The 57,671-nt window shown below is 56.1% G+C and carries 52 protein-coding genes (2 of these 52 cut by a window edge); 12 read left to right on the top strand and 40 right to left on the bottom strand.

Annotated features, from left to right (window positions below):
- The 14 genes from AB1724_06655 to AB1724_06720 form a co-directional block, all read right to left on the bottom strand.
- Positions 1-2,278: the 5' portion of a GIY-YIG nuclease family protein gene (locus tag AB1724_06655; GenBank protein MEW6077470.1), read on the bottom strand. The gene continues 275 nt to the left of window position 1, outside the view; 2,278 of the gene's 2,553 nt are visible here — the first part of the coding sequence; its start codon is at positions 2,276-2,278; its stop codon lies beyond the left edge, outside the window.
- Positions 2,271-3,479, bottom strand: a complete 1,209-nt coding sequence (locus AB1724_06660; GenBank protein ID MEW6077471.1) for a PDDEXK nuclease domain-containing protein — start codon at positions 3,477-3,479, stop codon at positions 2,271-2,273. The genes AB1724_06655 and AB1724_06660 overlap by 8 nt, the downstream gene beginning before the upstream one ends.
- Positions 3,472-4,329 (bottom strand): Bro-N domain-containing protein, encoded by an 858-nt coding sequence (locus AB1724_06665; GenBank protein ID MEW6077472.1) that lies wholly within the window; start codon positions 4,327-4,329, stop codon positions 3,472-3,474. The genes AB1724_06660 and AB1724_06665 overlap by 8 nt, the downstream gene beginning before the upstream one ends.
- 61 nt (positions 4,330-4,390) lie before the next feature.
- Complete coding sequence (locus tag AB1724_06670; protein ID MEW6077473.1) at positions 4,391-5,971, bottom strand: Eco57I restriction-modification methylase domain-containing protein; 1,581 nt, start codon at positions 5,969-5,971, stop codon at positions 4,391-4,393.
- On the bottom strand, positions 5,958-6,605 hold the full coding sequence (locus AB1724_06675; GenBank protein ID MEW6077474.1) for a DNA methyltransferase: 648 nt from the start codon (positions 6,603-6,605) through the stop codon (positions 5,958-5,960). Before AB1724_06675 ends, AB1724_06670 begins: the two co-directional genes overlap by 14 nt.
- Positions 6,606-6,724: 119 nt before the next feature.
- The gene (locus AB1724_06680) at positions 6,725-8,431 is read right to left on the bottom strand and encodes an AIPR family protein (protein ID MEW6077475.1); all 1,707 of its coding nucleotides are present in this window, start codon (positions 8,429-8,431) and stop codon (positions 6,725-6,727) included.
- A gap of 126 nt (positions 8,432-8,557) precedes the next feature.
- Positions 8,558-10,381, bottom strand: coding sequence for an AAA family ATPase (locus AB1724_06685; GenBank protein ID MEW6077476.1), 1,824 nt, complete (start codon positions 10,379-10,381; stop codon positions 8,558-8,560).
- A 133-nt stretch (positions 10,382-10,514) separates the two neighbouring features.
- Positions 10,515-12,131, bottom strand: coding sequence for a hypothetical protein (locus tag AB1724_06690; GenBank protein MEW6077477.1), 1,617 nt, complete (start codon positions 12,129-12,131; stop codon positions 10,515-10,517).
- 718 nt (positions 12,132-12,849) lie between these two features.
- Positions 12,850-13,077 (bottom strand): hypothetical protein, encoded by a 228-nt coding sequence (locus AB1724_06695; protein MEW6077478.1) that lies wholly within the window; start codon positions 13,075-13,077, stop codon positions 12,850-12,852.
- Between the two features lie 2 nt (positions 13,078-13,079).
- Complete coding sequence (locus AB1724_06700) at positions 13,080-13,400, bottom strand: DUF4258 domain-containing protein (protein ID MEW6077479.1); 321 nt, start codon at positions 13,398-13,400, stop codon at positions 13,080-13,082.
- A gap of 427 nt (positions 13,401-13,827) precedes the next feature.
- Entirely contained in the window at positions 13,828-14,139 is a 312-nt protein-coding gene (locus tag AB1724_06705) for an addiction module antidote protein (GenBank protein MEW6077480.1), read from the bottom strand.
- On the bottom strand, positions 14,136-14,471 hold the full coding sequence (locus AB1724_06710; protein ID MEW6077481.1) for a type II toxin-antitoxin system RelE/ParE family toxin: 336 nt from the start codon (positions 14,469-14,471) through the stop codon (positions 14,136-14,138). Before AB1724_06710 ends, AB1724_06705 begins: the two co-directional genes overlap by 4 nt.
- Positions 14,472-15,038: 567 nt before the next feature.
- Entirely contained in the window at positions 15,039-15,824 is a 786-nt protein-coding gene (locus AB1724_06715; protein ID MEW6077482.1) for a class I SAM-dependent methyltransferase, read from the bottom strand.
- Between the two features lie 22 nt (positions 15,825-15,846).
- Entirely contained in the window at positions 15,847-18,381 is a 2,535-nt protein-coding gene (locus AB1724_06720) for a pyruvate formate lyase family protein (GenBank protein ID MEW6077483.1), read from the bottom strand.
- Positions 18,382-18,574: 193 nt separating this feature from the next.
- Between AB1724_06720 and AB1724_06725 the strand changes: the two genes are divergently transcribed.
- Positions 18,575-19,417 (top strand): alkylmercury lyase family protein, encoded by an 843-nt coding sequence (locus tag AB1724_06725; protein MEW6077484.1) that lies wholly within the window; start codon positions 18,575-18,577, stop codon positions 19,415-19,417.
- Positions 19,418-19,424: 7 nt separating this feature from the next.
- Here the strand turns inward: AB1724_06725 and AB1724_06730 are convergent, their stop codons facing one another.
- Both AB1724_06730 and AB1724_06735 read right to left on the bottom strand, forming a co-directional pair.
- The gene (locus AB1724_06730; GenBank protein ID MEW6077485.1) at positions 19,425-19,937 is read right to left on the bottom strand and encodes a rubrerythrin family protein; all 513 of its coding nucleotides are present in this window, start codon (positions 19,935-19,937) and stop codon (positions 19,425-19,427) included.
- 8 nt (positions 19,938-19,945) lie between these two features.
- The gene (locus tag AB1724_06735; protein ID MEW6077486.1) at positions 19,946-20,245 is read right to left on the bottom strand and encodes an antibiotic biosynthesis monooxygenase; all 300 of its coding nucleotides are present in this window, start codon (positions 20,243-20,245) and stop codon (positions 19,946-19,948) included.
- A gap of 211 nt (positions 20,246-20,456) precedes the next feature.
- Here AB1724_06735 and AB1724_06740 point away from each other — a divergent pair, with 211 nt between their 5' ends.
- The gene (locus tag AB1724_06740; protein ID MEW6077487.1) at positions 20,457-21,746 is read left to right on the top strand and encodes a GMC family oxidoreductase; all 1,290 of its coding nucleotides are present in this window, start codon (positions 20,457-20,459) and stop codon (positions 21,744-21,746) included.
- Between the two features lie 17 nt (positions 21,747-21,763).
- The gene (locus AB1724_06745; protein MEW6077488.1) at positions 21,764-21,979 is read left to right on the top strand and encodes a BadF/BadG/BcrA/BcrD ATPase family protein; all 216 of its coding nucleotides are present in this window, start codon (positions 21,764-21,766) and stop codon (positions 21,977-21,979) included.
- Here AB1724_06745 and AB1724_06750 read toward each other — a convergent pair.
- The 6 genes from AB1724_06750 to AB1724_06775 all read right to left on the bottom strand — a co-directional run bounded on the left by AB1724_06750 (position 21,971) and on the right by AB1724_06775 (position 31,290).
- Complete coding sequence (locus tag AB1724_06750; GenBank protein MEW6077489.1) at positions 21,971-25,051, bottom strand: CusA/CzcA family heavy metal efflux RND transporter; 3,081 nt, start codon at positions 25,049-25,051, stop codon at positions 21,971-21,973. The genes AB1724_06745 and AB1724_06750 overlap by 9 nt on opposite strands.
- A gap of 10 nt (positions 25,052-25,061) precedes the next feature.
- Positions 25,062-26,420, bottom strand: coding sequence for an efflux RND transporter periplasmic adaptor subunit (locus tag AB1724_06755; GenBank protein MEW6077490.1), 1,359 nt, complete (start codon positions 26,418-26,420; stop codon positions 25,062-25,064).
- A gap of 9 nt (positions 26,421-26,429) precedes the next feature.
- A complete protein-coding gene (locus AB1724_06760; GenBank protein MEW6077491.1) occupies positions 26,430-27,752 on the bottom strand; it encodes a TolC family protein in 1,323 nt (440 codons plus the stop codon).
- A 148-nt stretch (positions 27,753-27,900) separates the two neighbouring features.
- A complete protein-coding gene (locus AB1724_06765) occupies positions 27,901-28,356 on the bottom strand; it encodes a hypothetical protein (protein ID MEW6077492.1) in 456 nt (151 codons plus the stop codon).
- Positions 28,357-28,538: 182 nt separating this feature from the next.
- Positions 28,539-30,119, bottom strand: coding sequence for a hypothetical protein (locus AB1724_06770; protein MEW6077493.1), 1,581 nt, complete (start codon positions 30,117-30,119; stop codon positions 28,539-28,541).
- Positions 30,120-30,474: 355 nt separating this feature from the next.
- Positions 30,475-31,290: an enoyl-CoA hydratase-related protein gene (locus AB1724_06775; GenBank protein MEW6077494.1), complete on the bottom strand. Its 816-nt coding sequence runs from the start codon at positions 31,288-31,290 to the stop codon at positions 30,475-30,477.
- 193 nt (positions 31,291-31,483) lie between these two features.
- On the opposite strand from AB1724_06775, the gene AB1724_06780 reads away from it, so the two are divergent.
- Positions 31,484-31,876, top strand: a complete 393-nt coding sequence (locus tag AB1724_06780) for a hotdog fold thioesterase (protein MEW6077495.1) — start codon at positions 31,484-31,486, stop codon at positions 31,874-31,876.
- A 36-nt stretch (positions 31,877-31,912) separates the two neighbouring features.
- Here AB1724_06780 and AB1724_06785 read toward each other — a convergent pair whose 3' ends face one another.
- The 11 genes from AB1724_06785 to AB1724_06835 form a co-directional block, all read right to left on the bottom strand.
- Positions 31,913-32,323, bottom strand: coding sequence for a type II toxin-antitoxin system VapC family toxin (locus tag AB1724_06785; protein MEW6077496.1), 411 nt, complete (start codon positions 32,321-32,323; stop codon positions 31,913-31,915).
- Complete coding sequence (locus tag AB1724_06790; protein ID MEW6077497.1) at positions 32,323-32,601, bottom strand: type II toxin-antitoxin system prevent-host-death family antitoxin; 279 nt, start codon at positions 32,599-32,601, stop codon at positions 32,323-32,325. The genes AB1724_06785 and AB1724_06790 overlap by 1 nt, the downstream gene beginning before the upstream one ends.
- Before the next feature lie 98 nt (positions 32,602-32,699).
- Entirely contained in the window at positions 32,700-34,640 is a 1,941-nt protein-coding gene (locus AB1724_06795) for a TaqI-like C-terminal specificity domain-containing protein (GenBank protein MEW6077498.1), read from the bottom strand.
- Positions 34,640-35,437: a tryptophan synthase subunit alpha gene (trpA, locus tag AB1724_06800; GenBank protein ID MEW6077499.1), complete on the bottom strand. Its 798-nt coding sequence runs from the start codon at positions 35,435-35,437 to the stop codon at positions 34,640-34,642. The genes AB1724_06795 and trpA overlap by 1 nt, the downstream gene beginning before the upstream one ends.
- 92 nt (positions 35,438-35,529) lie before the next feature.
- A complete protein-coding gene (trpB, locus tag AB1724_06805) occupies positions 35,530-36,744 on the bottom strand; it encodes a tryptophan synthase subunit beta (GenBank protein MEW6077500.1) in 1,215 nt (404 codons plus the stop codon).
- Complete coding sequence (locus AB1724_06810) at positions 36,728-37,432, bottom strand: phosphoribosylanthranilate isomerase (GenBank protein MEW6077501.1); 705 nt, start codon at positions 37,430-37,432, stop codon at positions 36,728-36,730. Before AB1724_06810 ends, trpB begins: the two co-directional genes overlap by 17 nt.
- 733 nt (positions 37,433-38,165) lie before the next feature.
- Positions 38,166-38,588, bottom strand: coding sequence for a PaaI family thioesterase (locus tag AB1724_06815; protein ID MEW6077502.1), 423 nt, complete (start codon positions 38,586-38,588; stop codon positions 38,166-38,168).
- Between the two features lies 1 nt (position 38,589).
- The gene (gene trpC, locus AB1724_06820; protein MEW6077503.1) at positions 38,590-39,387 is read right to left on the bottom strand and encodes an indole-3-glycerol phosphate synthase TrpC; all 798 of its coding nucleotides are present in this window, start codon (positions 39,385-39,387) and stop codon (positions 38,590-38,592) included.
- A gap of 14 nt (positions 39,388-39,401) precedes the next feature.
- Complete coding sequence (gene trpD, locus AB1724_06825; protein ID MEW6077504.1) at positions 39,402-40,421, bottom strand: anthranilate phosphoribosyltransferase; 1,020 nt, start codon at positions 40,419-40,421, stop codon at positions 39,402-39,404.
- Positions 40,422-40,469: 48 nt separating this feature from the next.
- Entirely contained in the window at positions 40,470-41,039 is a 570-nt protein-coding gene (locus tag AB1724_06830) for an aminodeoxychorismate/anthranilate synthase component II (protein ID MEW6077505.1), read from the bottom strand.
- Positions 41,040-41,054: 15 nt separating this feature from the next.
- The gene (locus tag AB1724_06835; protein MEW6077506.1) at positions 41,055-42,572 is read right to left on the bottom strand and encodes an anthranilate synthase component I family protein; all 1,518 of its coding nucleotides are present in this window, start codon (positions 42,570-42,572) and stop codon (positions 41,055-41,057) included.
- A gap of 314 nt (positions 42,573-42,886) precedes the next feature.
- Here AB1724_06835 and AB1724_06840 point away from each other — a divergent pair, with 314 nt between their 5' ends.
- The 4 genes from AB1724_06840 (at position 42,887) to AB1724_06855 (ending at position 47,371) form a co-directional block, all read left to right on the top strand.
- Positions 42,887-44,128: a competence/damage-inducible protein A gene (locus AB1724_06840; GenBank protein ID MEW6077507.1), complete on the top strand. Its 1,242-nt coding sequence runs from the start codon at positions 42,887-42,889 to the stop codon at positions 44,126-44,128.
- 264 nt (positions 44,129-44,392) lie between these two features.
- Complete coding sequence (locus AB1724_06845) at positions 44,393-45,577, top strand: amidohydrolase family protein (protein ID MEW6077508.1); 1,185 nt, start codon at positions 44,393-44,395, stop codon at positions 45,575-45,577.
- Positions 45,578-45,659: 82 nt separating this feature from the next.
- Positions 45,660-46,649, top strand: a complete 990-nt coding sequence (locus AB1724_06850) for a HAMP domain-containing sensor histidine kinase (protein MEW6077509.1) — start codon at positions 45,660-45,662, stop codon at positions 46,647-46,649.
- Positions 46,646-47,371 carry a response regulator transcription factor gene (locus AB1724_06855; protein ID MEW6077510.1) on the top strand — a complete coding sequence of 242 codons (726 nt, stop codon included), beginning with the start codon at positions 46,646-46,648 and terminating at the stop codon, positions 47,369-47,371. The genes AB1724_06850 and AB1724_06855 overlap by 4 nt, the downstream gene beginning before the upstream one ends.
- A 5-nt stretch (positions 47,372-47,376) precedes the next feature.
- Here AB1724_06855 and AB1724_06860 read toward each other — a convergent pair whose 3' ends face one another.
- From AB1724_06860 to AB1724_06890, 7 genes are all read right to left on the bottom strand, one after another.
- The gene (locus AB1724_06860) at positions 47,377-48,669 is read right to left on the bottom strand and encodes a phenylacetate--CoA ligase (GenBank protein MEW6077511.1); all 1,293 of its coding nucleotides are present in this window, start codon (positions 48,667-48,669) and stop codon (positions 47,377-47,379) included.
- Positions 48,670-48,691: 22 nt separating this feature from the next.
- Positions 48,692-49,429 (bottom strand): ABC transporter ATP-binding protein, encoded by a 738-nt coding sequence (locus tag AB1724_06865; protein MEW6077512.1) that lies wholly within the window; start codon positions 49,427-49,429, stop codon positions 48,692-48,694.
- 39 nt (positions 49,430-49,468) lie between these two features.
- Positions 49,469-50,230 (bottom strand): ABC transporter ATP-binding protein, encoded by a 762-nt coding sequence (locus AB1724_06870; protein ID MEW6077513.1) that lies wholly within the window; start codon positions 50,228-50,230, stop codon positions 49,469-49,471.
- Complete coding sequence (locus tag AB1724_06875; protein ID MEW6077514.1) at positions 50,227-51,234, bottom strand: branched-chain amino acid ABC transporter permease; 1,008 nt, start codon at positions 51,232-51,234, stop codon at positions 50,227-50,229. Before AB1724_06875 ends, AB1724_06870 begins: the two co-directional genes overlap by 4 nt.
- Before the next feature lie 2 nt (positions 51,235-51,236).
- Complete coding sequence (locus AB1724_06880; GenBank protein MEW6077515.1) at positions 51,237-52,139, bottom strand: branched-chain amino acid ABC transporter permease; 903 nt, start codon at positions 52,137-52,139, stop codon at positions 51,237-51,239.
- Between the two features lie 85 nt (positions 52,140-52,224).
- Positions 52,225-53,376 (bottom strand): ABC transporter substrate-binding protein, encoded by a 1,152-nt coding sequence (locus tag AB1724_06885; protein MEW6077516.1) that lies wholly within the window; start codon positions 53,374-53,376, stop codon positions 52,225-52,227.
- A 94-nt stretch (positions 53,377-53,470) separates the two neighbouring features.
- Positions 53,471-53,893, bottom strand: coding sequence for an ACT domain-containing protein (locus tag AB1724_06890; protein ID MEW6077517.1), 423 nt, complete (start codon positions 53,891-53,893; stop codon positions 53,471-53,473).
- A gap of 273 nt (positions 53,894-54,166) precedes the next feature.
- Between AB1724_06890 and AB1724_06895 the strand changes: the two genes are divergently transcribed.
- The 4 genes in view from AB1724_06895 to AB1724_06910 are tightly spaced (at most 27 nt apart) and all read left to right on the top strand, a layout consistent with a single transcriptional unit that may run on beyond the window.
- On the top strand, positions 54,167-54,892 hold the full coding sequence (locus AB1724_06895) for a GntR family transcriptional regulator (GenBank protein MEW6077518.1): 726 nt from the start codon (positions 54,167-54,169) through the stop codon (positions 54,890-54,892).
- A gap of 4 nt (positions 54,893-54,896) precedes the next feature.
- Positions 54,897-56,372: a hypothetical protein gene (locus AB1724_06900; GenBank protein ID MEW6077519.1), complete on the top strand. Its 1,476-nt coding sequence runs from the start codon at positions 54,897-54,899 to the stop codon at positions 56,370-56,372.
- 16 nt (positions 56,373-56,388) lie between these two features.
- Positions 56,389-57,528, top strand: a complete 1,140-nt coding sequence (locus AB1724_06905) for a 2-hydroxyacyl-CoA dehydratase family protein (protein MEW6077520.1) — start codon at positions 56,389-56,391, stop codon at positions 57,526-57,528.
- Between the two features lie 27 nt (positions 57,529-57,555).
- Positions 57,556-57,671, top strand: the 5' end (the start) of a protein-coding gene (locus AB1724_06910; protein MEW6077521.1) for a 2-hydroxyacyl-CoA dehydratase family protein. 1,285 nt of this gene lie beyond the right edge of the window; the window shows 116 of its 1,401 coding nt (coding positions 1-116); the start codon lies at positions 57,556-57,558; the stop codon falls past the right edge of the window.

Raw genomic sequence — 57,671 nt, forward strand, 5'->3', positions numbered from 1 at the left:
CCCGCAACGTCCGCTCGCGGTAATCGGTCAGATACATGAAAATGGGAATTCGCGTAGCGAACTTGATGATCTTCTCCTGGATCTGCTTCCTTAAGGTCTTGTACTCCTTTTCCGCTTCGGAAAGTTCCTTCTTCTTTTTTGTGGACAGATCCTTTTCGTTGGCCTCCCTGCGGGCCTTTTTCACGGCCTCCGACTTGTTGATGATCGTGGCAATGTCCTGATTCAACGTGCGGAACCCTTCGATGCTCATGAGGGCTTCCATGGCCTTCTTGTTATCCATCAGGCGGTGCAGGGTGTCGTTGTCCACATTCACCAGCAGGGCGCTCTCCCAGCGCCGCGCCAGCAAGGTGGCCGTCGTGCCGCTCATGGCCATGTCGAGAATCCCGGCGGCATCAATCTGCTTCATGGAACTGCCGTCATAAGCCAGAACCGGCAGGAAGCTGATAAACTCTTCCACCTTTTTGTCCGGGTTCTCTTCGTTAACGTTTAACCGGCAACTGTAGTCGGCAATCTGACGCAAGGCCCGGTCCGGCGCAAAATCAAAAACATAGCACTCTTCCTTGATAATCTGCTCGGAATTGGGAGAAGCGCCGTCCGGGTTGCGGACCGTCCAGGGCGATTGCACCCGGAAAGCCGCCTGAAAATAAGTTTCCGGGCTGGAGGAGTTGCGCAGCATCAGAATCCCCGTCCACGGCTTGACCGTCACGCCGGTGGTCAGTTTGCCGCAGGACAGGGTGATCGTTTTGGTGGTCAGGGGATCGTCCATTTCCTCCTGCACCGGGGACAGGGCCGCCACGCCGATTCCGGCGGCGTTCCCCGCTGCCACGATGACCTTGTAGTCGTGATAAAACCGGTTCTGCCTCTTGGCCAGCAGATTGCGCATGGCGTGACAGGCCGCCACGCTCGGCAGGAACCAGAAAGAGTGCGACAGCACGCCCAGCAGCCGCACATCCGAAAACGGCATCGGCGGCTTGCGCGCCCCGAGTTTCAGGCTGTCGACGCTGGTCGGCAGAAATGCGCCCCGGAGCAGGTCAAGCCACTTCTGAACCTCGTCCGCGTAATTGAATTTGGCCTTGTCACCGAGCCCCTCGGCGGAAAAAAAGACATTCAAATCGAACTCGTTAAACTCGCCCTGCATGGCGATTTCCCGAATCGCGTCCGGAAGCTGGTAGGTCAGCAGCACCATCCTTGGCAACGCCGCGTATGGGTTGCCGGAACCCGCCCAGGCGCTTTTTGCCCGCTGTTCATCGGAGTAAGTCCAGTTAAAAATCTGCTCCTCGATGAATTCGCCGGAGGCGATGGCCCGAAACGGCGTACCGGACAGATACAGATAGCCGTCGGTGGTGATGGGCATAATGTCTTCTATCTCTTCGTCCCGCTCTTTCAGGAATTCAGCACCCTGTCCAACACCGAACGCGACCTCCTTGGCGTCTTCGGCCTCAAACAACTCCCTGGCGTTCTCCCGCCAGGCGCCGTAATGGTATTCGTCCAGAATAACGCAATCCCAATGGGTCGTGTGAACCCATTCGTTTTTCGACTTGATGCCGCCCGTGCCGGGGTTGCGGCCCAAATAGTCCTGAAACGAACCAAAACAAACAAACGGCCGTTTTTTATTCGCCTGTTCGTAGGTCAGGCCGCCGGGCTTGATAAACTGCCACCCGGCAAAATCCACGTGACACTTCAAGTCCTCTTCCCAGGCGCTTTGCACCGCCGGTTTAAAGGTCAGGACCAGCACCTTTCGCCAGCCCATCTTTTTTGCCAACTGATAGGCGGCAAAGGTCTTGCCAAAGCGCATCTTGCAGTTCCATAAAAAATGCGGCGGTTTATTCCGGTTGCCCTTGTCCTTGCGCCAACTGGTAAAATAGGCGGCTGTTTTCTCAACCGCTGTTTCCTGCTCGGGCCGCATGGTAAAATCCAGGGACCGGTTTTCCTCGTTTAATTGACCGGTGCGCACGGCGATGATGGCCGTCTTCACTTTATCCACCGTGCAGCGGAACCACTCGCCTTCCGGATTTTTGATACCATCAATCCGCAGCATCCGGTGAACGTCGTGGTCGGTAAAGACCGTGCCGTCGCCGCGCATGGCGGCTTCTTCCAGAACGATCCGGTATGGCGACCGGCCGGGCGTTTTAACCGGATAAATTTCGTCAAGCCGCTCCCTGGCGGTCCGCGTCGTGTACCCGACCTTGAGCAAGCCCGCAAACTGCGGATGGGTATCCTCATAGGCGTAAATCGTGGGCCGCGATGCCGGCCGGGGAGGGAAGAAGGCGTTACTCATGGGCGGATTCCTTTAAAGCGGCTTCGATCAAGCGCCGCTCTTTTTCGACCTCATGCCGGAGCTGCTCTTCCGTCGGCAGGCAGAGCATGTACTTGGAGGCAAATATCTGTTTGCGGTCGTTTAATACCGAGTAGCGGGCCACGGTCTCGTTCTTTTCCGTGCAGAGAATCAGGCCGATGGTCGGGTTGTCGTCCGGCGCGGTGAAAAGGCCGTCGTACATCCGCACGTAGCCGTCCATCTGGCCGACGTCCGCGTGGGTCAGTTCGCCCACCTTAAGGTCGATCAGCAGATAAAACTTGAGCCGGCAATGGTAGAAAACCAGGTCAATGTACCGGTCCTGCTCCTCGATGCGGATGTGTTTCTGCCGGGCGACAAAGGCAAAGCCGCTGCCGAGTTCCAGCAAAAACCGCTGGAGGTGAGTAATAATGGCCTGTTCCAGGTTCGACTCGTGAAACGCGGCCGCATCCGGAAGCCCCAAAAACTCCAGCACATACGGGTTCTTCAATTCATCGGCGGCCGGAGCGGCGGCAACCGGCAGGTTGCGACCCTCCGCCAGCATCTTTTCCGGTTTGCGGCTCTTGAGAATGCGTTCGTAGTAGAACGACTGAATCTGCCGCTCCAGGGTCCGCTTGTCCCACCCGCCCGCGATCGCTTCGCGTTCATAAAAATCGCGCGTTTCCCGGTTCTCCACCCGCATCAGGGCGCGGTAATGCGACCAGGAAAGTTGCGGGGAAAAGCCCTGGGACGACTCGCTACCCAATGGGTAGCTTTTTTTATGATGGACCAATTCTCTTCCCGTCGGGATCAGAATTGTCGTCTCCGAAAATTCTGCGCCCGATGGGCGTGAAATTTCCGGGCTGTCAAATTGGCTACCCGTTGGGTAGCCAATTGAAGCGCACCGATCCGGATAAGTTTGGTAGAATTGTCTGAAATTTTTGAGGTTTGGCACGGAGAATCCCTTACCATACCGCTCGATCAGTCGCGCCGAGAGGTCTTCGATGACCTTTTCGCCATACTTCGCCCGCCCTTTGCCGCGCTGGACATCCTCCACGATCTCCCGGCCGATCAGCCAGTAGGCCAGCACCATGTTCGTGTTGACCGCCCGGACCACGTTGCTTCGGGCCTGTTCCAGGATCGAGACGATGCGGGTAAAGAGCGCCTCCGGTTTGGCCGCCGGGACTTTGCGCTTTGGCTTACTCATCGCCCGCCTCCGGCAATTCCTTCTTTCGGCGGGACGGCGGCAGAAAACTTTCCCCGGTCACCACGCTTTTCCCGGTCTTTTGTTCCAGTTCCAGCCGGGCTCTTTTGGCGATCCTTCCGCCCTTTTTTCCGGCTTCCGCGTTTTCCGGCATGCCGGTCGCCTCCACGCTCTCGGCGATCTGCCGGGTGGAAAGTTCCGCCAGTGCGGTGAAGATCAGTTCCGCCTCGCTCATGTGATCGCGCAGGTTCTGTGTTGTCAGTCCCTTGATGTCCTTGTGCTTTTTGACCGAGACCCCGCTCCATTCCTGATGAATGATGTTGGTCAAAACGGCGTATTCGTCCTCACCCTTGATGTCGTGATCTTTCCAGTAATCGGTGAGCTTGTTGCGGGTCTCCTGCCCCATCATCCGCTGCTGAATCCATTTTTCGCTCCGGCCGTGCTGCCGCCAGTATTCCCGGGCGCGGTCAATCGAGCGGGCCGGATCGGACATGTCCTGAATCCGCTCGTAGCCCACCTTGGCCAGCCAGAGCTTGATCGGCTCGGCCTTGGGGCTTGGCACGGACTGAATAAGCCGCAGAAGCGTTTGAGGATCCGCCACATCGGTCAGCCGCGACTTGCCGTCTTCAGCAACCATTTTCAACTGGTGACAATTTGTCACCGTTTGACTGCCCTCTTTCTTGAGCCGTTCTTTGAGTTTATTCCAATACTTCCGTGCGGTCTGGTAATCCGGCTGCTGGATCAGGGCCGCGATAATGTCCACCACGGAAAAATACCAGATGTCCGCTTTCTCGTCATAAATCCGCCGAATCTTGAAATTCTCGAATACAGCCTGGGCCTTATCGTTAATCATATAGAACCTCCTGTTCTATCCATAGATGTTTGGAGATTTACTCGGGCGGTAATGCTTTGGCTTACTCATCGCTCGACTCCGGGCTTGCCTCGTCGCTATCGGCAGGCATCGGACGGACGATGGATTCGATGAAGGAGATCTCACGAGCGGAGAGGCCATATTTCGCGTAGAGGTCCTCGTCCGTCCACTGTTTCGTCCACTTCTGGGTCGGCACGAAGGAGTAGACCTTGCGAGTCGTGTCTTGGGATGGCTTATGCAGAAGAATCAAGAAGCGAGTTAGCCGACAAGTGAGGTAGGACAAAACGCTTTCAGCCCGCTTTTTGGAGTCGAACGGGCCAATACAGAGATATGTCTCCGAAGAGATGGTGCCCGGTTCTCCGAGAAACGGCGTGCTGATGATTCTGTGCGGGTAGGTGTCTCTGTTTCCGGTCCCCGGAGCTGCCCGGCCCACATAGACCTTCCACTTGTCGATGAGGTCAGTACCAGTCGTGATTGAGCTTCTGGGGGTGTATCCCGTCCCGCCGTTTTGATAGACCAGTAAGTCACCCGGCGACTCGATAGCTTTTCCCCGGAAGTACGTGCGGAGCCCGAAAGGTCTAAGCGAACTAACCAGTTGGTCGAAACGCTTGCTGTTCGGCAGCGAAAGCGATCCAGGTTTTCCGTTTTCAACGGCAGAGACCTTCTTGAGGATCGACAAGCCTTCATTGAAGCGGATGAAGACGTCAACGCCCTTTTCAAGAAGCGGACGGCTGGCGGTCGAGACAGGCCAATCCTTGAAATGGGTGGTAACTTGGCAGGGTCCGGGATTGTCCCGGTCCCAGAGGAAATAGCAAACACCGCCCTTAAGGCCCACGCCCGGAAAGACGTCCGACGCACTGAGATAATCGTCAATCGACCGCAACCGGTCGTCGGCGAGCATCGACTCTCGGAACTCATCTAAGCCCTTTCCGCCCGCAAACCAACGAGAGGGAATAATCATCGTCAGGAATCGCGGGTTCAGTTTCTTTGCCTGTTCAACGAACAGGTGATAGATAGGACGGGCGCTTTCTCCAAAACCTGAATCGCTCAATTGATAAGGGGGGTTGCCGATAATGACATCAAATTTCATATTAAAAATTTCCTCCGACTTTTCTGTATGAATAAAGGCATAGGCGTGGCTTTCCAGTTCATCGCCCCGTTCATAATTCTCTTTGCTGGCGCCGCAGTGTAGGCAACGACCGTTTTTCCAGGTGTGTTCCACCCGCGCAAAATGGATGTTGCCTTCCGGGCTGTCAAAAGCTTCGCACACGGAATATTGGCCGTTGGCCGTCTTGGAGCAATATACGGATCGGCGAGAGAGCAGGGCGGTCAGCTCGGTGATGGCGAGCCCGTAAAGCTGGTTTTTAAAAATGTGGTTGATCCGCGTCTGGCGATCGGGGATCTGCTTCTCCAGCCCTTTGTCCAGACGCCTGGCGATCTCCCGCAGAAACACGCCGGACTTGCAGCCGGGATCGAGGAAGGTGGCCTTTTTGTCGGACCAGAGTTTTGCCGGAAGCAGGTCGAGAATCCGGTTGGCCAGTTGCGGCGGCGTGAACACCTCGTCACTGGAGAGATTAGCGATGCAGGTGAGCACGTCGGGGTTGTAGCCGCTATTGTTGAGCATGGGCGATCTCCAGGAAGTGGACCGGGGGATATTCCCTGACGGGCTCGTTTAAATCGGCGACATTGCCCTCGTCGCTGAACAGCAGCATTTGGTGCTGTTTCTCCACCAGAAACGACAACATGAAATCCCGCCGCTTCAGCATGCTGCCGTTCACCGGCGACCACTCGCAGAACCGAATCGGCACCCGGGGCTCGTCTTTGGTTTTAAGATCGAGGGCGTCGCCCCAGATGATGTTTTTCTCTAAGATAAAACGCACCGCTTCCCGGCAATCATCGTTTGTCTTGTGCTTGAACAACCGCAGATAGACCAGATCAAATATTCCGAAAAGCCGTTGCCGGCAGTGCTCGACATTATCTTTGAGTATATCAACGCCATAGATGGAAGAAACGGCCAGAACAGCGTAACGCTCAAAGTCGTGTTGCGACTGGCCGTATCGCTTCTCGACCACCGAGAGCTTCCTTTCCAGGATCACGACCAAAAAGTTTCCGGTGCCGCAAGCCGGCTCAAGAAACCGCGATTCGATCCGCTCGGTTTCCTGCTTCACCAGGTCGAGCATGGCGTTGACCTCTCGGTTCCCGGTCAGCACCTCGCCATGATCAGCAACCCGTTTCTTTGATATGACCTGCGATTCCATTCGTTATTGTTTCTTTTCTCGGCCAACGGGGGCGTTGACCCGTGGCACACAGTTTGTGGGGCCAAAGACCATGCAAGCAAGTGACATCGGGCCCAATTTCCTGGTTGGCCCTTAACCAATCAATACAATTTGCCCGCCTTTAGCATTTCATCAAGTACTGCCTGCCTCTTCAATCTGTCACCAGATATTTCGCCAAGGGACGTCACTATTGTCACAGCCTTCTTAATAGGGGTTATTGCCGCAGTTCCATGTTTAGAGAGTGCATCAACAATTTTTTGGCAGTAAGGCTCAATCTTTCTTGCATTTAGGGCTGGCATTTCTTTTCCAGAGATAATTACTCTAAGAATCGCAAGAATATGCCACTTATACTTACGCATGTTTTGGGGAATTGTCCCATTTGAAATAAGAAGATGGATTCTATATAAAGCCAATGACGCGCAGTAAAAGAGAATTTCCTTGTTGTCATCTGCAAATATCTTCTCGCCAAGATCCTCATACATCTGTTTAGGATATCGGTATGAAAGCTCTGGCCGGTGAAGAAACATTGCTGATACGCACTTTGCGGCAGTGTTTACTGAGAAAACCCTAACGGCAGGAATATCTCTGCCCACAAACTGTTTGTCTCTGCGCTCAAAATACAAGCGACCGTCGCTATCCTCAAAAGAATCAAAATATTGCTCAACCCTCTTTACAATTGGCCTTAGTGAGAAAAATTGAGTGTCTTCAATTTTAGATTGACTGTTAGTTGCCCGGACAAGTTCTGCGAAAACATCTTCGTTGGAAGTCTCAATAATTTTTAAGTTAACCATTATTCGATCATTAAGATTCTTTCGATTCTCATAAAGAACATTTGACGTCTGGCAGCCATTTACAATTTGATAGTTTTCAAGATGAAGAATATTCCCTTGCACCCTTACATCCGGACTAACGATTGTTATTCCGTTATTCAGGACTGGAAATCTAGTTGACGCTTTAGCGTCATTGATTGTTTCAGCGATAGACTTGTTTACTGGATTATCTATCCCCAAAAACGATCTGACATTTTCTTCAAATACCTGCGTTCGTAAATTGCCATCATCATTTTCAAGAAGGTTTTCAACAACATCTTTAGCCTTTGCAACCACCAAATATGCTTCCTCAATTCCGGATATTTTAGGAAGCGGTGCATTGCTAAAAATCGGAAGTTGGGCTTGTATGCCAGCGTAAGTAGAAACCCAAAGATCGGTAAGCTCATCTCGACCAATGAATTTAACGTCAATGCCTGCAAAATATCCTGTTTCTTTTAAAGAGCGCTCTAGCTTTTTTTTGGCCTTCTCCAGTGCTTCTGGTTCTCGATAAACACCAGTTGCTATAAATCTTGCCGTGATTTGTGGCTTCCCTCCTCGGATTTTTGGAACATTTTTTAAACATACTTCGTAAATTTCATGGGCATTTATCTGAACGTCATCATTTACTGTAAAATTATCTGAATCGACAAAACGGATAATTGATTCTTTAAACTTCAAAAACTCTCCTAGATCAAACTGCTCACCTCGTTTTGCCTGTATGAACACAATTTCCACATCGTGATTTTTTTTGTCGGATTTGAATATGGTATTAGCGTCAGCATCTGATACGATGACCTCTTCGTCTATTAAAATCGCAACTCCATCCATGCCGTCATCGCTATTACTCGTGGTAATATCTTCAAGTTCGAACTCAGCACCTACTCGTGGAGTTATAACGGTGTAGTTTGCAAACATCTCGAATTGTGTATTCTCGTCAAGGTCGATTATCTCAAAGCTTTTTGAAAAATTATCTAAATGAGATTTTATTATCCGATGCATTAAAAGTATTCCTCCGTTTGCGACAGTCGTTGTCAAAAGATGAGGGCCAACGATCAAGCTCACCGGCAGTAATGGAGATTTGCGGTGGACCCTGTGCAGCGCCTTCGTTAGCCGATGGTGTACTCATCATTGCGTAAAACTGTCAAAGATTGCGATAATATCGTTAAAAGGGTTACTTATAGCGTCCGTTTCCATGGCTTTCCTAATGTAAAGTGTCTTGAGGCGGTCCTCGTTCAGCTTAGCCTTCTGTGCGAAAACACTCAGAACCTGCTTGCCTGGGATGTCTTTTTTCCATGTGCCACTTTTTATTGCCTCTGAAAACGCCTCGAAATACTCATGCGTCTTTCTAACGATGGCTTCTTCGCAAAGCGCAGACCGAACTCGAGTTAACTCCTCCTCTGCGCGCTTGGCAGTGGCATTTTGAAGTTGACCACAATCCATGCTCTGACACCCACTCACCATTAAATCTACATTCCCAACGGAATCTCTTATAAACTTTGAGACGGTTAAACCTACGGCATAGCCGATGCGAGATTGAGCAATTTGTCGTAACTCATCCATCAATTTCTGTGGATCCCTTAACCACGACCCATCATCCTCCATCTCCTCAAAGACCTTCGATAAAATCACTTCGTCTAAAAAGTAGTTCTCCAAATGGTATCTATCGAGACACCTAACTCTATTATGTAGCCCACTCGCATCGATCTTTGTCGCCAACTCATGAGGAAATACATCACGATCAGCAAGTAGAAAGAATTCCACGCCCCAGATGGTTCTCGACAGAACCGAGTCTGCAATATGACCGAATGATTGTATCGTATGTTTGCCTTCACACGGCACGAGAACGAGGTTCGGAAATCTCCCCTTAATGATCTGCAGATAAGTTTTTTTATCCAAAGAGGCCTTTGTCCCCTCAATGAGCACGATTTTCTTTCCCAGAGACACCACACCTATCGATTGCCCAATTGCCTTTAACGCATCATAAGTGTCATTCTCGATGCCTACAGCAACGGCCTGATTCTTAACCGCGTCTCCGTGCGGCTGGATAAAGATAACTGAGTTATCCAAGCTACCGGACAATAACTCCGCCGAGTGGGTGCAGAATATGAATTGATTTCCTTTCCCAACGGTCTTCAGTGTGGCTATAAGTTTGTTTGCCAGTTCTGGGTGTAGATGCAACTCAGGCTCATCAAAAAACACAATGCAGTCTGATGGCTGCCTCAGGATGAAGTCGAATACAATATTGAGAACCTCGCGCTCGCCTGAACTCAATGCCTTTTCTGTTATCTCAACTTCGCCGTCCTGAATTCGCAACGAATTATCCTGCATATTTACGCCCAGCAACTTCTTCGGTGACAGCAACTGCTCGAAAGCCTCGCGAAATGGATCGAGCGGGTCACTGAATGACAGATTCATTGAATCCTTGCCTTCACTCTTCAATTGAATCGCTCTGTTGGCGATGGATGTCTTTTGGCTTTGTATCTTCTTGAAGATGCTATGTATTGTATCCTGGGCACGACCTGTTAGTGGTCGGAAGGAGAAATCCCAACCTACCTGTTCCACGTATGGGTCTTTGTACTCCCAAGTGAATTGAAGAGGCTTCAGATTTGTAATCTGACGGTTGCTTTCATAATATAGGATGCTGCTGCAGAAATTCCTCCTGCTTTGGTTTTTCTGAAGTGTCTGCCGTAACTTCTGGCAATCCCCATTATCACTAAGATTGAGGGTGTTCTTGCTCCACTCGGTTTTCTCAGATTGTGATGTCGCTTCAACTATCATGTGCATGTTGGGATTCACCCTCGGATCACGTAAGTAGGCCAGAATTGCCTCAATCAGTCTAGATTTCCCGATTCCATTAGGACCTGCCAGAAAGACCATATCGGCAAGGTCATCGGCACCGAAGTTCCGCACCGGAACGATATTTTTGGCAGTGATTGACTTGATTCTCACCTAAATGACTCCGCTCTGTGGCTCTACTGTATTCTGGCTAAGGCCATGCTCATTAGCAGACAGGGCAATGCAGAATTTCAGACTGCTACGGCTACCCCGCCCTGGTTGTCTAATGAAGCTAAAGGTTCGACTTTCAGAAGTTATCCATTAAATACAATTCAATTTGTCCAATCGAATCTTCACTTAGTGCTGCATCTGTCAAATCATCTATTTTAACAAAAAATGGAATAATTCCTTTAGAATCTAAAACTTTTTTAAAATCATAGCATGATGAAGAATACTCACAATTAGAAACATACAAAATACAATTGCTTATTTCGGGGTTTGAAATATTTTTTTCAACCCCATAAAGAAAGGATGGGGTTATTACTCCTGTATCGCTGTATAATGGAACAAATAAAATTCTGTTTTTTATATTTCGGAATAGGGGAGTTTCAAGATTATGAATAAGCCAGGGCCTTTGTTTTCTATCCGTTTTGAATTCAAAACCTGGAATAATATGAAACGCTGCTTTCGCTGCTTCTGTAATTTTTTCAATACTATTTAAGCCGTCCATATCAGTTTCTTGAAGTAAATGAAGCTTAAAAAAATACATTAATAAATTATCACAATACTCAAATAAATTCTTAGCAAGATTGATTGCTATTTCAATATCCGTATCTTCGGAACTACTAGAAATTGATAACTGTTCACGAAGTAGTTTTACGCACCTATTAAATTCAATAATTGAAATACCTAAATTTCTTAAATCTGATTTAATATCTACTTGTTCAAAGCACGTTGCATCAATTGCCTTGTCCTGTTCTATCAATACTATAATGCGATGGAGAGTATGAAGGGGTGCTAAATAACCACACCCCATATATATACCGTAATATGCGAGAATGGCGGAGGAAGAATGGTGAACTGTTTCGCGAAATGAATATAAACAAGAGTCAATGATTCTCTTTTCATAATTATCTATCATATCCAAACAATGCTTTTTTGCCTTTTTATAATCATAATCAATAGATTCATAATCGAAAGCTGTTTCAACAAGCCAAGGATGCGGAGGTTGTAATGCTAATTCACGTGAAATTTTTATTAAACTCGAAAAATGTATGCGGTAAATCCCTAAGGATTTTACGGCTATTAAAATTTGATCTGCCATTTCATTTTTATCGTCTTGGCTAATAAACTTCCGAAGGTGCTCAAATTTGCCAGCACCCCAGATAGATTCAATTAAGTGGGGAATAATCACATTATGTATAAATTTATAATTTAATTCATGAAATCCGCCATCTTGTGAGATAACAATCAACTGCTGATTGGGTCGGCCATAAATTCTGACGTATTTATCTCCCCAAAATTGCCTTCTCCTATCACAATAGCCAGATGAATCGTAATGATAAAGTGAGTTTGCTACTGCCCATCTAATATCGTCGGTACTAATCTTTTTTTGATCCCGGCTTAATCTTGTAAGCTCATATTCTGTTCTTGCAATGCTATGTAATGCGACATTGATAGGAATGCCAAGCAACGTTAAAGATGTAAAAAGCTTTTCACTTGAAAAGGTAAGCCTTGTATTTCCAGAAGTTGCAGAGAATAACCCTTCTGGAAAAATATCTGCTATTCGTTGGTCAAAGTTATCAAAGGATGGTTTTAAAAGCTCGTCATAGATTTCATTGAATTTTTTCGATAAATTAACGGCATTGATTATTATATCCCTGCCCGCAACAATATGTTCTTTTCCTTTTACTTTTTGAACCATTTTATTGTGCCTTGATGTCTCTGCCCGCTGTTATGTTGCCTTCACCTTTAACCTTAAATGTATGAGAAATCTTTGTCACTTTATTGAAAATGAAAATAGAAACTAAAAAGGATAATATTGAGCACAAGCCAGCGATTATTGTAAAAATTTCCAAAAGACCCTCCTTTTTATATTCCAACATTAATATTATTGTGGTTCTTATTTTCCGCCCTGAAAAATATCCCCTGCCTTTGAATTTATCCTGACCGGAAACCCGCTGTCAACGGAAAATCAAAGAAAATAAGGATATTAACATATGATATGGATGATGATGATTCCTTTGCTCCACGGAATGTGATGCCGGGACGATTCACTCTTCTGATTTTTTGCCTGATTATAATTTGTTAGCACAGGGTTTCGGCAAAAAGGTTTTTCGTTCTTGCGGGATTTTGTGCCAACAGGAAGATTATCCCGCGTCAGGTTTTTTGCCGGAAAAATGGTTTCCGGCAATCGGTTAACTGGCGGCCTGAAGGCCGCTCCTACATGGTTTTTGACCACTCGACAGGTTGCAGGGATTGTGGGTTAGTATACGAATTTCCCTCGCTCGATGTGAAATTAATGGCACAAGATATTTATCACAGGCCCCCCCGGACAATTCCTCCATCAGGACAAAAGAGATGCGGGAAAAGAGTATCATGGCACCAAAATCTGGCCTGGCTGTTTCTCCTGCGTTTCCTGGTTATGCCATCAAAGATGGAGAGACCCGGCGGAGTTCGTAGATTTGTCCATGAGCCGCCGCGGACTTTAAATCACCATGGCGAAGAGCCTCCCGTACGTCATCAAGCTTGAAAGCATCTTCAACGCTGATATAAGGGGACCAACCCGTATCGTCTTCCAACAGCGCTACTTCGACTTCCGCCACATATCGGCCTTCATGCACATATTTCACTTTTTTTCGCTGTGCCATCGTTACAACCTCCGCGTAAATGTTTCATCCCACCGCTCCGAATCCGGGCGATAGGCCGTAACCAGAACGGCTGGTTTATTATAACCCTTTGGAATTCCCCAGACAACATGAATTGCCGATCCCATTCGGTCCCGCTGGAGCAGTAGAACACAGGGGCCTTTGGAATAGTCCGAATATTCCTCGACCACAACCGCTTCAGGCACACCGGAAATAACTTCCCTTGCAGTAAGCCCATCATCCGCCAGCTCATCGTATCCGTGTTCAGAGATCCGGATATCCTTATTACGGACCAAAATCTTTATGCGGTTAAGAAATTCGCTCAAGCCCTTTTCTCCATTTCAGGTTTGAAAATATTGAAGGCATCTATTCTTATTGTGATTCTTCTTTTCCGTCCCTAAAAATATCCCCTGTTTTTGAATTTATCCTGACCGGAAAACCGCTGTCAACGAAAAAGTCAAATAAAATAAGCATATTAACATACGATATGGCTAATGGTGTTTCCTTTGCTCCACGGAAGGTGATGCCGGGGTGATTCATTCTTCTGATTTGTGTTTTGATTATAATTTGTTAGCACGAGGTTTCGGCAAAAAGAGTCTTTCGTTCTGGCGGGATTTTGTGCCAATAGGAAGGTTATTCCGCATCCGCTTTTTTTTCGGAAAAATTGTTACCGGCAATCGGTTAACTGGCGGCCTGAAGGCCGCCCCTACATGTTACTTGGTTGACCCGACATTCTTGGCCGACCTTGCTCGTTTATGCGGATGCTGAAATCCGCTTTTCTACCTCAACGGACAGTTTCAGGCCGACACTACGAAGAACGGAGTTCAGGCTTTTTAATTTTGGATTTCCTTGCGTGGAAAGAATTCGATAAAGATTTTCGCGGTTGAGTTTCGTTTGCCGTGCTATTTCCGAAATGCCCTTGGCATTGGCAACGTCTTTTAAGGCCAATAAAAACACTTCCAGTGAACCATCCTCCAGCGCGGCGTTTAAATATTCGGCGGCTTCAACCGGATCACGAAGGTCTTCCTTGAGATTATTTTCGTATTTTTCCGTTGCTTTCCTCATTTCGTTCTCCGTTGGAAATCGGCCCAATATGCTTGAGCCAACTGAATATCTTTTGGCTGAGATTTTTTTGACCCCCCGCACAGTAACAGCACTATGGCCTTCTCCAGCTTTCCATAATAAACCCGGTATCCCGGACCATAATCCAGGCGTAACTCACTGACGCCTTTCCCTACAGGTTTGCAATCTCCAAAGTTTCCAAGCCTTACACGATTCAACCTGACGCGAATCCGCGCCCGTGCGGATCGATCTTTCAGGGAGTTTAGCCAGCCATGAAATGGATTATCGCCGTCTTCGGTTACATATTCGAGAAGTTCTATCTTTGAATCATCCATGATTACGATAATTTTGTAGCTTTAAAACAACTATGTCAAGCGTTTTGTTCCGGCGGGTCTGTTCAGAAAAATCGCCCGGAGCATCCTCCCTCATAGCTCCCCGAATTCCGTGCGGCTGATGATCTCATCCTGCAGCGGTTTGCCAAGGTCCGTTTCCAGGCAATGGCCAATTGCCGAACTTCCTTTTTAGAGCGTCGTCCGCCACGTCCAGAAAGGCTCTTAATTCTCATTCAAATCGCTTCCTGAATTCCCGCTTGGCTGTTTGTTAATCCTGCCTTAGTACATGATGGCTTAAATACGATGACGTATTTTTGTTGCTTTTATGAATGTAGTGCCAGCATACGAATTTCCCTCGCTCGATGTGAAATTAATGGCATAAGATATTTCTCACAGGCCCCCCCGGCCCGATTCCTCCATCAGGACAAAAGAGATACGAGAAAAGAGTATCATGGCACCGAAATCCAAGCCGTTCCCTCCGTAACATGTTAGCTGGCGGCCTGAAGGCCGACCCGACAGGTTGACCCGACATTGTTGGCCGACCCGACATTCTTGGCCGACCTTGCTCGTTTATGCGGATGCTGAAATCCGCTTTTCTGCCTCAACGGAGGGCCGCTCCATCAGCGCGAACACGCCCCAGCCCAGGTATTCACGCGTGTAGGCGGCGTAGCGCTCGGGTTCCGAGGTCAGTTTGGCTCGAACCTCTTTTGCCAACTCGTCGTCGGGATTGGCGTCAAGCCATCGGCGCATGGTGAGCCACTTGGCCGCCTCGTACCTGTCCCAGCCGTCCTGGTCCGCCAGAACCATTTCCACGACGTCGTAGCCGAGGCGGCCGAAAGACGCGAGAAGTTCCGGAAGCAGGAGAAAGTCGGAGATTGAGCCGGCCAGACACCCCCTGGCAACATCATCCGTCGGCGGTAACTGCCGCCAGTAGGGCTCGCCGATGAGGATGATCCCTCCTGGGCGGAGGCTCCGCGCCAGAAGCGCGATGGTGCCTACGACTCCCCCGGCGATCCAGGTGGCGCCGACACAGGCTGCCACACCGGCCTTCTCGTCGGAGACGAAGCCGGCGGCGTCGCCATGGATGAACTTGACTTGATCGGCGACACCGAGTTCTTCAGCACGCAGTTTTGCTTGCTCGGTGAACAACCGGCTCATGTCGATGCCGGTGCCGATGACGCCGTAATCGCGTGCCCAGGTGCACAGCATCTCCCCCGAACCGCTGCCGAGGTCGAGCACGCGGGTCCCCGTTTCCAAGCGCAGCGCCTCGCCGAGAGTGGCGAGCTTTTCGGGTGTGAACGGATTATGGATGCGGTGAGCACTTTCGGTGATGTTGAAGAGCCGTGGAATGTCCATTGCGGAAAAGCTCCTTCTTCCCTTATATCTCTCCGAATTCCGTGCGGCTGATGATCTCATCCTGCAGGGGCTTGCCCAGGTCCGTGAACAGGGCTGAATAGCCGGACACCCGCACGACCAGGTCTTTGTAGTCCTCGGGGTGAAGCTGGGCCTCTTTGAGGGTCCGGTTGGAGACCACGTTGGGCGAAAGCTCCATGCCGCCTTCGGTAAAATAGCCTTTGATCAGGGCCACCATCTTGTTGAGCCGCTCCTCGCCGGCAAACAGGGCCGGCGACAGCTTGATATTGACGGCCAGGCCGTTGGAAATCTTAGAGTGATCCAGCCGGGACACGGACCGCAGCACGCCGGTGGGCCCTTTTTTCTCCGTGCCGTTGGACGGGGAGAGGCTGTTGGAGACCGGCTCGCCGGCCTTGCGGCCGTTGGGCAAGGCGCCGATATAAAGGCCCTCCAGCACGTGCATGCCGTAAGAGAAAAAGCTCGGCCGGAAGGGACCGTTGCGGATGGAGCGTCTGGCCGTCACCTGGTCGCAGAAAAAAGCGCACACCTCGGCCGCGATAGCGTCGGCGCCCGGGTTGTCGGCGCCGTATTTGGGCGCCTGATGAAGCAGCCGCTGGCGGAACACCTCCTGGTTTTCAAAATTGGCGTCCAGCATGTCGAGCAGGGCCGGCATGGTAAGGAGTTTCCGGTCAAAGACCATGTCCCTGACCGCGGCCAGGGAATCCACGGCCGTGCCCAGGCCCCGGCCGCTGATGGAAGCAAAATTATATTTCGCCCCGCCGCGGGTCATGTCCCGGGCATTGTCCACGCACCCGGTCAGGGTGGCGGAAATATAGGGGTTGTGAAACTCCCTGCCGTACACCTCGTCCTTGAGGTTCACTGCCCGGGCCACGGTATCCACCATGAAGGCCACCTGCTGTTTGAAGGCGTTCATCAGGTCGTCAAAAGTCGTAAACTTTCTGGCATCGCCGGTGGCCGGGCCGATGCGCTTGCCCATGACCCGCAGCCGGCCGTTGTTCAAGGCCATTTCCACGGCCGCGGCCAGGGAGATGTCGTTGCCCGAGGTGCAGCCGAAAGTATCGCCGTCGCCGGTGGGCTCCACGCACCCGATAACACCATAATTGCGGGCCTCGGCGGTCGGCATGCCGCAGCATTCCAGGGCCCGGACCACCATTTCATCGTTGAACAGGGCCGCCCCGGAAGTGCGGCGAAAGGTGGCCAGGGCTTTTTTCCAGAACCAGTCCGGATTTTTTTCAGACAACCGGATGGTGAAGCTGTTGCCCAGGGATTTAACGTTGGCAAAGGCGTCCAGGATGATGCCGGACAGTTCGTTGGCCGCGTCCCGGCCGTCGGCATCCACGCCGCCCACGGTGGGTACGCAGCTGTCCGAGCCCAGCTCGTTGCCGGTATTCTTGCCGACATAAGGCAGAATCATGAGATTGGCGGCGCACTTGATCAGCAGCTCTTCCATGAGCCGGAGGGCCTGATCGCCGGTCAGCGTGCCGGCCGCCTTGTCCTGCGCGTACCAGGGATAAAGGTACTGGTCGAAACGGCCGATGGCCAGGATGCCGACCATGCCGTGGGACACCAGTCCGCCGACCAGGGTCAGCCACATGGCCTGCACCGCTTCATGAAAATTCCGGGGCGGATTCATGGGCACGTGCCGGCAGCGGTCGGCCATGGCCAGGAGCCGGGCTTTGTTTTCCGGGTCGGGGGACGCGGCTGCCTTGTCCGCGGCCAGGGCCGCGAAACGGTTGGCCAGGACCTCAATGGCTTCACAACTGATGATGACACCCTCCAGAAAACCGGCGCCGTCCGCGTCGTTTTCCCGCCGCGCCTGTTCCAGCCGCCGTTCGGCCCGGGCCTTTACCCCGGCAAACCCTTCGGCCAGAATATTGCGCAGTCCCAGAATCAGATGCCCCTGCACGTCAAACACGTTCATGACCATGGCCGGATTGTTGTGCAGCACTTCCTGCATTCCCTTCAGGGCGTATCCCAGACCCGTTCCCGGTACGCCGGTAAATTTTCTCAATCGGCCCAGGTTCAGGGCTTTTTTACGTTTGATGAGACTGAAAGGATTGATGGCCGGTTTGAAGTCCAGGCCGTTAACCTTCCAGGCGGTTTTCTTGCGGTCCCGAACGGTCCGGCCTTTCCAGTAGGGCAGGATGTCCTGCTCCAGAATTCTGCGGTCTTCGGGGTCGATGTGAAACGGCTGGCGATTGCGTTTGAGCAGCGGGTCCAGCTCCATGTCCAGAATGACGTTGACGTCCCCGCGCTCCACGGGCAAGACCACGCCCAGTGTTTTGCTGGAGCGGTTGCCCGCGATCTGCTCGCCGTCCAGGAGGTAGAGCGCCATATGCGACAGGGTGTGATGCAGGGCCCTGGCGGCCCTGATGGAGGGGTGTTGGCCTTCGGTTTGACGGAAACTTTCCGTGTAATATTTTGCCCGCTCAAGGCAGATTTCGTAGTCGGCGTTGAGGATCAGGTCTTTATAACATTGATTGAAAGGATGGATGTCGGTCATGGCGGCTTTCTTCTGCTGAAGGGATTCAAAACACATACATAATCATAATACCATGCCTGTTGATTTTGTTCCATTGCCATTCCCGGCGGATCAAAGATGAAAGGCGGAATCCGGCGCAAGGGTTTTGCGTTGACATTTTTTATTGTTCTGCCCTATAAAAATTATCGTACCGATATTGCAACGCTTTCAACCAGGCTGACGGCCATTTATTCAATAAGGAGGCCCCCTTATGGCAACGCTGTCCGATACCGCCCTGCAGGTTCGAAAAACCCTCATGGACCATATTCTGGCCCACGGCACCTGTCCTGCCGTGGCGGAGCTGAGCCGGCGGCACAATATGACCGTGGAGGCCATGTCCGCCATCCTTCATGACCTGGAAGCGGCCCTGGTCGTCGCCCTTCAGACCGAGGCCCACGCCCGGCAGGAGACGTTTCAGGACGAACCCGTGGACGGGGGGCTGCCCAAGGCCGGCGAAATTTTTTATGTGCGGCCGTTTGCCGCCTTTAAAAATCACTACCGGATCAGCGTGGACGGGGTGCAAAAATGGTACGGCGAATGCGCCGTGGAATGCTGCGGTATCTCATCCATGTTTCCGGGAAAAGAGGTCGTGGTGGAGTCGCGCTGCCGTCAGACCGGCGAGCCGGTCCGGCTGGTCGGCCGGGACGGAGCGCTGATCAATTTTTCGCCCGCCACCCTGGTGGTGCACTTCGGCTTTCCGTTGCGGAAGCTGCCCGATAATGTCGTGGGCTGGTGCGATTTTAACAGCTTTTTCGCTTCCGAAGCCGCGGCCCGGGATTGGCAGAACAATCATCCCGGCGTCAAAGGTGCCCTGCGGGACCCGGAAACCACCGCCCGGTTTGTCGGCATCGTGGCCGAGGGCCGGTTGGATTACGACTACAAGCTGACCCTGCCCCTGTCCAGGATGGTGTTTCAACCCCGCCGGCACGGATTCACCAAACAGATCCCCGGCCTGGGGTTCCATTTTTTCGATCCGTTTTTCCTGCCCACGCCGGGCATGCTGCTGTCCATGCGCCGCCACGGTCTGAAGCCGTTTATGCGCATCACCTTCTGATGCCGAATCAGGCGCCTTCGCCGACGGTCTTGAACTTCTCTTTGGGCGCGCCGCAGACCGGGCAGTTATCCGGCGCTTTCTTGTCGCTCACATACCCGCAGACCTGGCAGACATAATAGGCGCTGACCTTGTCCTTGATGACGTCGTAAATGGCCCGTTCATAAAGCTTGGCGTGATAGGACTCCGCGTCCCGGGCATGGCTGAACACCTGGGCCGCGACGGTTTCCCCTTCGTCCTCGGCGTCCTTGATGAAATCCGGATAAACGTTTTCGCTGACGGTTTTTTCCCGCTGAAAGGAATTTTCCAGGTTGGTATCCGTGTCCTTGACGACCAGGTCCTTGACCAGGGAAAGCTGTCGGGTGGCATGAACCCGCTCGGCTTCGGCAATGGCCCGGAACAGCAGGGCCATCTGGGGGATCTCTTCCTGCTCGGCTTTTTCGGCATAGGCGAGCAGCCGGAAATAGGCCTTGGCTTCGCCGACAAAGGCGGTATACACATTGCTTCTGGTTTTTTCTTTCATCGCGCCTCCTATGTTTTAGACCAACCGACCACGTATTCCTCGTAAGTGGCCGGTTCTTCCAACAGGATGTCCAGCTCGGCGTCCAGTTCCCGGCGGCGTTCGTTTTTTTGCCACTGGTGCCAGGAATCCAGACTCTGCCACGTTCCGATGACCAGCATCCGGCACGGATCACCCGGCCGGGTCAGGGTTTCACCGGATATGTAGCCGGGCTGGGTCAAGGCCGCCCCCCGCAGGTTGTGCAGCAATTCGATGACTTCCGGGGTGAACTCCTGTTTAAAATGCCTTTTGATGAGGATTTTCGCCAGCATGAAACACCTCCGTATTATAAGGTAACCTCGTTTCATGATCGTTTGAACCAACGGGCCGCTGAATATGTTTTAACAAAGGCCCCGCCGCGAATCAAGCAAAACGTCCCGGCCTCGTGTTTTGCGGAGGTTGAATTCTTTTGACATCATCGGCGGCCATGGATAAACTTTTTCATCAACCGGATATCTCCTTATCCGTTGCGGGGAGGCGGAAATGGCACGCATTGAAACCGATGTGGTCGTGGTCGGAACCGGGCCGGGCGGCGCTACCGTGGCCCGGCAACTGGCCGGACAGGGCAGGGACGTGGTGCTGGTGGAACGCGGCACCTGGAACCAGTGGGCGGTGGGCCGTTACGCCTCGCTGCTGACCATCAACAAACTGGTCCGGCCCAGGGGCGGCGGACTGATGGCCCGGGGCATCACCGTGGGCGGCTCGTCGGTGGTGTACAACGGCAACGCCTATGACCCGCCGTCTTGGCTGAAAACGGAACTGGGCATCGATCTTTCCGAGGAGACCCGCCAGACCAAGGAGGAGTTGATGATCGCGCCCCTGCCCGAATCGTTTTATAGAAAATGGCCCTGCACCCTGCGACTGGTGGAAGCGGCCGCGGACGTCGGCATTCAGCTCGTCCCCCAGCAGAAGTTCATCGATCCCGGCAAATGCCATCCTTCCTGCGACGACTGCATGCTGGGTTGCCGCCGCGGGGCCAAGTGGACGGCCCGGAGTTATGTGCAGGAGGGTGAACAAAACGGTGCCAGGCTGTTTACCGGCGCGTTCGTCGACAGGGTCATCATCGAAAACGGCGCCGCTCGTGGAATTTTCGTAAAATCCCCCCATGTGGATGAAATCCGCGCTAATAAAATCGTCATTTCCGCCGGCGGCATCGGCACCCCGGCCATCCTGCTTCGCTCCGGCATAAAAAAAGCGGGAGAAGGCTTTTTCATCGATCCCATGAACGTGGTCTACGCCATCGGCCGGGAGCTGGGGCCGAAAAACGAAATGACCTTCTGCTTTGCCTCGGAGCAGTTCGTGGAAACGGAAGGGTTCCTGGTGGGCACCATCGGCGCGCTGCCGGTCTTCGGCAACAAGATGCTGCGCCTGGCCAAATCCATGGGAACCGCTGCCGTCACCGGCAGGTTGCCCCGGGTCATGGGCATGTTTACCAAGATCGGGGACTCGCCCGGCGGAACCATCAGTATCAGGGAAAAAATCACCAAGCCTTATCTGCCCGAAGACCGGGAACGGTTTGTGCGGGGCACCGAAGCCTGTAAAAAAATCATGCTCAAAGCCGGGGCCGATCCGGACACCTTCATGGTCGATCACAATGTCGGCGGACACCCCGGCGGTACGGCCGCCATCGGGCGGGTGGTGGACGATCATCTGGAAGCGTTCGCGGCCAAAAATCTGTTTGTCTGCGACGCTTCGGTCTTTCCCCGTTCGCCGGGAAGGCCGCCCACCCTGACCCTTATCGCCCTGGCCAGGCATCTGGCCAAAACACTGTAATTTACCGGGGCGTTTTACTGCATCGGGCCGTTGCCGGGCGGGCCTGTTCCCTGGCCCTAAAAATCAATTACAGACCGCCGGCGGCCATTGTCGGAGGGGTGGCAAAAAACACCGGCGTGATGCACCATCTCCGGCAACTTCTGTCATCCGAAATCACCCCCCTGCCCGTGGACCCCGGAATCGTCGGCGCCATGGGCGCGGCCCTGCTGGCCCGAAATCCGCTATCAAAGTGAGCCGGCGGATTTTCGCCCGGATTCCAGCCAGTCATAAATGGTCGGCAGGACAATCAGCGTCAAAACCGTGGACGTGACCAGCCCGCCCATGACCACTACCGCCAGCGGCTTCTGAATATCCGCCCCCGATCCTGTCGCGTAAAGCATGGGAAGATGCCCGATGAAGCTGGTCAGGGCCGTCATCAGAAGCGGTCTGAAGCGTAAATCGCAGCCGATCCGGACCGTTTCAGCAACGCTTTTGCCGCTTTGACGGAGCTGGCTGAAAAAGGACATGAGTACCACGCCGTTCTGCACCGCGATGCCCAGCAGGACGATAAAGGAAACCGCGGCGGAAACGGAAAGCGGCATGCCGAAAACCCAGATTGCGATGACCCCCCCGACCAGGGCAAAGGGCAGGTTCAGAATCACCAGCAAAGAATCCCTGATCGATCCCAGCGCCAGATAAAGAAGCAGAAGGATCAGAACCAGCGCGATCGGCACCACGATGGCCAGACGTCGCATGGCCCGCTGCTGGTTTTCAAACTGGCCGCCATACTCCAGAAAATACCCGGCGGGAAGCTCCCGTTCCATGCCGGCCAGTTGTTCTTTTACTTCCGCCACAAATCCGCCCAGATCCCGGCCCCTGATATTGACCTCAACGGCTACCCGGCGCATGCCCTTTTCCCGGGTGATCTGGGCCGGGCCTTCCACTGTTGCGATATCGGCGATCCGGTTCAGCGGCACGCGCGCGCCACCGGCCCCGGGAACCATGAGGCCCGCGATGGCAGTCATGTCGTTGCGGACATGCTCCGGAAATTTTACCACGGCGGCGATTCGCTTCTGGCCTTCCGCGACTTGTGTGGCCACGCGTCCGGCCAGGGCGGTTTCCACGACTTCATTTATATCCGCCACATTAATCCCGAACCGGGCCATCTCCCGCCGGTTATAGGCGATCTCGATCTGTTCCATTCCCGAGACCTGCTCCACCCTGACATCCCGGGCACCGGGAACGGCGTTGAGTTTCCCGGCGATACGGTCTGAAAATCCCTTCAGTTTTTCCAGGTCCTCGCCATATATCTTTACCGCCAGATCGCTTTTCACGCCGGAGATCAGTTCGTTGACCCGCAGGGCAATGGGCTGCGAGAAGGAGAGACGGACACCGGGAACGGTCGACAGTTCCTTCTGGATTGCATCCACCAGCTCCGTTTTGGTCCTGCCCGTTTTCCATGCTTTCACGGGTTTTAACATGATGAAGAGATCGGTCTGTTCCGGTCCCATGGGATCTTCCGAAATTTCGGCCCGGCCGGTTTTGCTAATTACAGTTACGACTTCGGGAAAATTCTTCAGCAGCCGTTTTTCCATAAAAGTCGCCACATCCCTGGAACCGTCCAGTGAGGCATTGGGCAGGCGAACCACATTAACGGCAATGGCGCCTTCGTCCAGGTGGGGGATGAATTCCGTCCCGATCCGGGGGATGAGCAGCGCCGCGAAAAGAATGCTCAGCAGCGACAGTCCCACCGTCAGCTTTGTTTTTTTGCGGGCCGCGGTCAGCAGCCGCAGATAGCCGTTATGAAATTTCCGGATGAAAGAAAATTGCTTCTCCCTTTCCTGTTTCAACACCATTTCCGACAAAACCGGCACGATGGTCAGGGCCACCACCAGGGAAACCAGAATGGCGATAATCATGGTCAGCGTCAGCGGCAGAAACATTTTTCCCTCGATGCCCTGAAGCGTGAACAGGGGAACCAGCACGATCACGATGATCAAAATGGAAAAGGCCACCGGGCGCGCCACTTCCCGCAGGGCTTCCACAACGATCTGCCGGCGGAGACCGTTGTCGGTCTGTTCGGCAAAATGCCGCCGGATATTCTCGACGATGACAATGGAAGCATCCACCACCATGCCCACGGAGAAAGCCAGCCCGCCCAGGCTCATGAGATTGGAACTGATACCCGCCCAGCCCATGATGATAAAGGAGGCCAGAAAGGTGAGGGGAAGGGAGGCCACGACAATCAGGGCGGTCCGGAACTCGGCCACGAACAGGAACAGGATGAAAATGACAAAAACGGCGCCTTCGGTCAGCGCTTTCATGACGGTATGGATACAGGCTTCTATCAGGGCCGTGCGGTCGTAAAAGACGTTGATCCGGGCGCCCGCAGGAAGGCTGTTCTGGATTTCCGGAATGGCCGCCTTCACCCGGGCGACCACGTCCTTTGAATTTTCCCCGCGCAGCATGATGACCATGCCCGCCACCGCTTCGCCCTTGCCGTCCCGGGTCACCGCTCCCTGTCTGGGTTGCGGGCCGATTTCCACTGCCGCCACATCCCCGACATGAACCGGTATGCCGTCATGGGCGGAGATGACGATGCCGGCAATATCGCCGATACCGGTCAGCTGTCCGAGGCCCCGGATATAGGTCTGCTCGTCGCCGCGGACGATAACGCCTCCGGCGGCGTTGGCGTTATTGTTTCCCACCGCCTCCACCACGTCCCGCAGGGTCAGGTTATATTTGAGCAGGGCATCCGGATTCACCAGAACGTGATACTGACGGACAAAGCCGCCGAAGCTGTTGACCTCGTTGACTCCCCGGAGCGGCTTCAGGCGGGGGGCAACAAGAAAGTCCTGGAGGCTGCGCAATTCCATGGACGACAGGCTTTCGCTGTCCAGGGTGTACTGGAAGATCTCTCCAAGGCCGGTGCTGATGGGACCCAGCTCCGGTTCAACCGCCGGCGGCAGGCTGGACCGGGCCAGCTGAATCCGCTCGAATACCTGCTGCCGGGCAAAATAAATATCCACGTCATCTTCAAAAACCACCGATACCTGGGAAAGCCCGGCCTTGGAAAGAGAACGGACCGAAACCATGCCGGGGACGCCGCCCATCTGCTGTTCGATGGGATAGGTCACCTGTTGTTCGATATCAGCCGCCGACAATCCTTCGGCTTCCGTCAGGACCATGACCTGAACAGTGGTCACGTCCGGAAAAGCGTCGATGGGAAGCCTCGTCCAGGCGAGGGTCCCGACCAGAATGATCAGGCCGGTAACGGTCAGGGTCAGAAACCGGAACCGGAGAATTCCTTCAAATAGTTTCGTCATGTTTTTTCTCCTAATCCGCGCAGCCCGCGCCCATTTTTTCCCTGAGCACGTCCGATTTCAGCAGAAACGAACCGTCGGCGATCACTGCCTGATCCCTGGCAAGGCCCTGGCGGATCTCCGTGAAGCCCCCGGAACTGTCGCCGGTTTCCACCGGACGTCGGACCCAGTATTCGCCGTCCTTGTGGACAAAGACAAACGTCCGCCCTTCATCGGAAAGTACCGCCCTGTCCGGAACCGCCAGAACGGCAGTGCCGGCGGTCCGGGAGATTACGTCCACGTTGACGAACATACCGGGCCGCAGGCGTCCGTCGGGATTCTTCACGCTGACCCGCGCCCGGATGGTCCGCGTGGTTTCATCCATTTTTCCGGAAACCGCCTCCAGCGTTCCCGGCAGGACGACGCCGTTTCCTCCCGGCGATCGGATCTCACAGGGAATAGGGCCGCCGGAAAGCGAAAGGGACTGGGCATCGGCTTCCCGGATATCGGCGTTGATCCACACTTCGGATATGTCGGAAACGAGCATGACCTCCTGTCCGGCCTCCACCCGGTCTCCGGGGCCGGCAAACCGCTCCAGGACCATGCCGTCAATGGCCGCGGGTATCCGCAGAATGCCGTTGACGGCCGCCGGGCTGGCCGCGGCCAGGGATTCGATATCACCGGCAGATAGCCCCATCCGTTCCAGCCGGGAGCGCGAGCCGGCCAGTTCGATTTCCGCCTCCATCTGTCGGTTCCTGGCCTCCAGCACCTCCACTTCCGCGGCGATTTTTTTGGCAAACAGACCGGCTTCGCGTTCGGCGGTCCGGCCCGCCAGAGTCGCGGCGGCAGCTTTCTTCAGATAATCCGCCCTGGCTTCGGCCGCCTCCGGGCTGTCGATTTCAAAAAGCGCCTCTCCTCTGGATACCCGTCCGCCGATATCGGTCATGATCTTTCGAATGACGCCGGAAACCACGCTCGCCGCCCGTACGGATTTCAGGTCGTTGGTGACCACTTCGCCGGTCAGGGATAACGGCCGGCCCATGGTTCGTTCTTCCGGTAGGGCCGTGGACACAAGGCCGTCGCGGCCGTCCGCGAAAAAAATTTGGTCGGACAGCTTGACGACGCCCAGTTCATACCGGCACTCGTCACAGGTATAGTGGGGAATGTCATGTTCACAGACAGCGGCCCACAGGTCCTCCAGGGTTCGGTCAAGGTCAGATGTCTCGCCCGCAGCGCAGTGGTCATGGGTGTCGGCATGCTCGTGCGCGGCTTCCGCGTGTTCATCGGCCGGCCGGCCGGAAGAGGATTCGGCGTGGTTGTTTATTAATGAAAACCCGACACCCGCTGCCATCAGCAGGGCCAAAACCGCTATGATCAATGGTAGTTTTTTCATATGTTCTCCTTACCGGGGTAAATTGACGGATGAAGGTGGTTCATGTATTTCACGGCCGATCAGACGTTCGATGTCCGCTTTTGATTTATGATAGTCGGCAATGGCGGAGACATATTGCCGTCTGACTTCAACATAAGCTCTCCGGGTTTCCAGAACCGCGATATAATTGATCTTGCCCTCGCGGTATCCTTCCCTGGCCGCCGAAAACGCGGTCTCAGCCGCCGGAATTGCCGTTGTTGCGAGGGATTCAGCGGTTGAAAAGGAGGCTGTCAGGGTCTGGTACGCCTCACCCAGATCATTTTCCGCCTTCAGGATGGCGGCTTTCCGGCTCAGCCGGATTCCGGCCAGGTCCGATCGCGCTTCCCGGGTGGCTCCCTGATTACGATCGAATACCGGAACGGGCAGGGACAGGCTCATGACAAAGGCGGTATCGTCGGATTCATTAAAATAGCGGGGTCCGGCAGCGACCGTCAGATCGGGGATCCGCTCCGCGTCGGCCATCCGGATCCGCATCCGTTGGATTTCCTCTTCCGTATCCCAACGAACGATGTCCGGGTTCCGGATCATCTCCGCCGTCAGGCTGCCCAGGGGCGGTGGCGGCGCCGGGGTGGCAAGGTCGGCGACCGCTTTTTCAAATTCCGGCCGGGCGCGTCCCCAGGTCGCGGCCAGCCGTTTCCGGGCGGTTTCCAGCATCCGTTCCGCCTGCTCATGGTCGATCCGCGCGGTTGCCATGGTGACCTGCGCCTGGATCTCTTCGATGGGCGCTACTTTGCCCGACTTGACCCGTTCGGCCGCGACCTGATAAGCGTCCGCCGCAACCGCTGAGATTTCTCCGGCGATGGCGCAGTCTTCCTGGGCCGCGATAACGTCCCAGAAAGATTTGATGATACCGGCCTGTACCTCCAGGCGCCTGCTTTCGTACTCCTGCAGGGCGGTCTCTTTTTCGAGTTCCGCGGTCTGTTTTCTAACGGCGCGTTTTCCGCCCAGTTCGAATGTCTGGCGGATCTGAAGGGTGGTTTCCGCGCCGTCAAATTTTTCAAGCCCGTTGTCGCCACCGAAATTTTCAATGGCCGCCTCCAGTTCAGGGTTGGGCAGCAGGCCCGCCTGGATTCTTCTTGCCTCCGCCGCGCGTACCGTCCATGAACAGGAGGCCAGTTCGGGATTCTGCGAGAAGCCCAGGGCAAGAGCCCGTTCCAGCGTGATCACGCCGGTGGGGTTCTCGGCGGGCATTTCCTCCGGATCCGCGGGCGGAGAAGAAGAAAACGCGACTCCGGATAATGCCGGCAGAACCAGCAGGATAAACATGATCCATAGTCGTCTGTCTGAAAACATGAAGTTCTCCTGAAAATAATCGTTTGTAAAATACCGTCATGTCCGGCTCGCGGGCTTGTGCGCGAAAAACCGACGGACACTCCGGCAACAGGAACCTGACGGGTGGTGATTTATCCGGTGGTATGAAATTGGATTACTTCGGAAAACTTCAAATCAGCAAAACGGTAGTGCGGAGCGATTCGTGAACGGAGTGGGTGCAAAGAAAAAAGGAAGAGAAAAAAAATCCGCTGCCCGGACAAGGCGGGCAAACGACTCCGGAGGTGAGCGCGGAAAGGCAGGGGTCAGGCATGATCTGCCCGCTTCCGCTGCTTGGAATCGCGGCATGTTCCGTTGCTTCTCTGGACAGGGGAATATCCACGCAGTAACAGGAAGACGGGTCTTGCGGCTGTTCGCCGGGCCGGGTGCAGGAAGCGCATCCCTCCTGGCCTTTGAACTCAATTTCGACCTGTCCGGCACTCCGGTAACAGAGCACGAGGTCGCCCGCGTGGCTGACCGGCAGGGACAGGAAGAAGGCCTGCAGAATCAATAGAATGTAACCGGTCTGTTTATGTCGGATCCATTGTCTCATGTTTTTAAAATATAGCCGTGAAAGTTCCGTTGTCAACTAAGAAATGCCTCCGGGCAGGGACTCCCGGACAGCCTTTTCTTTTGTTTATCAGCCTTTCTCGCATGGTTATGTTGTGGGTCCTCTTGGCGTTGAGCCTGACCCAAAAACCCCCGGGGAGAAAACCCCGGGGGTTTTTTGGGTTTTGTTCATCGGTAATCTTAAGACTGGCTGCGTCCGTTTTAGAAGGTCACCTTGATCTCATTGGAGACCGCGAAGGTGGCATCCCCGTTACCCGCGGCCGGAAGGAGGGCGGTACCGGCCAAAATCTCGTCCCCTTCATCCAGATAACCGACATCAGCCAGGTAGACCAGGTTGTCCATGATCTTCCAGGTAAGGCCCAGGTCGACTTCAAAGCCTAGGTCATCATCGCCGCCGCTGTAATCGTCTTCATCGGTCCAGGCCTGGCCCAGAGCGCCCCGGAGGGTCAGCTTGTCGTTCAGCGGGAAGGAGGCGCCGGCATAGAGCAGGTTCACGCCGGAGAACATGGTGGTATAGCCGTTGTTGAGGGGCTGGCCGCCGGCATCGCCGGTCAGAATCATGAGCGGCCTGAAATCATCCCCGATTCCATGATACAGCAGGTTGCCGATGGTGATATCCCCGTCCGTTTTCAGCAGCTCACCGTAATCCTGGCCCTGGGCCGAAGCGTAACCCAGATTGAAAGCTGCTTTTTCCAAATCTGCGGACGCTTCCACCTTAAAGGTCAGGGCGTCAATGTCGCGATCATCAAAGGCAACCGGCTGCAGGTTGGCATCAAGAAAGGTAATCCCTCTGTTGGCGGCTTCGTATTCACCCATTTCATAAATGACTTCCGCTTCCAGGCCAATGACACCGAAAGAGGCTTTGACATAGGGCGCCAGGGCGTAGTTCTGCAGATTTTCATAGCTGTAGTAGATGCCGGAAATCCCGGAGGCCAGAGGCGTCGCCGGGACGGGGACGCCCGTACCGGGAGGCAGGCCGTTGGCCGCGCCGAGGGTCTGTCCCAACGGTGAGGTGGCGGGCACGCTCTGCCGCAGGTCCATGTAATAGGTTCCCGTCGGATAGCCCACCATTGGCGCCAGGGCGGAAATGTCGGTGCCGGCCGAATACAGATCAACGACTTCAATCAGGGGAAGGTTGTCCACCAGGTCGGCGACCTCATCCACATCCTGATACCGCAAGGCCATGCCGGCCTCCACTTTGTCTTTCTTAAGGACGCCCAGCACGTAGTAGGAATCGCAGTCCCCTTCATCGTCGACATCGCCCAGGGTGTTGTCCTCGACCAGTTTTTCATAAAGCGCGCCAAAAACAAGATCTTTTTCTTTGGTCGCCGCGAAATATTCGAGGCGGTCAAAGGAATAATCCACGCCGGTGTTGCCCAGGTCGGTTCCCCAGGCGCTGCCGCCGGGAATGCGGCCGCCCTTGAACAGGCCGATGGGAGACATGATGGTCATATAAACGGCGTCCACGTCAATGTCGTCATTATCCGCATGACCGTCGCCATCGAAAAAAAGGTCTTCATCGCCGAAAGTTTGATCGTCAAACACATCCGCGCGGGTGGTTATGGACACCTTGTCATTGGCGTTAAGGACAGCCTGCAGCCGGAAACGGTGATCCAGCCAGGAGGCGGAATCTTTTTCCCCGTCATCCTGCAAGGTGGGATTGTCGTTATAAAACCCTCTGATCCGGTACTCTCCGGAAAAGTCGACATCCACGGCCAGTGCCGGCAACGTCAGCACCAGAGCCAGGGATGCCAATACGCATACCACTAGCCATTTTTTCATGATACCTCTCCTTTTCTTTAAATATTACAAATGAAATGCTTAAAAACACGCACATCCTGATCAGCACATCGCTGCGCTGTTTGGAAAAACTAAGAGAGCATGGGTGTCAAACCCGTTGCCGTATGACAAGCATCCCTCCTTCCCGTTAGATTATGAACCAGGGTTGGAAATAATCCACAAGAGAGGAACCGTCATCGTTTTCCGTCCTTTAACTTCTAATGTTTTTTTTGTCAACCTTTTTTGCTAACCGTACGCTAATATTTCAGGGCAACGTTAAACACCAGGGTTAAACAATGCCTTATGACGCGATGCCGCGATTGCGCTCCATATTCAATCCGCGACATGCGCCCATTGACTACCTGCCGGTGAACACGGGCGGCCGCTTTTCCAGAAAAGCGGTCTGGCCTTCAGCCAGGTCCCGGCTGGCAAAAGACTCCTTGATAATGATTTCCGCCCGGGCCAGATCCTGCGGTTTGAATTCAGCCGACCGGGCCAGCATGTTCATGATCTCTTTCATCCCCTTTAAGGACAGCGGGGCATTACCGGCGATCTGACGCGCGATGTCGAACGTGATGGTACGCAGGTCGGTCGCCGGTGCCAGGCGATGAACGAATCCGGTTGCCAGCACTTCCGCGCCCTCATAGGTCCGGGCGGTAAAAAACACCTCCCGGGTAACCGCCGATCCCAGGACATCGGCGAACTGCTTCAATCCGTCGGGATGATAAACCAGCCCCAGCCGGGCCGGCGGCATGCCGACCTTGATCGTGTCCACGGCAATGCGGATGTCGCAGCAGATGGCGAGATTCAGCCCGGCGCCGAAGGCGTATCCGTTCATCATTGCGATGACCGGATAGGGGTAGTTGCGGACGCTGTCCAGGGCCAGGGTCAGGGGATTTTGTGTTTTCAGCAACTCGGCCATCTCGGGCGGAACATGGGTGGGAATGGCGGAGACATCATAGCCGGAAGAAAATGCTTTATCACTGCCGCCGCTGATGACTACCGCGCGGATGTCATCCGTCTGTGACCAGCGGGAAAGTGTCAGATGAATCATCACCAGCAATTCCGGAGAAAGAGCATTGCGTTTTTCCGGCCGGTTTATGGTCAGAAGACCGATGTGGTCTTTCACCTCTTCGAGCAGTATGGGCTTGTCCGTCATTGTCAGTTCCTTCATTTGTTGTTATGGTTCACCGCCAATTTTTTTGTGACAACCGTAAGGATATATGGTTATCCATAAATAACAAGCGGGAAGACATCTTTCTTGCTGTTGCTTCTTCGGTTCAAATCGGATAACTTTTTTTCGTGAAAAGCGGAACGTCCGGCCGGAACCGTATGGTCCGGACAACACCATATCAAGAGGAGCAGTCATGACATTCATCAGCACGGCCGTGGATAAAGACCGCTTCGCGGAAACGGTCGGCGTTCGCCTGCTTGAGGTGTCGGCGGGTTATGCGAAAGCGGAAATGACCATCGAAGAAAAACATCTCAACGGGCTGGACATGGCCCACGGCGGCGCCATCTTCACCGTGGCCGATCTGGCCTTTGCCGCGGCCTGCAATTCCCACGGCATTGACGCCGTGGCGGTGTCCGTCAGTGTTTCCTTTCTGAAAGCCGCCGCGGTCGGCGACCGCCTGACCGCCGAGGCCAGAGAAGTCTCCGTCAGCCGCAAACTGGGCACCTACCTGATGACGGTCGCCAACGACCGGGGCGAGACCGTGGCCTCCATGCAGGGCGTGGCCTTCCGCAAAACGCCGAAATAGGTAACCACGGGGAGATGATGGAACAGGCTTGCCCGCTTATACAAACCAGTTTTCCAGGGACAACTTCTTAAACAGCTTGAAGTCGTTCAGATTGCGGGTGACAAGGGTCAGGTTGTTGATCATGGCAATGGCCGCAATCTGACCGTCAACAAAGGAGGGCGTTTTCCCCGTTGCGGACAACCGGGCTCTTTCGGCGGCATGCAAAGCCGCCACGGTTGCATCATAAGGGAGGATCCCCATCGTCTGCCGAATGACGGTTTCAAGAAAGATCTCAAGCTGTTTCTTTCTGGATGAGGCCGGAAGCCGTTGACAGCCGAAGTTGAGTTCATGCCAGACCGGAGCAGCTGTGAAGAGTTTGTCCTGATGCAACTCAAGCTTATTCATCACGCCCGCGTTCGGCGTTTTTTTAACCATTTCCGAAATAATATTCGTATCCAGCAGAAACATTATTTGAATACCACTCTTCTACCCGCTGCCTTGTCCCGCAGGTTGTCAGGAAACTCATCTGTGGAAAAGTTACGGCGTTTTACTGTTTCTCGAAAAGCACAAAGGGCTTGCCAGAAAGAAGACCCCTGTTTTTTTGTTTTATTGTATTCATTGATCGATACCAGCACGGCAACCGGTTTGCCATGTCTTGTCAATTGAGCGGTTGCGCCAATTTCCACACGATGAATAATGGCAGGCAGTCGATTCTTTGCTTCTGAAATCGTATAGGTTTTTTTCATGGTCGCACCTCTATGCTGTCTCTAAACATTCACAATACCAGATTTGAAATGTAGCCTTTTTTCTGGCTATAATCAATAATTTCTTTTTAAAGATGCCCTCAACCCGGCCTTGTCGCGTCAAGCACAACCCGCCGCTGCTCTTCCGTCAGCCCCAGGACAGTCATGATCAAACCGTCAATGGCATCGCCGACGTCTTCACCGGCCATGGCCCGGTCCACCAGATCCGCCAGCCGCTTCAATTGAGTCGCGCCCAGAAGGGGAAGGGGAAGGGTCTCCAGATCGCCCCGCAGGATCTTGTGCGTATGGAATTTTTTTAAGAACACGAATCCGCATACCCGTGAATTCAACACCCCCAGAACGGCCTTTACCGGATAACCGACCAGTTTCGGAATAAGAATATTGGCGCTGTTGAGGGTAAGGGCACCGCTGTTGTCACAGGCAAAAATCAGCCGCCTTGAAATGAACCGGTAAACCAGTTTTTCTTTTGCCCGGTATTTTTGCTCCGGCGCGGTCTGCTGGAACCGCTCCGGTGTAAAACGAAGATAGGCACCGGGTTTTTTCAGGCGATAGGGCTCGATGTCCTTGCCCCGATATACGGGCTCCATGCCTTGACGGCATTTATCCGTCACGTATTTGCGGTTGTCGCCGGTGACAATGCCCAGGCCCCAGTCGGCCGCGCCGTTGAGCGTTACATGAGGAAAGTCGTATATTTTTTTTATCACGGCCGCCTCGGTTTCGGTCAGGCGGGCGTCAATCGTACGGTGTCCGTTTTTCAAAAACCGGGCTTGAGGCACGGCATGAACCCGCCCATTCTCGATGATCACGCGCGTCCGCGCCGTTTTCGCGGGGAGGTGTTTGCCGGCGTCAAGCCGGATCACCGGCGAAAGCACTCCCGAAAAGCGCCTTCCCAGAAATGTCACGCTGGTCAGGGAGGCGTGAGAGAGCAGGTGCTCCCGGATGTCATGGTGAGCCCGGATGTTCAGAAACGATTCCGGAAGAATGAAGGAGAGCCGGCCGTCTCTCTCCAGCGCCTCCAGGGCGGCGGCCAGAAAAAAGGAAAAAGACTCGCCGGAAGCGATAAAGGGATAAGCCTGCCTCAATTTTTTCCGCCGGGCCGGGGTGAAAACCGCCCCCCAGGGCGGATTGGTGGCGATCATTTCGAAACGCTGACCGCGGCAGGACGCCGCTTTTGGATCCAGAAAATCGGCGACAAAAATATGGGGCGAGAATTCCTGGTCGGCAAAGGCCAGCAGCAGGTTGATGCGGGCCAGGCGGACGGCGATAGGATCCAGGTCTAAGCCGTACAGGTCTTCCGGCCGATAGCCGCGCCCGGCGGCGTGGACCAGGAACTGACCAGTGCCGCAGCAGGGGTCCAGAAACCGGCCCCCGGAACAAGGGCCGTCAAAAACACCATCCAGCAGTTCCACCGGCGTGTAGTAAAGACCCTGGCCGGACCGGCGGCCTTCAAACAGCAGGGATTGATAAATAAAGCCAAGAAGGTCCGCGTGCCCGACCCGGTCCAAAGAACGGAATATGTCGGCGTACCCGGCACCCCGGCCGGTCGGCCGGCTTTTTAACTCCCGGAGCCAGTCCGTCATTTCCCGCTTAAGCGACAACCGACGCCAGTGCGTAAAGGCCCGGACGGAAAAAACATCGGCCCCGTTCCGTACCCGGACTTCGTTCTTTATCTCCAGCAGCCGGGCCGCCAGCACGAACAGGGTTTTTTCCAGATCAAGGCCCGCGCCGGCAAAGCGCCGGCAAAGCGCCTCTGCCATTCCAACCAGATCGGCGCTGCCGGCGTATTCGGAAGGCGTAATCGTTCGGCGCAGCCGGAGCTTGTTGGCCCGTTGGTTCAGCCGGTCGATGGATCCGGCGGCCAGTTGCTTTTTGAGGCGGATGACGTCGCTGTGCAAATACGCCTTGCGGGTGCCCGGCACACACGTCAGATATCCGTGCCGGACCCAGTTGCGCACCGTGGCCTCCGAGATATTCAGCAGCCGGGCCGCTTCCCCGGCCATGATGACGCGCCGTTCCGCCATCAGACCCTGGTGGCCGCTTTGTACTGTCGGACCCGTTCGGCCACAAGCTCCGGCAGGCCAGGGTTGTCCAGATTTTCCTCGATCAAACGCTCAAAAGCGCTGCCGATGACCACGCCGTCGGCCGCCTTTGATACCCGGGCCACATCGTCGGCGGTGGAGATGCCGAAGCCCACGCACACGGGCAGGGTCGTGGTTTTTCTGACCCGTAAGCAGAGATCGGCGATGGGATCGGTCTGCAGGCCGGCGGAGCCGGTAACACCGGTCATGGAGACCAGGTAGACAAATCCGCTGGCCGCGGTGGTGATGACGGCCACCCGCTCCGGCGGGGTGGTGGGCGCCACCAGCCGGATCAGGGAAAAACCCTTGCCGGTCCAGCAGGCGGTCAGTTCGTCGGACTCTTCCGGCGGCAGGTCCACCACCAGCACCCCGTCAGCGCCGGCGTCAACGGCGGCCCGGTAAAAAGATTCAACGCCGTAGGAAAAAATCGGGTTGTAATAAGAAAAGATGATGACGGGCACCTCGGTCTCTTTTCTCAAGTCGGCCGTCATGTCCAGCACGGTGGACAGGGTCGTCCCCTTTTTCAGGGCTCTTTCCGAGGAGCGCTGAATGACCGGCCCGTCGGCCGTGGGGTCGGAAAAGGGCACGCCCAGTTCCAGAATATCCAGGCCGGAGCGGCACATGGCGGATATGATCTGTTTCGATACGGCCGGATTCGGATCCCCGGCGGTCACAAAGCCCACCAGCGCCTTTTCCTTTTGCGCGGCCAGCCGTTGAAAGGTTTCGTTGATGCGGTCCATATATGCGTCTCCCGTTGCTCGGTCCCTTTTTTGTTCGTCATCACCCGGCTTGTCCGGGTGATCCAGTTTATAAAAGCCCTGTTTCCGCCGGCTCATCCGCCGTGGGCTTCGATTATGCCTAAGTCCTTATCCCCCCGTCCGGACAGGTTAACCACGATGATGCTGTCCGCCGGCATTTGCGGAGCCATGCGGATGGCGCCGGCCACGGCGTGGGCGCTCTCCAGTGCCGGAATAATGCCTTCCAGGGTGCACAGCCGGTGAAAGGCGGCCAGGGCTTCATCGTCGGTGGCGGTGAGGTAGCGCACCCGTTTCAGATCCTTGAGCAGGGAATGTTCCGGCCCCACGCCGGGATAATCCAGCCCCGCGGAAATGGAATGAACCGGCGCGATCTGGCCGTGCTCATCCTGCAGCACATAAGACTTGGAGCCGTGCAGGACGCCGGGGGTGCCGCGGTTGAGGGTGGCGGCATGGGCGGTAGTGTCCAGACCGTGGCCGCCGGCTTCCACGCCGATGATTTCCACCGGATCGTTTAAAAACGGATAAAACAGGCCCATGGCGTTGCTGCCGCCGCCCACACAGGCGATCAGCATATCCGGCAGCCGCCCCTCCAGTGCCATCATCTGGTCGCGGGTCTCCTCGCCGATGATTTTCTGAAAATCCCTGACCATGGCCGGGTAGGGGTGGGGGCCGGCCACGGAGCCGATGACGTAAAAGGTGTCCCGCACGGTGGAGACCCAGTGGCGCATGGCCTCGTTCATGGCGTCCTTGAGGGTGCCGGTGCCGGACTTGACCGGCGTGACGGTGGCGCCCAGAAGCTTCATGCGCTTGACGTTGGGCGCCTGGCGCTCGATGTCCTCCACGCCCATGAAGACCTGACAGGCCATGCCCAGCAGGGCGGCGGCCGTGGCCGTGGCCACGCCGTGCTGACCGGCGCCGGTTTCGGCGATGACCCGTTTTTTGCCCATCCATTTAGCCAGCAGGGCCTGGCCGATGGTGTTGTTGATTTTGTGGGCGCCGGTATGGGCCAGGTCTTCGCGCTTGAGATAAACGCGGCCGCCTTTTAAAAATTCCGTCAGGCGTTCGGCAAAATAAAGCGGGGTAGGCCGGCCCACGTAATCGGCCAGCAGGTGCTTGAGTTCCTGCTGAAAGACCTGATCGGGCATGATTTTCCGGCGCTTTTCATCCAGCTCCAGCACGGCCGGCATCAGGGTTTCGGCGATGTACATGCCGCCGTAAGCGCCGAAATGGCCGCGCTCGTCCGGATAAATCCCCACCGCCGGTATGACCTTATCAGATGGCGTTGTCATTAAAGATCCTCCTTATGGTCCGGCCGGCCGGATAAGCGTCGCTGCTTTGGCGGACGGACGTGATGAATGTTTCCACTTTTTTCAGGTCTTTTGTGCCGGGCGCGGCTTCCACTCCGGAGCTGACGTCCACGGCATCGGGCAGGGCCGCCTTTATGGCCGCGGCGATGTTTTCCGGGCTCAGCCCGCCGGCCAGAATCAAAGGCGATTTGGCCTCCAGGTCTCTTGCCTGGCGCCAGTCCCAGGTCTCGGCATTGCCGCCGGGAAGCTTGCCCTGGCCGCACTCCACCAGAAGGCCGTCGGCATTGTACCGGGCCGCGTCCTTGATAAACGGCGCCCGTTCGGCGAACAGGGCCTTGATCACCAGCACGCCGCTGTTCATGAGCAGGGTGACGTCATCCCGGGATTCCGTCCCGTGCAGTTGCGCGCCGGTCAGCCCGCAGGCATCCACGATTTCCATGACCGCCTCGGGTTTTTCATTGACGAACACCCCGATGACCTCCGCCCGGTCCCCGACGGCCGCGCAGATCTCCCTGGCCTGGTTCCGGCTGACATGGCGCGGGCTTTTGGCGAAAAACACGCAGCCGACGGCATCCGCCCCCAGCCGCACGCACGCCTCCGCCTCTTCGGCCGAAGTCAGCCCGCAGATTTTTATCTGGGGGGTATGCAGATCCTGTTGTGTTTGATTCATTTGGTTTCTCTTGGTCCTCTTGTCCGGAGCTGTAAAAACCCGCTTTGTTCGCTCACCCGATCATTTTGGGCGGGTTCAGCGCCCTTCGCTAAATTTCTCGAACTCGGGCTGCTCCCTCAAACAGCGAGAAATTTTTAACGCGAAGGACCTTGAACCCTTTTTCCCCAAAATGATCAACGTTCGCTCACAAAGGACTTTTTACGCGCCCGGCCTGGCATATAACTCCTTGGCATAAAGATCATTAAGAACATTTTCCCCATGCCCCGCGCTTGTTTCCCGGCCTTTCTTTGTTCGTCACCACCCGGCCTGACCGGGTGATCCAGAGTCAAAATGACCTTATTCCTTTTTCATAAATTTTCCCGTGGGGCCGGAGATGGTTTTTGGAGCGACGGTGATTGCTTTCGGGAAACAATTCAGCAAAACCCTGAGCGTTAAAAATTTCTCGCTGTTTGAGGGCGCAGCCCGAGTTCGAGAAATTTAGCGAAGGACTTTGCTGAATCCCGAAAGCGATCCGTCGCGAAAAAAACATCCCGGCCCCACTTCCTTCTTTTGCTCATGTAATCATATCGTTCAGCGCTCCATAAACACCAGCGGTGCTTTTCGCCGATCACCCCAGCCTTTACTTGATGTCGCAATCTGCGACTTCAAACTTTACATCTTCTCTGATTAGTTGAAAGTCTTTGTTATAATATGCCCCATAGTCTTGTAAGTTGCATTCGCATGCCACTCACGCCTACTCTTTTGAATCCTTTCCGATCCTGGCGATGGTGCCCTGGGCCACCGCGCACAAATTCTCTTTGCCTTCACTGTTCACGAAGATCTCACAGCGGCAAACCGCTTGAGTCTTACTGGAGTAGATGACTGTCGCTCTGGCGATCAACTTGTCGCCTATGGCCGGCCGCAGGTAGTTGATCTTGAACTCCGACGTCACCACCGCCGGCCCGAGCACGCTTCCGCCCACAAACGTCAGGGCGTTGTCGGCGGCGTAGCTGATCACGCCGCCGTGCACAAACCCGTGCTGCTGTTTCAATTGAGGCGTGACGGGAATAGTCAGTTCCGTCACCCCCGGCCCGAAGGCCGTCATCTCCGCACCGACCAGGACGCTGAACGGCTGCGTCGCCAGGACCTCTTTTCCCAGCTTCAAAAACTCATCCATGTCACTCCGCCCCCTTGATCAGCCCCCGCAAAAACCCCACGGTGTCCTCGGCCCGGACAATGCTCTCACCGATGAGAAAGATGTTGATGCCCGCCTTCCGGGTCGCGCGGATGTCATCGGCCGTGCTGATGCCGCTGGCCGCCACCGGAACCTGGCCGTCCCTAAACTGCGACACCAGCCGGGTGGCCACGGCAATGTCGGTCTTAAAGGTTTTCAAATCACGGTTGTTGATGCCGATCAGCTCGGCCCCGGCTGCCGTGGCCTTGTCCAGGTCGGCAGCGTCATGCACCTCCACCAGCGGGTCAAGCCGCAGTTCCCGGCACAGAGCCAGCAGATCAGTCAGTTGCTCCGAAGACAGCATGCGCACGATCAGCAGAGCCGCGTCCGCTCCGGCGGCCGCGGCTTCGTAAAACTGGTAGGGGTCAATCAGAAAGTCCTTACGCAGCACCGGCAGACTCACGGCCTTTCGCGCGGCGACCAGGTCGTCCAGGAAGCCTTTGAAAAACTGCTGGTCCGTAAGCACGGAAATGGCGGCGGCCCCGCCCGCCTCATACCGCCGGGCATAGTCGCCGGCGTCCATATCGCCGCGGATGATGCCCTTGGAGGGCGAGGCCCGCTTGATCTCGGCAATGATGCCGATGCCATTTTCATGGGCCTGACGCAGTCGGCCGATAAACGGACGTTGGCCCTCCCGCTGCTCGGCTCGGTTCCGCAGGGCACTCGCCGGTTCCCTTTTCCTGGCCGCCGCGATTTCTTCCTTTTTGGCGGCCGCTATTTTTTCTAAAATGTTTTCGGCCATGATCTTTTCCCGGGCTATCCGTTTCGCCGCGTAAAATCCACCAGTTGCTCCAGCTTGGCCAGAGCCTTGCCGCTTTCAATGATTTCATTGGCCAGCTGAACACCTTCAGCCAACTTGTCGGCCTTTCCCGCCGCCACCAGGGCCGCCCCGGCATTAATGGCCACGATGTTCCTCCGGGCGCCTCTTTCCCGTCCGCTTAAAATATTCAGCGTAATCTCCGCGTTCTCTTCCGGAGCGCCGCCGTTAAGATCATCCGGGCGAGCGGTTTCCCCGAAGAATTGCTCCGGAGAAATGTCGTAGGTGGTCACGGCCTTATCCTTCAGCTCCGAAACGCGGGTGGGGGCGCACACGGAGATTTCATCCAGCCCGTCGTGGCCATGAACCACAAAGGCCCGCCGGGTGCCCAGCAGGTTGAGGGAATTGGCCACCATCTCCGTGAGCTGGGGGGCGAACACGCCCAGCACCTGGCAGTTGGCGCCGGCCGGATTGGTCAACGGGCCCAGGATGTTAAAGATACTGCGCACACCCAGTTCCTTGCGGGGACCGGCGGCGAACTTCATGGCCCCGTGAAACAACGGCGCGAACAGAAAACCGATGTTGATTTCATTGATGGCCTCTTCGGCCACCTCCGGCTCGGTGTTCAGTTTCACGCCCAGGGCCTCCAGCACGTCGGCGCTGCCGCATTTGCTGGAAATGGAGCGGTTGCCGTGCTTGGCCACGGTGACGCCGGCGCCGGCCACGACAAAGGCGGCGGTGGTGGAAATGTTGAAGGTGCCGGACTTGTCGCCGCCGGTGCCGCAGGTGTCCACCACGATGGTCGACGAGGCCTGGACACGGGTGGCTTTCTGGCGCATGGCCTCGGCCGCTCCGGCCAGCTCTTCAAAAGTTTCGCCCTTGGCGGCCAGGGTCGCGATAAAGGCGCCGATCTGGGCATCGGTCAGGTTTCCGGAAAAAATTTCGGAAAACACGGCCGCGATCTCTTCCCGGGCCAGATTCTGCCGGGCAATGAGTTTGGTTAGTATCTGTGAAAACATTTTCCCCTCCTAATTAATTATCCCCTTTTTATTCATAATTCAGCCGCCTTATACTGTCAACCGCAGGAAATTTTTAATGATTCTTTTCCCCTTGGGCGTCATGATCGACTCGGGGTGGAACTGAATACCCTCGGTAGGATGAGTCCGGTGCCGGATGCCCATGATTTCGCCGTCGGCCGTCTCGGCCGTGATTTCCAGGCAGTCCGGCATGGTCTCCCGGACCACCGCCAGGGAGTGATAGCGCATGGCATCAAACGGCGAGGGAATGCCTTCGAAAATGGTTTTCCCGTCGGTGGTCACGGCCGAGGTCTTGCCGTGCATGATGGACTTGGCCAGGTCCACCTTGCCGCCGAAGGCCTCGGCAATGGCCTGGTGTCCCAGACAGACACCGAGAATCGGGATCTTTCCGGACAGGGCCCGGATCAGCTCCATGGATATACCCGCTTCCGCCGGCCGCCCCGGCCCGGGCGAGATGACCAGATGCGACGGCGTCATCCCGCATACTTCGGCCACGGTCCGGTCGTCGTTGCGAATGACCGCGACATCGGCCGACAGCATCCGCAGATACTGGACCAGGTTGTAAGTAAAGGAATCGTAATTGTCTATCATCAGGATCATGGCAAGCTCCTTCTTTTATTTTCCCCGGCTGTTTCCGCCGATTCCGGCCAGTTGCAGGGCCTTTTGAATGGCCATGGCCTTGTTGACCGTTTCCACCCGCTCCTTTTCCGGGTCGGAGTCGGCCACGATGCCGGCCCCGGCCCGAACCGTCAGCCGGCCGTGTTCCACCGCGGCCGTGCGGATGGTAATGGCCAGATCCATGTTGCCGGAAAAGGAAACGTATCCGACCGCTCCGCCGTAGGGCCCCCGCGGATCTTCCTCCAGTTCGCTGATGATTTCCATGGCCCGGATCTTGGGCGCGCCGGAAAGGGTCCCGGCCGGAAAGGTGGCCGCCAGCAGATCCCAGGCGTCGTATTCCTCTTTCAGGCCGCAGCAGATGTTGGAGACCAGGTGCATGACGTGGGAGTAACGTTCCACCACCATCAGGTCGGTCACCTGGACCGTGCCGGTTTCCGCCACCCGCCCGAGATCGTTGCGGCCCAGATCCACCAGCATCAGGTGTTCGGCCCGCTCCTTTTCATCCTTGAGCAGTTCGTCGGCCATGGCCCGATCCTCCTGTTCGGTTTTGCCCCGGGGCCGGGTGCCGGCGATGGGCCGCAGAATGGCCGTGCGGTTTTCCAGGCGCACCATGGTTTCCGGCGAGGAGCCGATCAGGGCCATATCGCCCAGATGGAGAAAGTATAGATAGGGCGAGGGATTGATATAGCGCTGGGCCCGATAGAGGGTCCACAGGTCCGGCGCCGGTGAGCAGGAAAAGGGCTGGGAGATGACCGCCTGAATGATGTCACCCTGGCGGATGTGTTCCTTGGTGACGCGGACTTTTTCCCGGTAGGCCTCGTCATTGTATTCAGGGGCGATGGCGCACGGCGCGGCCGGGCGACTGGTTTCAGTTCCTTCCGGCATGGGGCCCTCGATGATGGCCAGCATGGCCTCCAACCGCGCCACGGCCCGGCTGTAAACCGCCCGCAGCCGCGCCGAGGCGTGGTCCCCGGCCGCGTCCTCCGTAAAGGCGATGACCAGGGCCACCAGGGTATGCCGGATATTGTCGAAGATGATCAGTTCCTCGGGGATCATAAAATCAGCCAGGGGCTTGTCCTCCGGCCAGCGGTTGGCAATGGCCTCGAAAAACGAAACGGTTTCATAGGTGAAATACCCCACCAGCCCGCCCCAGAAACGCGGCAGCTCCGGCACGGCCGCGGGCCTGTACCGGGCCATGACCGACCGCAGCACCGGCAGGGGTCGCCCGTCATGGGGCAGAACATCCGTCCGGCCGTGTTCCTCCACCTCCACCCGCTGCCGGAAAACCCGGACCCGGACCCGGGCCGACGTGCCCAGAAAACTGTACCGGCCCCAGCGCTCACCGCCCTCGGCGCTTTCAAAAAGAAAAACCGGTCCGCTGGTTTTGTAGAATTTTTTCAGCAGGGACACCGGGGTTTCGGTATCGGCCAGAATTTCAGCGCAGATCGGCACCACGTTGGCGTTCTTCGCCAGGGCCAGGAAGGTTTCTTCTTCCGGAAAACGGTTAAGCAGCATAGTCTCTCCTTGTCATAAAATACAACAGGCCGCGGGTTGTCTTGCCGCGGCCTGTTCCAAAACAAAAAACCGCGGACATCATTTTGCGATTGCCCACGGTTTTGATTTTTTCGTTTTATTTGTTGATTCGGCTGATCAGACTCCGTCGGCAGACCGCAAACGCCAGGCCCGCCACCACCAGTTGCCGTTGTAATTAATTCTGACTTTTTTTGCCTGTTGAATATTCATTCGAATTTCCATAAAAACAATTTGTATGGGCTTTTTAATATGGTATTGAAAACCAGTTGTCAATAACATTTTTAAGGCGTGTTCCTATGCGTGCTGAAATCCTGGCCACCGGCAACGAGGTGCTGACCGGAACCATCGTCGACAGCAACTCCGCCTTTATCGCGGCGGCCCTGGAAGAGACCGGCATCGAGGTCCGGCGCCACACCTGCGTGGGCGACGATATTGAGCTGATCGCCGCCGCCGTGCGGGAAATCGCCGGCCGGGCCGACGTGGCCCTGATCACCGGCGGGCTGGGGCCGACCGGCGACGACCTGACGGCCGAGGCCGTGGCCCGGGCCGCCGGCGTGAGACTGGCCTTTGACGAAACAGCCGGTGCCTCGGTGCGGCGGTTCTTTGAAGAACGCGGCATGAAAATGCGGGAAACCGATCCCAAGCAAACCCTGCTTCCCGAAGGAGCGGTCTGCATCCCCAACAGCGTCGGTTCAGCGCCCGGCTTTTCTCTGAATGTGGGCAGGTGCCGGGTGTATGTGATGCCGGGTGTGCCCTTTGAAATGGAAATCATGATGACCGCCTCCGTGCTGCCGGATATCGTTTCCCGCCAGGCCGGAGGGAACCTTCATGCAGCCGGCCGGACCCTGTCGGTGTTCGGTCTTCCGGAATCCGAGGTGGGGCGCCTGATCGCCGGCATCCCGGAGCGGTTTCCCGGCGCGCGCTACGGCATCCGTGTCTCTTTCCCGGAAATGTTCGTCAGGATCTCCACCCGCGACCAGCGCAAGGACGCCGCTGAAGCTTTGGTGGAAAAGGCCGCCCGCTGGACGCAGGAGACCATCGGCGAGTGCGTTTTTTCCGGGCAGGGGCTGTCCCTTCCGGCCGAGGTGGGCCGGCTGCTGGCGGAAAAGAAGAAAACCGTGGCCGTAGCGGAAAGCTGCACCGGCGGCCTGGTGGGCCACCTGCTGACCAACAATCCCGGCAGTTCCGATTATTTTCTGCTTTCCGCGGTCACCTATGCCAACACGGCCAAGACGGCCGTGATCGGGGTCCCGCAGGAAACCATCGACCGGTATGGCGCCGTCTCCGAAGAAACCGCCCGGGCCATGGCCGCCGGCGTCCGCCGCCTGACCGGCGCCGACTACGGGCTGGCCATAAGCGGCATTGCCGGTCCGTCCGGCGGATCCACCGACAAGCCCGTCGGCACCGTCTGCATCGGCCTGGCCGCGCCCGAAGGAGAATTCGGACGTACGCTGAAACTTTCCTTTCAGAACCGGTCCATGAACAAGCGGATTTTCGCCTTCGCCGCCCTGGAAATGCTGCGCAGGCAGCTCCGGTAGTGCGGACCCTGTTTCCTTGATGACAGCAAAACTTCCGGATAGGACTTTGTTGCCTGAAGGGTTCAAGGGTCCGAGGATTCAAGGGGTCGAGGGTAAGGAATTTTTTATAGTAGATTATAGCTCAAGGTTGGATAATCAATGAACAGGGTTGACTAATGGCTGTAAAATTGGACGCAAGGCTGGATGGATTGAGAGCTTCTATAATCCCTTGACCCCTTGAATCCTCTACCCCTAGAACCCTTTTTGCAAGCGAAAGTATAGCCAGTGACACCCAGTCTTAACTATATCAGCAACGCCATCGTCAAGGCCGGCTCCCTTATCAACGGCATGGGCAGCCCGGTGAGAATCAGTGTTTTTCTGCATATTGAAAACGGTCGCATCGCGGCCATATCCGGTATCCGGCCGAATGTTGACCTGCCGCTGGTGGATCTGGGCGGCTGCACGATTCTGCCCGGTTTTATCGACTGCCATGTGCATCTGTTCATGAACGCCGAAACTTCCGGAGAAACCCGCGCCAACCTTTTTTCGGCGGATTACGACACCCTCCGGCCGGTCATCCGCCGGAATGTCGATCGGCTGGCAGCGCGTGGCGTGGCGGCCGTCCGGGACGGGGGAGATCCCGGCGCCCATGCCGTCCGCTATAAAAACGAATTCCTCAGCGGCGAAAACACCCCCCTGCGCGTCATGGCCGCGGGCCGGGCCTTCTACAAGCCGGGCCGTTACGGAAAAATCGTCGGTGGTCCGGCCGTCAACGGCAACCGGCTGCTGGCCGCCGTCGGCCGCAGTATGGAAACCGCCGACCACGTCAAGCTGATCAACTCCGGCATCAACAGCCTGAAGATATTCGGCGAGCAGACCGAGCCGCAATTCCTCGTCGATGAACTCAAGGCCGTGGTCCGCCTGGCCAGGAAGAACAGGAAGAAGATCATGGTTCACGCCAACGGTGAGGTTCCGGTCAAAGAAGCCGTTGAGGCCGGGGTCGATTCCATCGAACACGGATATTTCATGGGCCGGGACAACCTGGAGCGCATGGCGGAAAAAGGCGTCTTCTGGGTGCCCACCGCCAGCCCCATGCAGGCTTTCGCCCAGATGGGCCAGGAAGGCGGCGACGTGGCTGCCCGGAACCTGGAAAGCCAGATGGAACAGATTGCGTTTGCCAGACGAATCGGGGTACAGATCGCCCTGGGAACCGACGCGGGCAGTCCCGGCGTCTACCATGGCGACAGCGTCATTAAGGAACTGAGCCTGCTGCTGGACGCGGGCTATTCCGTGGAACAAGCGGTTCATTGCGCGACTTCAAACGGGGCCGAGTTGCTGGGATTGACCAATCTCGGCTGCCTGGCGCCCGGTCTGCCGGCTTTTTTTATCGCCGTCCCGGGCTCTGTTGAAAACATCCCCAAAAGCTTAAAGCAGATTCAGGTGTTCCGGCCGGCCGACGGAGAAGGGTAGCTACCGGATCTCTCCTGGCGTCGCTGGATTTTTGGCGGCAACTGCGATATGGTCGATGTGTTAAAAATTCAGGACCATTGATATGAACCGCACCCGCTGGCTTGTTTTTTCCATCAGCGTTTTTGTGTTTTCCACCATCGCCCTGGGCATCTCCCTGTGGCTGTTTATTTACTGGTACATCAAGGTCAGGAGCGGGCTCCAGTCTTTGATGATCCGGTTTAACATCAGCCAGACGGACGTGGCCTCGGTTCACACCTGGGTGGTCATCACCGTGCTCTCCATCCTGGTGGGGCTGATTCTGATCGGGCTCTTCCTCATCTTTTATTATAACCTGAAAGCCTTTCAGCTCTTCCGCATGCAGAAGAACTTCATCGACAACTTCACCCATGAACTGAAAACGCCGGTCACCTCCCTGCGGCTTTTTCTGGAAACCTTTCTGCGGCACGATCTCAAAAGAGAGGAGCAGGTCAAGTACCTGAATGCCATGATCGAGGACGTCAACCGCCTCTCCTCGACCATCGGCAGCATCCTTAACCTGGCCGAGATCCAGGGAAAAACCTACGCCGGCCACTTTGAGGTCCGGGACATTGTCTCCTTTACCTCCCGGTTTATCGAAAAAAACCGGCATGTGTTTAAAAACGCCGTCATCCGCATGGACAACCGGACCAGCGATCCCTGCTGTTTCTGCCGCATCAACGACAACCTGTTTGAAATGCTGCTGATGAACCTGCTGACCAATGCCGTTAAATACAACACCTCCCGAACCCCCCGGGTCGATATTCTTTTTGAACAGCAGAACAACAAATATATTGTCCGCTTCATCGACAACGGCATCGGCATTCCCCGGTCCGAACGGAAAAAAATATTCAAAAAATTCTACCAGGCCGGCGATGCCCAGACGCGGTCGGCCAAGGGCAACGGCCTGGGCCTCTATCTGGTCGCCGGCATCGTCAAGGTTCACCGCGGAACCATTCAGGTAGAGGCCGCTCCCGGCGACAGCGGTACGGATTTTACGGTGACCCTGCCGGCTGCCGAAACGCCGGCGGCAGGAGAAGAGGAGGGCCGGACATGAACCACTCAAGCGCCAGACGGATTCTGATCATCGAGGATGAAAGCCATATCGCCGAGGCATTGAAACTGAACCTGTCCATGAAGGACTATGAGGTGATCTGGGCGCCGGACGGTATGTCCGGCCTGGATCTATGGAAAAAGGAAAATCCGGACCTGATCGTGCTGGATATCATGCTGCCGGGCATCGACGGTTTTTCGGTTCTCCAGCGCATCCGCCTGGAGGACGAAAAGCTGCCGGTTCTGATCCTGTCGGCCAAAACGGAACCGGCCGACAAGGTAAAAGGCCTGTCCTGCGGGGTGGACGACTACCTGACCAAACCCTTTGACCTGGAGGAATTCCTGCTGCGGGTGGAGCGCCTGCTGACCCGGTCCGCCTGGAGCAAGCAGCAGATGCCCGCGGCTTCGGTTCCATCCGTTTATTCCTTCGGCGGCAACACCATCAATTTTGACACCCTCCAGGCCGACTGTCGCATGGGCCTGATCACCCTGACCGAGCAGGAGGCCACGCTCTTAAAGCTTTTCATCGCCAACCAGGGAAAGAATCTTTCGCGCAAGCAACTGCTGGAAATCGGCTGGGGATACACCGGCGGCACCACCACCCGGACCATCGACAACTTTATCGTGCGGCTGCGCAAGTATTTTGAGAAGAACCCGAAAAAACCCCGGCACTTTCAAAGCGTCCGGGCCGTGGGTTATCTGTTCGATCCTGATCCGGGAAAGTAAGACTGCTATAGCCGCCGCAGATCCCTGACCTTTTCCGCCGGGTCAAAGGCCGTCCGCTCCACCATGCGGATGGTTACGTCCCAGCCCAGAAACTCGCTGACCGCCTGATGCAGCTTTTCAACATACTCCCGCTGCCTGCCCATCTCGTCAAAAAAAGTCTTGTCGCTGATCTGAATCAGCACCGTCAACTGGTCCTGACCGTGCCGGTTTTCCACCAGCAGCTGATAGGCCGGCATATGGCCGCCTTCGGAAGCCAGCAGCGCGCCGATCTGGTCGGGCACGATGCTGCCGCCCCGCATGACGATGGTGCCGTCACAGCGCTTGAATATCCGGGCAAGGCGGCAATGGGTGCGGCCGCAGGCGCAGGGTTGGAAATCAAGGCGGGTCAGGTCGCCGGTGCGGAACCGGATCAGGGGATAGGCCTCCTTGGTCAGGGTAGTGATGACCAGTTCGCCTTCGCTGCCCGGGGGCAGGGGCTGGAGGGTTTGCGGATCGATGATTTCCGGAATGAAATGGTCCTCGAACAGGTGCAGACCGTTTTTGGCCGGGCATTCCCAGGCCAGACCCGGACCGAAGACCTCCTTGAGGCCGTAAATATCCGTGGCCGTTATCCGCAGGGCCGACTCCAGGGTCTCCCGGGTCGACTCGGACCAGGGTTCCGAACCGAACAGGCCGTGTTTTAAAGACAGGTCCATGACGCGGATATTCTGTTTTTCCATGGCGTCGATCAGGCGCAGGGCAAAGGAAGGGGTGGAGACAAAAGCCGTGGCCCGGAAATCCCGCATGATCCTGGCCTGGCTGGCCATGCGCCCCACCGACATGGGAATGGCCGAAGCCCCGATCTGCTCGGTGCCCAGTTGAAAACCGAAGGGACCGATCAGCTTGCCGGGGACCAGGGCCACCTGGACCACGTCCTCGTTGTTGACGCCGACGGCGGACAGGCCCCGGGCCATGAGCATGCCCCAGTTTTTCAGATCGTTTTTGGTGAATCCCACCACCTGGGGCTTGTCCATGGTCAGGGCCGGCGCGTGCAGCCGGACAACCTCCCGCAGGGGAACGGCGAACATATCGTAAGGATAGTTTTCCCGCAGGATATCGCGGGTGGTAAAGGGCAGCTTTTTCAGGTCATCCAGGCCGGTCAGATCGTCCGGCATGAAATCGATGCCGCGAAACGTCTGATGATAATGGCGGACGTTCTTGTAGACCCGGTGCAGGGTGGCCTGAAGCCGTTCCAGCTGAACCTGCCGGATCTCCTCCCGGTCCAGGCATTCGTTCCGTTGATCCCAGAATTTGCTCATCTGGCTCCTCCGGTTAGTTTTATCATTCCCATATTTCCCGCTGATCCTTCCCCAGATACGCCCGCTTGACCTCCTGGTTGGCCAGCAGGGCCTGGGCCGAATCCTCCAGGATGATCCGCCCGGTTTCCATTACATACCCGCGGTCAGCCACACTCAGGGCGGCCCGGGCGTTCTGTTCCACCAGCAGCACGGTCAGATCGGTTTCCTTTTTCAGGCGGTCGATGATCTGGAATATCTCTCTTACGATCAGCGGCGCCAGGCCCATGGACGGCTCGTCCAGCAGCAGAAGCCGGGGCCGGATCATCAGCGCCATGGCAATGGCCAGCATCTGCTGCTCGCCGCCGCTTAAAGACCCGGCGTACTGTTTTTTCCGCTGCCGTAAAATCGGAAACAGGTCGAGCATTTCGTCTATGGTCGCGTCCAGTTGCTTGCGGCCGCGCATTTTGTAAACCAGAAAACCGCCCATCTCCAGGTTTTCAAACACCGTCATGGGCCAGAAGATCTGCCGGCCCTCGGGCACCTGGGCGATCCCCAGGCGGACCTTTTTTTCCACCGGCAGTCCGGTGATATCGCGGCCTTCAAAGGAAATAGATCCCTCGCGGATAGGCTGCAGCCCGCTGATGGACCGCAGCAGGGTGGTCTTGCCGGCGCCGTTGGCGCCGATCAGCGTGACGGTCTCGCCCTTGTTGATATGAAGCGACACGTTTTTGAGCACGTGGGCCAGGCCGTAGTAGCTGTTGATATTCTGAATCCGAAGCATGGCCGACATGCGTGGCGCTGCCTTTCTTAAAAAAGTCCGTCATTCGCCCAGGTAGGCGGCGATCACTTCCGGGTTGAGTTGCACTTCCCGGGGGGTGCCCCGGGCGATCAGGCTGCCGAAATTGATCACGTTGATCTGCTCGGAAATGTCCATGACCAGTTCCATATCGTGCTCGACCAGCACCACCGTGATCCCCATATCCCGGATCTTCCGGATCAGTTCGCCCATGGCCAGGGTTTCGCGCGCGTTCAACCCCGAGGCCGGCTCATCGAGCAGAATCATGCGGGGCTCCATGGCCAGTCCCCGGGCGATCTCCAGAATCCGCTGGCTGCCCAGGGGCAGGCTGGCCGCCGACAGCCGCGCCAGCTCTCCCAGGCCGGCAAAATCCAGCCAGTGGGCGGCCTTTTCCCGGATCTCTTTTTCCTCGCGCCGGAAAAACGGCGGAATCAGCAGCGAGGCCAGGAACCCGGACCGGGACTGCAGGTGACGGCCGACCATGACGTTTTCCAGCACGCTCAGGTTGGGAAAGATCTGAACGTTCTGAAACGTGCGGGCGATCCCCATTTCGGCGATGGCGTATACCGGACTGGACTGGATCTCCCGGTCGCCGAAGCGGATGGCGCCCCGGGTCGGCCGGATAAAGCCGGTGATCATGTTGAACACCGTGGTTTTTCCGGCGCCGTTGGGTCCGATGATGGCGGTGATGCTGCCCTGGGCCACCGCCAGGTCCAGTTCGTTGACCGCCACGACCCCGCCAAAAACCTTGCACAGGGACCGGATTTCCAGAATCAGCCCGCTCACTTTTCCGTCCCGGCTCCCCGTGAATCCATGATTTTTCTCGTTTTTTCCGCCAGATCGGCCAGCCCGCCGGCGATCCCTTCCGGCAGAAACAGCATGACCAGCAGGAGGATGGCCCCGTAAATCAGGGTGTCGTAATCCGACTGGTATTGGATGCCGGTATCTTCAAAATATTCGGACAGAAGGGAAAGCAGTTCCGGCAGCAGGGACAGGAACACCGCGCCGCCGACCGCGCCCCAGATGTAATGCATGCCGCCCACCGCCACCATGGTGACCAGCAGCACCGAATGCATGACCCCGAAAGGCCCGGGATCGATGTAGTTGACGTAATGGGCGTAAAGGCTTCCGGCGATGCCGGCGTAGATGGCGCTTAACACGAATACCTGGATCTTGTAGCGGGCGGTGTTGACCCCCAGGGAACCGGCCGCGTCCTCGCTGCCGTGGACCGCCATCAACCCCCGCCCCACCCGGGAGTGGATGAGGTTTAAGGCGAAAAACAGGCCGGCAAAGACCAGCGCCCAGGTGAAATAAAAAAACCGGGTGTCCGAATCCAGCGCCAGGCCGAACAGCCGCAGCCGGGGGATGTTGTTGATTCCTTCCGGCCCGCCGGTGATGCCGGTGGCCGCCACGGCCACAATATAGAGGATTTCACCAAAGCCGAGGGTGGCCATGGCCAGATAGTGGCCCTTGAGCTTCAAGGCGGGAATGCCGATGACCAGGGCCATCAAAACGCAGCCACCCACGCCGGCAGCCATGGCCGGCCAGATTCCCACGCCCATTTTTACGGTCAGGTACCCGGAGACATAGGCGCCGATGCCGATGAAGGCCGCGTGGCCCAGGGAGATCTGCCCGGCGTAGCCCATGAGCAGGGACAGGCCGATGCAGGCCAGACAGTTGATGCCGGCGAACACCAGCATGCCCAGGTAGTAGTCGTTGCCCACGGCCTGAGGCGTGACCAGGATCAGCAGCAGCAGCACCACCAGTCCAATATAGTGTTTCGCACCCATGGTCAGAACTCTTTGAACCGCGCCGCTTCACGGTCCCCGAAGATGCCGCTGGGCCGGACGAAGAGAACGATCAGCAGAATCAGCAGGGCCACGGCGTCCATGTAATGGGAGGAAATGTATCCCGCGGCCATGGCCTCGATCACGCCCAGGATCAGGCCCGCCGCCACGGCGCCGAAGCTGTTGCCCAGTCCCCCGACCACGGCCGCGCCGAAGCCTTTCAGGCCCAGTAGCGCCCCCCGGCCGTAATCCATTTGAATGACCGGCGTGATGATGATGCCGGCAATGGCGCCGATGGCGGCCGACAGGGCGAAGGACAGCATGATCAGGTTGCGGTCGTTGATGCCCGCCAGCCGGGCGGCGTCCCGGTTGATGGCGCAGGCGCGCATACTTTTACCGGTCATGGTGTAATTGAAGAAGTAAACAAACAGGCCCACCGTCAGGACCAGGGCGCCGATGATCCAGAGGGTCTGGGGAAGAATAGTGGCGCCCAGCACATGAAGGCTTTCTTCACCGGAGAAATGCCGCATGTGGCGGGACTCCTTACCCCAGAAAAGCATGGCCAGCCCCTTTATCAATATGGATACCGCGATGGTGATGATGATCAGCCGCAGCACCGAGGGGTTTTTCACCGGGTTGATGGTGGCGCGCTCCATCAGCACGCCCACGGCCATGACAAAGGCCGCCGTCAGCATAAAGGCGACGGGCAGGGGCAGGGGCAGGACCATGGTCAGGGTGACCATCATCAGCCCGCCCAGGACCACGAACTCGCCCTGGGCGAAATTGATGATGCCGGTGGCGTTGTAGATGATGTTGAACCCCATGGCCACCATGGCGTAGATGCAGCCCCGCTGGATGCCCATGAACAGGAACTGCAGGAAATCGGAAAACTGGCCGCCGCTATCCATTATGGTTTTTCTGCCTATAATTATAAAGACGCGTGGGGGGAGCGTATTCCCCCCACGCGTCTTATTCTTGCCGCAGAAACGGCGATCAGTCTTCCAGCACCACGAACTTTCCACCCTTGACGGTCAGCATTTCAAAGGCGTTCTTGTCCAGCCCGCTGTGATCCTGGGCCGACATCTTGAACGCGCCGCCGGTGCCCGTGAACTCGGTGGTTTCAATGGCGTCGCGCAGTTTGGCCGGGTCATCGCCGACTTTCTTGAGGGCGTTGACGACAATGTGCAGGGCGTCAAAGGCATGTCCGCCGAAGGTGCTGACCGGCTCGTTGAACTTGGCTTCATATTTGGTTTTGTATTCGGTCAGAACCGCCTTCTGGGGATGATCGGCGGCCAGGGTATCGACAGCCAGGAGCCGGCCGGCCGGGAAAATAATTCCTTCGCCGGCTTCGCCGGCTGCTTCCGCGTATTTGATGTTACCGAAGCCGTGGCTCTGATACAGCGGGATCGTCAGATTCAGCTGTTTCATGTTTTTGGGAACAATGGCCTGGGCCGGCTCGATGGACCAGTTGATGACGGCCTGGGCATTGGCTTTACGGATGTTGACCAGCTGGGCGGTCATGTCCGTGTCGGTGGGCGCGTAGGTTTCGTCGGCCACGAGATTGATCTTGTATTCCGCGGCCAGGGCCTTGAGCTGGGTGCGGCCGGCATCGCCAAAGCCGCTGGTGGCGGTGATCAGGCCCACGTCCTTGATGCCCTTGGAGATCATGTGCTCGTAAATCCGGCGGACGGCGTCGCTGTCCTTCTGGGGGGTCTTGAAAATCCAGTATCTTTCCGCCACGGGTTCAACAATGGCGGCGGCGGCGGCACAGGAGACCAGCGGAATCTTGGCTTCCTGCATGATCGGGATAATGGCCATGGTGGTGCCGGTAACCGACGGTCCGATGATGGCGCAGACCTTGTCCTTCTCGATCAGCTTCTTGACGGCGGTGACCGCCCGGGTATTGTCGGCCTGATCGTCTTCAATGATGAGTTTGATCTTGCGGCCGTTAATGCCACCAGCGGCGTTGATTTCATCGGCCAGCATTTCGGCGGTTTTCTTTTCCGGTTCACCCAGCCAGGCCGCTTTGCCGGTCACGGCAAACAGGCAGCCGATCCGGATTTCTTCGGTTTCGGCATAAACCATTCCACCCCAAACGGTTAAAAGAACCAATCCTACTGCCAATGCCAGAACTGTTTTTTTCATTCCCTTCCTCCCTTTTATCGTTATTATGGTTTCACCCGGGGCCGCCCCGCCGGGAAAGCCCTTTTTTCAAGAGCTATCCGCGTTCGCGAGGTTTTTACTCCAGCATCCGGATGTTGGCTCCCTTGAGAAGCGCGATGGCCCGATCCACGTCGTCAAAGCGGAAAATCAGCATGGCCGATTCCCCCGGCTTTTCGATGAACGCGTACAGGTACTCGATATTCAGGCCCTGCTCCTCGATCCCGGCCAAGGTCCGGCCCAGGGCCCCGGCCTCATCCGGAACCTGCACGGCCACCACTTCGTTCTGCTTGACGATAAAGCCCCGCTCCTTCAATGCGGCCAGGGCTTTTTCGTTGTCGTTCACTATCAGTCGGAGAATACCGAAATCGGAGCTGTCCGCCAGGGCCATGGCCCGGATATTCACACCGGCCTCTCCCAGCGCGGTGGCAATATGGGCGATCCGGCCGGACCGGTTTTCCAGAAACACGGAAAGCTGGGTAATCCTGTTGTGGGCAGTCAAAATAATCGTCCTTATCCGTTCAGGGGTAAAAGGTCAGCAGGCGCTGTCCATCCCCCGGACTGTTTGAAATGTTTAGTTATAATGATAAAGACACTGCTTTTATACCCTTTGCCTATAACAGGATCGGTCAGTCCTGTCAATATTTTACAGTTTTTTTCAAGGAGGATCCGGAAGGAGAACCCGTTTTTATTGTTGACAATCAAAAAACCAGGTTGTATTTTGTCGACAATCGACTGTTGACAGTCAAAAGAAAAGGCTGCTTCAATGACATTCATGGCCGCACAAAGTTTGCCGGAACAGATTGCCGACCACATCCGGGAAAAAATCATCCGGTTTGAGCTCAAACCGGGCGAAAACATTCGTGAAGCGCAACTGGCCGCCGATCTCCAGGTCAGCCGCAGCCCGGTCCGCGAGGCACTGAAGTTACTGGAAAAGCAGCGGCTGGTGGAACAGACCCCGCGCAAGGGAACCAAGGTCACCGGCCTTTCCAGTGAATACATCACCTCTCTTTACAATATTACCGGCGCCCTGATTATGCTGGCCGCCAAAGAGTGTACGGAAAAAAGCACACCGGAGGACCTGCGAAAGATCAACCAGACCGTCCTTGACGCGGCCGACGCCGTGCGCCGTAAGGATATTCACGCTTATTACACGGCCTTTTTCGATTTCAGCCTGGCCTGTCTGAAGGCCGCCCGGGACCCGCTGCTGGAGGAAATGATTCTGGATCTGCTGCCGGGTGTCCGCCGCATGCAATATCTGACGTTTACGCTGCGTAGAGAAAGCCTGTATGAAAACCTGGCGGTTATCGAAAGAGGCAACGGCTATCTGCAGCAGGGAAACAGCAACATGGCCGTGGAAACGGTTTTTGAATACATCACCAAGGAAAAAGAGGTCGCCCTGAAAACACTGGAAACCGGACTTCAGATTATCAAGGACCTGCCGGTCAGCACCGTCAGGGAACCTGCCGTCAAATCAAACGAACACCGGGAGCAATTATAACATTATGGAAAAACAAGAAAAATTCTCTTTACCATCAGGGGCAACGGAAAACCCGGCTTTTCGGGAACTGCTGGAGCAGATCAGCAACACCAGAGAAATGCGGTTGCTGGCCGGAAACCTTATCCCCGAGCTGATCCGCCTGTGGGCGGTCAGCGGAACCGGCGCGGGCATGGCCAGAAGCACCTTCCGGAAAAGCGTCGCGGCTGCTGCCGGCGGTAGCATCAGAAACGCCATGCTGGATGAACAAGGGCTGGCCCAGGCGCCGGAACTGCATACGCTTGCGGGCGATCCGGGGTTCGCACGCCGGGCCTCCGCCCAGGCCGGGGAAATGGCCGGCAGCGTGCTGGCCGTGCTGACGAAAACCGCCGGAGTGATCGAAAGCCTTGACGTGAACGTGAAAAAGGAGCTGATCGAAACGATCATCCGCGATCTTTCCACCGGCAAAAGCGCCACCCTGATCACCTCCTGCCTGCGCGCCGTAAACGACATTCATAAAAACGAACCCGGGTTCCTGGCCCGCGTTCTGGCCCCGGAGTTTGAAAAATGGCTCCGTAACATGGACTTCGGCGAACTAAAAGAGGTCCTCGAATCCAGCACCCCGGGAATTTCCACACTGGTCCAGATGATCAATACGACCCTGTGGAAATACCCTGCCAAGGTGATCTCGCTGGTGGTTCTGCTGCCCTCCTTCATTAATATAGCCCTGGACGCCATCGCCCAAACAGCCGGCTCCTTCAACGAAAAAGGCACTCCCGACATGGTGGCCGACGTCCTGCTCTCCGTTTTAAAAGAAACGGACGCCCGGGCGGTGGCCCGGCTGATTAACGAACAGGCCGAAATGATCCGGGGCTTTCATGTGGGCTGCGCCCTGATCGGCGAGCCCGGCTCACCCCAGTTGCCCAACGATCTGTCCACCGTGCTCGATGCCGTTTTCAAAGGAATAAACCGTGACGTGCTGTGGAAAGCCAGGGGCGCGCTGGCGGATTTGAAAAGCCAGGCCAGTTGCGCTCTCACGGATGTCCTGGCGGACAATCCGGACATACTGACCGGCATCCTGGCCTCGAACAGCGCGGTTCACAATGCCCGCATCCGGGCCATCAGCCACCGGCTGTCCACCCTGGAGGGGTTTGTTCCCGAGGCCATCACCGGCGCGATGGGTCATTCCCTGGCCGGACTGGATGTTCAGGAAGGCGCCAGTATTATAAATTCCGCGGCCGCGCTCCTGACCCGGCTGCTTGACGCCCGGCCTGAAGAAATCAAAGACAAGGCCAAAGCCCTGGTTGACGCCCTGGATCTCTACGGTGTTTCGCAGCTCATGGAAACAACCGGAGCGGTGGTCGGCCAGGCCCTTCGGCCGCTGGCCCGGGCCGTCGTCCCCGGTCTGGCGCGGGGGCTCTTCAGTGCCCTGACGGCCGAGGATGACGAATTCGAGGATACCGCTGAAGCCGCACGGAAGACGCTGGCTGATTTACTCAAGTAAAGGGAGGCTGAATATAATGTTTGATTCTTTTTACGAGGCCACGACCACCATTTTCAACCAGTCGATTCAGGCCTGGAAGGAAAGCGGTAAAAAAGTCGTCGGCTACACCTGTTCCTATGTGCCGGCGGAAATTTTCTTCGCCGCCGATATTCTGCCGGTCCGCATCCGGGGCATTGAAACCGAAGGCATGGATATCGGCGACGCCTACTTCGGCCCCTTTATCTGCTCTTTTCCCAAATGCATCCTGCAGCTGGCCGGCAAGGGCAAATACCGCTTTCTGGACGGCGCCATCATTACCCCCGGCTGCGACGCCATGCGCCGGCTGGACGAATGCTGGCGGAAGGCCGGGGAGGATTACCAGGGAATCGTGCCGCCGTTTTTCTATTATTTTGACGTACCCCATAAGACCCTGCCCCACGGCATGAAATGGTTCCAGGAGGAAATCCGGTATCTGATCGATTTCGTGCAAAAGCACTTCGGTCTCTCCATCAGCGACGAGGCCCTGCGAAAAGCCATCGCGCTTTACAACCAGGGCCGGCAGATGCTCCGGGAGCTGGAGGAGATCCGTACCCGGGCCGACGTGCCCATTACCGGGACCGAGGCGTTTGCCGTGACCGTGGCCGGCACGGTCATGCCCCGGGACGTGTACACGGAAAAACTGGGCCGGCTCCTGGAAAGCCTCAAGACCCGACCGCCGGTTTCGGCCGGAAAAAAGCGGCTCATGGTCATCGGCAGCATCAGCGACGACATTGAGATCGTCGAGCTGATCGAAAAAAATCCCAACGCCCTGGTGGTGGCCGAAAACCTCTGCTTCGGCGTGCGCTACGAGGGAAACCTGGTGGCGGAAACCGGCGATCCGGTCATGGCCATGGCCGAGAGCTATCTGGGCGAGTGTACCTGCCCCCGGATGTTCGGCAAGTACCCGGAGCGACTGGAAATCCTCAAGGAAAAAATCGCCGCTGCCGCCATCGACGGCGTCATCATGCAGAACATCCGTTTCTGTGACCTGCACGGATCGGAACACGGTCTGCTGGAGCGGGACCTGGAAAAAGCGGGCATTCCCTGCCTGAAAATCGAACGGGAATACGGCCCGCTGACGGACACCGGCCGCATGCAGATGAGAATTCAGGCCTTTCTGGAGAGAATCTCCAAATAGAACCTACCGAAATTCAGGAGGACGGGTATGAGAGCGGAAGTAAAGGAATATAATTTTGACTGGATGATGAACCGCGGCGTCGCGGCGGCTTCTCTGGCCGCGGACGGTACGGTCAAGGAAAGGGATCTTTTGCTGCGGTATGT

It is taken from the genome of Thermodesulfobacteriota bacterium, from assembly GCA_040753795.1.
Taxonomy (GTDB): domain Bacteria; phylum Desulfobacterota; class Desulfobacteria; order Desulfobacterales; family Desulfosudaceae; genus JBFMDX01.

Coding starts and splice junctions, on each gene's coding strand:
- AB1724_06840 (MEW6077507.1), top strand. CDS start 42,887: ATGCGTGCTGAAATCCTGGCCACCGGCAACGAGGTGCTGACCGGAACC.
- AB1724_06780 (MEW6077495.1), top strand. CDS start 31,484: ATGACATTCATCAGCACGGCCGTGGATAAAGACCGCTTCGCGGAAACG.
- AB1724_06900 (MEW6077519.1), top strand. CDS start 54,897: ATGGAAAAACAAGAAAAATTCTCTTTACCATCAGGGGCAACGGAAAAC.
- AB1724_06795 (MEW6077498.1), bottom strand. CDS start 34,640: ATGGCGGAACGGCGCGTCATCATGGCCGGGGAAGCGGCCCGGCTGCTG.
- AB1724_06660 (MEW6077471.1), bottom strand. CDS start 3,479: ATGAGTAAGCCAAAGCGCAAAGTCCCGGCGGCCAAACCGGAGGCGCTC.
- AB1724_06710 (MEW6077481.1), bottom strand. CDS start 14,471: ATGGATGATTCAAAGATAGAACTTCTCGAATATGTAACCGAAGACGGC.
- AB1724_06665 (MEW6077472.1), bottom strand. CDS start 4,329: ATGATTAACGATAAGGCCCAGGCTGTATTCGAGAATTTCAAGATTCGG.
- AB1724_06885 (MEW6077516.1), bottom strand. CDS start 53,376: ATGAAAAAAACAGTTCTGGCATTGGCAGTAGGATTGGTTCTTTTAACC.
- AB1724_06675 (MEW6077474.1), bottom strand. CDS start 6,605: ATGGAATCGCAGGTCATATCAAAGAAACGGGTTGCTGATCATGGCGAG.
- AB1724_06905 (MEW6077520.1), top strand. CDS start 56,389: ATGTTTGATTCTTTTTACGAGGCCACGACCACCATTTTCAACCAGTCG.
- AB1724_06760 (MEW6077491.1), bottom strand. CDS start 27,752: ATGTTTTCAGACAGACGACTATGGATCATGTTTATCCTGCTGGTTCTG.
- AB1724_06770 (MEW6077493.1), bottom strand. CDS start 30,119: ATGAAAAAATGGCTAGTGGTATGCGTATTGGCATCCCTGGCTCTGGTG.
- AB1724_06830 (MEW6077505.1), bottom strand. CDS start 41,039: ATGATCCTGATGATAGACAATTACGATTCCTTTACTTACAACCTGGTC.
- AB1724_06750 (MEW6077489.1), bottom strand. CDS start 25,051: ATGACGAAACTATTTGAAGGAATTCTCCGGTTCCGGTTTCTGACCCTG.
- trpB (MEW6077500.1), bottom strand. CDS start 36,744: ATGACAACGCCATCTGATAAGGTCATACCGGCGGTGGGGATTTATCCG.
- AB1724_06875 (MEW6077514.1), bottom strand. CDS start 51,234: ATGGGTGCGAAACACTATATTGGACTGGTGGTGCTGCTGCTGCTGATC.
- AB1724_06740 (MEW6077487.1), top strand. CDS start 20,457: ATGGCACGCATTGAAACCGATGTGGTCGTGGTCGGAACCGGGCCGGGC.
- AB1724_06865 (MEW6077512.1), bottom strand. CDS start 49,429: ATGCTTCGGATTCAGAATATCAACAGCTACTACGGCCTGGCCCACGTG.
- trpA (MEW6077499.1), bottom strand. CDS start 35,437: ATGGACCGCATCAACGAAACCTTTCAACGGCTGGCCGCGCAAAAGGAA.
- AB1724_06810 (MEW6077501.1), bottom strand. CDS start 37,432: ATGAATCAAACACAACAGGATCTGCATACCCCCCAGATAAAAATCTGC.
- trpC (MEW6077503.1), bottom strand. CDS start 39,387: ATGGCCGAAAACATTTTAGAAAAAATAGCGGCCGCCAAAAAGGAAGAA.
- AB1724_06815 (MEW6077502.1), bottom strand. CDS start 38,588: ATGGATGAGTTTTTGAAGCTGGGAAAAGAGGTCCTGGCGACGCAGCCG.
- AB1724_06755 (MEW6077490.1), bottom strand. CDS start 26,420: ATGAAAAAACTACCATTGATCATAGCGGTTTTGGCCCTGCTGATGGCA.
- AB1724_06735 (MEW6077486.1), bottom strand. CDS start 20,245: ATGCTGGCGAAAATCCTCATCAAAAGGCATTTTAAACAGGAGTTCACC.
- AB1724_06855 (MEW6077510.1), top strand. CDS start 46,646: ATGAACCACTCAAGCGCCAGACGGATTCTGATCATCGAGGATGAAAGC.
- AB1724_06860 (MEW6077511.1), bottom strand. CDS start 48,669: ATGAGCAAATTCTGGGATCAACGGAACGAATGCCTGGACCGGGAGGAG.
- AB1724_06690 (MEW6077477.1), bottom strand. CDS start 12,131: ATGGTTCAAAAAGTAAAAGGAAAAGAACATATTGTTGCGGGCAGGGAT.
- AB1724_06880 (MEW6077515.1), bottom strand. CDS start 52,139: ATGGATAGCGGCGGCCAGTTTTCCGATTTCCTGCAGTTCCTGTTCATG.
- AB1724_06850 (MEW6077509.1), top strand. CDS start 45,660: ATGAACCGCACCCGCTGGCTTGTTTTTTCCATCAGCGTTTTTGTGTTT.
- trpD (MEW6077504.1), bottom strand. CDS start 40,421: ATGTTTTCACAGATACTAACCAAACTCATTGCCCGGCAGAATCTGGCC.
- AB1724_06730 (MEW6077485.1), bottom strand. CDS start 19,937: ATGAAAGAAAAAACCAGAAGCAATGTGTATACCGCCTTTGTCGGCGAA.
- AB1724_06695 (MEW6077478.1), bottom strand. CDS start 13,077: ATGGCACAGCGAAAAAAAGTGAAATATGTGCATGAAGGCCGATATGTG.
- AB1724_06680 (MEW6077475.1), bottom strand. CDS start 8,431: ATGCATCGGATAATAAAATCTCATTTAGATAATTTTTCAAAAAGCTTT.
- AB1724_06775 (MEW6077494.1), bottom strand. CDS start 31,290: ATGAAGGAACTGACAATGACGGACAAGCCCATACTGCTCGAAGAGGTG.
- AB1724_06725 (MEW6077484.1), top strand. CDS start 18,575: ATGGCAACGCTGTCCGATACCGCCCTGCAGGTTCGAAAAACCCTCATG.
- AB1724_06895 (MEW6077518.1), top strand. CDS start 54,167: ATGGCCGCACAAAGTTTGCCGGAACAGATTGCCGACCACATCCGGGAA.
- AB1724_06835 (MEW6077506.1), bottom strand. CDS start 42,572: ATGCTGCTTAACCGTTTTCCGGAAGAAGAAACCTTCCTGGCCCTGGCG.
- AB1724_06715 (MEW6077482.1), bottom strand. CDS start 15,824: ATGGACATTCCACGGCTCTTCAACATCACCGAAAGTGCTCACCGCATC.
- AB1724_06785 (MEW6077496.1), bottom strand. CDS start 32,323: ATGTTTCTGCTGGATACGAATATTATTTCGGAAATGGTTAAAAAAACG.
- AB1724_06790 (MEW6077497.1), bottom strand. CDS start 32,601: ATGAAAAAAACCTATACGATTTCAGAAGCAAAGAATCGACTGCCTGCC.
- AB1724_06705 (MEW6077480.1), bottom strand. CDS start 14,139: ATGAGGAAAGCAACGGAAAAATACGAAAATAATCTCAAGGAAGACCTT.
- AB1724_06720 (MEW6077483.1), bottom strand. CDS start 18,381: ATGTGTTTTGAATCCCTTCAGCAGAAGAAAGCCGCCATGACCGACATC.
- AB1724_06670 (MEW6077473.1), bottom strand. CDS start 5,971: ATGCTCAACAATAGCGGCTACAACCCCGACGTGCTCACCTGCATCGCT.